We start from the raw sequence: 56,872 nt of genomic DNA, 5'->3' as shown, positions 1-56,872 counted from the left end.
AGGGTGACGTTGATCGAGGTGAAGCCGCCGCCGATCGGCGTGGTCAGCGGGCCCTTCAGCGCCACCTTGTGCTCGGCGATCTTGTCCAGCGTGGCCTTGGGCAGCAGGTCGCCGTGCTTCTCCAGCGCCACCATGCCGGCGTCGACGAAGTCGTAGGTCAGGCCGCAGTCCAGCGCATCGAGCACGCGCAGCGTGGCGGTCATGATCTCCGGGCCGATGCCGTCGCCCGGGATCACCGCAATGGTCTTGCTCATGGGGGAAAACTCCTTGGGGAATGAAACCGTCGATCGGCGCCAGGAGAGCGGCGCACCGGATCGATAACCTTGCAATTATCGCCCATCCATACGGCAGCGAACAGCCGGGAGCATGCGCAAGGCGTTGAAAATCCTCGCACGCAGCGTTGCGGGAACTCGCATGCTCGGACTCTTCTTCCTCTCCCCCGGGGAGAGGATCGAGGTGAGGGGACAATCTTGCGGCGACGCCCGATCGGAGCGAGTCTCGAACTGACGCTGTCGCAAGAACCTCCCCTCACCCCAAGCCCTCTCCCCATCGGGGAGAGGGAGAAAGCAGCGTCAGGCGTGGTCGCTGCAGCCGCCGGGCACGGCGTCGCCGGCTTCCAGTTGGTCGAGGAAGTCCACCGCGCGACGCAGGTGCGGGATCACGATGGAACCGCCCACCACCAGGCCCACGCTGAAGGTCTCGAAGAACTCCTCGCGGCTGACCCCGGCCTCCTTGCACTGGGCCACGTGGTAGCTGATGCAGTCGTCGCAGCGCAATACCATCGAGGCGACCAGGCCCAGCAGCTCCTTGGTCTTCACGTCCAGCGCGCCGGGCTTGTAGGTCTGCGTGTCCAGCGCGAAGAAGCGCCGCACCACCTGGTTGTCCTCGGCGAGGATGCGCTCGTTCATGCGCTGGCGGAACGCGGTGAACTCGGCCAGGCGATCCTTGCCGCCGTCCTTGCCGTAGCCTTGGCCGCCGCTCATGCGGCTGCGCCCAGCAATTCGGCCAGCTTGCCGCTGCGCTCGGCGGCCACCAGGTCGTCGTAGCCGCCCACCAGCTGGTCGTTGACGAAGATCTGCGGCACGGTACGGCGGCCGCCGCTGCGCGCCAGCATGGCTTCGCGCTGCGCGGGATCGGTGTCCACGCGGATGTCTTCCCAGCTCAGGCCCCTGGCCTTGAGCAGGTTCTTGGCTGCCACGCAGTACGGACAGACCGCGGTGGAATAGACTTCGATCTTGGACATCACGAAACTCCGATTGCCTGCGCCGCAAAATGGGGGCGAAAGCCCCTGGAACAAGCCGCTGTACGGTGAACCGACACCGCCGCACGCGGTCATCTATTGAATAGTGTGGCCAGGATGGCAGCCCGTTTGATCCTCGCGATCAAGGATGATCGCAGCAGTCGCTCATTGTCCCGCAAACCCATGCCCATGTCGCCACGACGCCCCGCCAAGCGCCTGCTGACCGCCCTGATCCTCGCCGGCCTCGCCTTTGCCGCCGGGGCGCAGGACAACGTGCGCCTGCCCGACCTCGGCAGCTCGGCGAACGCGCTGATCTCGCCGCAGGAAGCGCAGGACTACGGCGCCGCGATGCTGCGCCAGATGCGCGCGCTTGGCATGGTGGTGGACGACCCGCTGCTGGATGACTACATCAACGACCTCGGCTTTCGCCTGGTGGCCGCCTGCGCCAGGCCGCGCGACCACTTCGCGTTCTTCATCGTCAAGGACGACGAGATCAACGCCTTCGCCGCGCCCGGCGGCTACATCGCGGTGAACTCCGGCCTGATCACGATCACCCGCAACGAGAGCGAGCTGGCCGGCGTGATCGCCCACGAGATCGGCCACATCACCCAGAACCACCTGCAGCGCGCGTTCGAGGCCTCGAAGAAGGACGCGCCGCTGATGGCGCTGGTGCTGCTGGGCGCGATCGCCGCCGGCACCGCCGGCCGCGGCGCCGGCGACGCACCGATGGCGGTGCTGGCCGGCGGCCAGGGCCTGCTCGCGCAGAAACAGATCAACTTCACCCGCAAGGACGAGATCGAGGCGGACCGCGCCGGCATCCAGACGCTGGCGAACGCCGGCTTCGACCCGAACGCGATGGCCGCGTTCTTCGGGCACATGGAGGACGTGATGAGCGCCGGCGCCGGCGGCCAGGTACCCTCGTTCCTGCAGGACCATCCGGTCACCAGCGACCGCATCGCCGACGCCAAGGCGCGGGCCGGCGCGCTGATCGCCGCGCAGAAGCTGCGCCCCTCCGGCGATACCCTGCTCAAGGGCCAATGGGAGCAGATCACCGCGCCGATGCCGTTCGTGCGCGCGCCGCTCCGGCTCGACCGGAACGCGGCCGACCCGAACGGCCTCGACACCTATGCGCTGATGCGCGAACGGGTTCGGGTACTGGCCGGCAATGCCATGCGGCTGACCACCTGGTACGGCAGCAACCTCAAGGACCACCCGGATTTCGACACGCCGGCCAACCGCTACGGTTACGCGCTGGCGCTCACCCACAGCGGCCGCGGCGCGCAGGCGATGGCACAGTTGCAGCCGCTGCTGAAGGCGCACAAGGACAGCCTGATCCTCAACTTGGCCCTGGCCGACGCCGAACTGCAGGCTGGCCAGCGCGACGCGGCCTTGGCGCTGTACCACGGGCTCAACGAACAGTCGCCACGCAACAAGGCGGTGGCGCTGGCCTACGCCACCGCGCTCACCGACGGCGGCGACAAGACCCAGGCCGGCACCGCGGCGGACCTGCTGCGCCCGCTGCTGGAAAACAGCGACCAGCCCGAGATCTACAGCGCCTACGCCCGCGCCAGCGAGAAGGCCGGCGACGGCGAGCGCGCCGGCGAAGCCTTCGCAGACGCCAGCTACTACTCGGGCCGCCCGTTCGACGCGATGGAGCAACTGAAAAACCTGCTCAAGCGCGACGACCTCAGCTACTACGCCCGCGCGCGCATCCAGGCGCGCATCGCCGAACTCACCCCGCTGGTGCTGGAACTGCGCAAGCGCAAGATCGAGACGCCGGACAACCCCGCCACCCGGAACGGCTCGCAACAGCTCGGAAACGAGCGCTGCGCGGGAAACCTGTGTTTCGGCCTGGGTGCAGGCTCTTATTGAAAATGCGGCCAGGAGTGGCCGCACTTTGATCCTTGCACTCGAGAATGGGCGAACAAATACCCCATGTCATCGCCGCGTAACATTCCTGCATTGCAATATCACGGTCACAGGCCAACGGACGCCGACGCGTGCACAAACGCATCCTGATCGTCGAAGACGAGACCTCGATCCGCGACATGATCGCCTTCGCCCTGCGCAAGGCGGACATGGAGGCGATGCACGCCGCCGACGCCCGCGCGGCCCAGTTGGCCATTTCCGACCAGGTGCCCGACCTGATCCTGCTGGACTGGATGCTGCCGGGCATGAGCGGGCTGGAACTGGCGCGCCGCCTGCGCAAGGAGGAGCTGAGCCGGGAGATCCCGATCATCATGCTCACCGCGCGTGGCGAGGAGATGGACCGCGTCAACGGCCTCGAAGCCGGCGTGGACGACTACGTGGTCAAGCCGTTCTCCACCCGCGAGCTGATCGCGCGGATCAAGGCGGTGCTGCGCCGCAGCCACGGCGACGATGGCGACGGCGTGGTGGAGCTGGGTCGGCTGCGAATCGACGGCCCCGCGCACCGCGTCTACGCGGGCGACGAGCCGGTGACGATCGGCCCCACCGAATACCGCCTGCTGCATTTCTTCATGACCCACCCCGAGCGCGTGTACTCGCGCGCGCAGCTGCTCGACCACGTGTGGGGCGGCAGCGTCTACGTGGAGGAGCGCACCGTGGACGTGCACATCCGCCGCCTGCGCAAGACGCTGGAACCGTGGCAGCTGGAAGACATGGTGCAGACCGTGCGCGGCAGCGGCTACCGTTTCTCGCTTAGCGCCTGACCGCCGGGCTCCCTCTCCCCCGAGCTCCGCTTGGGGGAGAGGGCTGGGGTGAGGGGAACGCCTGTAAGCTCTTCGCATCAGCCGCTGCCCAGCCATCCGATGCCCACCACTCCCCGCTGGAAACTGCCCGCTGCCTGCCTAGCCGCCCTCGTCGCCGGCGCGCTGTTCGGCTGGCTGGCCGGCGGCCATGTCGCGTCGGGCGTGGCCATCGTCGCCATCGCGGAAATCGTCTTGCTGCTGACCCGCGACCGTCATCCGGCGCGCCCCATCATGTCGCCGACCGCCGCCGCGAAACACAACCGACTCATGACGCGCACCCGCCGCCTCGCCTCCAGTCTGCGCGACCTGCGCCGCACCGCCAGCCAGCTGCCCGACGGCGTGGTGCTGCTCGACGCGGACCAGCGCGTGCGCTGGTTCAACCATGCCGCGGAAAACCTGCTGGGCCTGCGTTCCCCGCACGACCGCGGCGCGCCGCTGGGCCAGCACCTGCCGGCTTCCGAGCTGGTCGACTGGCTGCGCCAGGACGAGCGCGAGCCGCTGCACGACACCGTGGCGCCCGGCCGCCCGGACAGCCAGATCAGCGTGAGCCTGCTGCCGTTCGGCCGCCACCAGCAGGTGCTGCTGGCACGCGACACCAGCCACGTGACCCGGCTCGAACAGATGCGCCGCGACTTCGTGGCGAACGTCTCGCACGAGCTGCGCACGCCGCTCACCGTGATCCACGGCTACCTCGAACTGATCGACCCCGAAGACGCCCCCGCGCTGGCGCCCGTGCTCGGCGAGATGCGCGCGCAGTCCAAGCGCATGGGTCAGATCGTGGAGGACCTGCTCACCCTGTCGCGGCTGGAGACCCAGCACCGCGTCGAGGACGAGCGCGTGCCGATGGCGCCGCTGCTGGCCACGCTGCGCAAGGAGGCCGAGGCGCTCAGCCAGGGCCGCCATCGCGTCGCGGTGGAAGCGGATGCCGGGCTGGACCTGCTCGGTTCGCCCAAGGACCTGCACAGCGCGCTGTCCAACCTGGTCAGCAACGCGGTGCGCTACACCCCGGCCGGCGGCAGCATCACGATACGCTGGCAACGCAGCGAAGACGGCGCGACCTACTCGGTCAGCGACACCGGCTACGGCATCCCCGCCAGCCACCTCGCCCGGCTCACCGAGCGCTTCTACCGCGTCTCCTCCAGCCGCTCGCGCGGCAGCGGCGGCACCGGGCTGGGCCTGTCCATCGTCAAGCACGTGTTGAACCTGCACCAGGCGCGACTGAGCATAACGAGCGAGCCGGGCCGCGGCTCCACCTTCGCCTGCCATTTCGGCCCCGAGCGCCTGCTCGCGCCCGCCAACGGCCACGACGAAAGCTGAAGCAGCATGCGGTACGTCGCGCACCGGCCGGCGCGCTTGCGCCAGAATGCACGCATGTCACGCCCCGTCGCCCAAGCGCCCGCACACCCCGACCTCGCCGCACCCGAGCTTTTCCTCAGCCGCGAGCTGGCCGCGCTGGAGTTCAACTTCCGCGTGCTGGCGATGGCCCGCGACGAAACCGTGCCGCTGCTGGAACGACTGCGCTTCCTCAGTATCGTGGCGAACAACCTCGACGAGTTCTTCGAGGTGCGCGTGGCGATGCTCAAGCACCATCACGCCTACGGGTCGGCCGCGCCGGGGCCGGACGGCTTGTCGCCGCCGGAACTGCTGGCGCGCATCCGCAGCCGCGTGCTGGAGCTGGTCGCCGAGCAGTACGCGATCTGGCGGGACGAACTCGGTCCGCAACTGGACGCCGAGCGCATCCACGTCCTCACCCGCAAGCAGTGGAGTCCGCGCCAGCGGCGCTGGCTGCAGGGCTATTTCGAGCACGAGGTGCTGCCGGTGCTGTCCCCGCTGGGGCTGGACCCGGCGCATCCGTTCCCGCGCATCCTCAACAAGACGCTGAACATCGCGGTGGTGCTGAAGGGCCGCGACGCGTTCGGCCACGAGGGCCACATGGCGCTGGTGCGCGCGCCGCGCTCGCTGCCCCGGATCATCCGCCTGCCCGCCGAGGTCTGCGGCGAAGGCGAGCACTTCGTGTTCCTCGCCGAGCTGCTGCAGGCCTTCGTCGACCTGATGTTCCCCGGCTTCAAGGTGGTCGGCTCCTACCAGTTCCGCGTCACCCGCAACAGCGAGCTGATGGTGGAGGAGGCCGAAGTGGACAACCTCGCCCGCGCACTCAGCGAAGAGCTGGTAGGGCGTGGCTACGCGCGACCGGTGCGGCTGGAGATCGCCAACGACTGCCCGCAGGCCATCACCGCGATGCTGACGCAGAACTTCCAGCTGGAAGAGGCCGACGTCTACCGCTGCGACGGCCCGGTCAACATCATCCGCGCCGGGCTGATCTGCGACTGGCTGGACCGCCCCGAACTGAAGTACCCGCGCTTCACCCCGCAGTTGCCGGCCGGGCTGGAAGGCAGCCGCGACAAGTTCGAGCTGATCGCCCAGCGCGATGTGCTGCTGCACCATCCCTACCAGAGTTTCGCCGCGGTGATCGACCTGCTGCGCCAGGCCAGCGCCGATCCGCAGGTGCTGGCGATCAAGCAGACCCTGTACCGCGCCGGCGAGGACACGCCGCTGGTCGACCTGCTGGTGGAGGCTGCGCGCCACGGCAAGGACGTCACCGTGGTGATCGAGCTGCGCGCGCGCTTCGACGAGGAGGCCAACATCCGCCTCGCCACGCGCCTGCAGGAGGCCGGCGTGCAGGTGGTATACGGCGTGGTCGGCTACAAGACCCACGCCAAGATGATGCTGATCGTGCGCCGTGAGGGCGACACGCTGCGCCGCTACGCCCACCTCTCCACCGGCAACTACCACCAGATCAACAGTCGCACCTACACCGACATCGGCCTGATGACCGCCGATCCGGAGATCGGCGAAGACCTGCACAAGGTGTTCCAGCAGCTCTCGGGCCTGGGCCCGCGCATCGCGCTCAAGCGCCTGCTGCATTCGCCGTTCACGCTCTACACCGGCGTAATGGAGCGCATCGAGCGCGAAACGGAACTCGCCCGCGCCGGCCGCGCCGCGCGCATCGTGGCCAAGCTCAACGCGCTGAACGAGGCACACGTGATCGAGGCGCTGTACCGCGCCTCGCAGGCCGGCGTGGAGATCGACCTGATCGTGCGCGGCGCCTGCACCCTGCGCCCCGGCCTGCCCGGCATCTCCGAACGCATCCGCGTGCGCTCCATCGTGGGCCGCTTCCTCGAACACAGCCGCGTGTACTGGTTCGGCAACGACGGCGCGCCGGAGATCTACTGCGCCAGCGCCGACTGGATGGAGCGCAACTTGATGCGCCGCATCGAGATCGCCTTCCCGATCCGCGACCCCGAACTGGCCGCCCGCGTCTACGCCGAAACCCTCGCCAACGGCCTGGCCGACAACACCCAGGCCTGGCTGCTGGACAGCGACGGCCGCTACACCCGCGCCACGCCGGGCCGGCAGGCGCCCTACAGCGCGCAGCAGGCGCTGCTGGACAAGCTGTGCCCGTGAGCGCTTCGATACGGCATGATGCGGGTTGCGGCGGCTGCCGCCACGTTCATCCGCCACAGCCAGGAACCACCGCTTGAGCCAGGCCGACCAGACCCCGATCCGCGACGGCGAGCTGCTCGCCGCGGTGGACATGGGCTCGAACAGCTTCCACCTGATCGTGGCGCGCATGGAGCACGGTGAGCCGCGGGTGATCGACCGCCTGCGCGACAGCGTGCGCATGGCCGCCGGCCTGCGCAGCGACGGTTCGCTGGATGCCGACCGCCGCGCCCGCGCGATGGATTGCCTGGCACGCTTCGGCCAGCGCATCGCCGGCCTGCCTTCGCAGCGCGTGCGTGCGGTGGCCACCAACACGGTGCGCCGGCTGGCCGCGCCGCAGGCCTTCCTCGGCGCGGCCGAGGCCGCGCTGGGCCATCCGATCGAGGTGGTGTCCGGCCGCGAGGAGGGCCGCCTGATCTTCCTCGGCGCCGCGCACGACCTGCCTGCCTCGCGCGAACCGCGGCTGGTGATGGACGTGGGCGGCGGCAGCACCGAGTTCATCATCGGCCGCGGCCTCGCGCCGCTGCACACCGAGAGCGTGCAGGCCGGCTGCATCGCCTCCACCCTGCGCTTCTTCCCCGGAGGCAAGCTCAACCGCAAGCGCTGGCAGCGGGCGCGCGGCGAGATCGGCGTGCTGCTGCAGCAGTTCGCCGAGGACTACCGCGAGTCGGGCTGGCAGGAGGCCTACGGGTCCTCCGGCAGCGCCAAGGCGATCGACGCGGTGGTGCAGGCGATGAAGCTCACCGACGACGGCATCACCCCCGCCGCGCTGGCCGGCCTGCGCGACGCGATCCTGGCACAAGGCTCGATCGCCGCCCTGAAACTGCCCGGCCTGGTGGAGGAACGCGCGCCGGTGCTCGCCGGCGCGGTGGTGATCTTCGAGGCCGCATTCGAGGCGCTCGGCATCGCGCGCATGCGCGTGTGCGAGAGCTCGATGCGCGAAGGACTGCTGTGGGACCTGCTCGGTCGCGCCGCCGGCAGCGACCCGCGCACCGGCAGCATCGACGCGCTGGCCAGCCGCTACGGCGTCGACCGCGCCCAGGCGCGGCGGGTGGAATCCACCGCGCTGCAGCTGTTCGACCAAGTCGCCAAGGCCTGGAAGCTGGATGGCGAGGCGCGCGAGTGGTTGTCCTGGGCGGCGCGCGTGCACGAGATCGGCCTCGCCATCGCGCACAGCCAGCACCATCACCACGGTGCCTACATCCTGCGCCACGCCGACCTCGCCGGCTTCTCGCGGCAGGAGCAGCAGCTGCTCGCCGCGGTGGTCGAGTTGCATCGTCGCAAGCCGGACAAGGCGGTGATCGCCACGCTGCCCCAGCGCTATCGCCAGCTGGCCCGCTACACCACGGCGCTGCTGCGCCTCGCGGTGCTGTTCCGCCGCGGCCGCCGCGCCGAATCGCTGCCACCCATGAAACTCGCCGCCACCCGCCAGCGGCTGCGCCTGCAACTGCCGGCGGCGTGGCTGGAACAGCACCCGCTCAGCGAGGCCGACCTGCAGCAGGAACAGGCGCCGATGGCGGAGCTGGGGATGGAACTGGAGCTGTCCGCGGTTTGATTCAGGGTGTACCAGTGCGATTCATCCGGAATCGCAGCAGCGCGGCAGGTCGCAGCAAGCTTCAAGCTTGGACTACGCCCAAGCGCCACCCGCGGCCATCCATGGCCGCACTCTTCAAGGCTTTTGCGATCATCCTGATCGCGAGAATCAAACGGGCGGCCATCCATGGCCGCACTCTTCAAGACAGCCCCGAACTCCAGAAGGCACACGTACCAGTCTGGCCGCGTATCATGCGCGGATACTTCGAAGCACCCGACGCCATGCCCAAGCTCAAGCTCGCCCTGCTGCTCCTCACCGCCGCCCTGCTCGCGCCCGCGCTGCAGGCACAAGACGCCAAGCCGGCGCCCGCCGCGGCCAATCCCGAGGTGGTGCTGCACACCTCGCAGGGCGACATCACGCTGGAGCTGTATCCGGACAAGGCGCCGAAGAGCGTGGCGAACTTCCTGCAGTACGTGCGCGACGGTTTCTACGCGGGCACGGTGTTCCACCGCGCGATCCCCGGCTACCTGGTCCAGGGCGGCCTGTACACGCGCGAGTTGCAGCCGCGGCGCACCCGTCCGGCGATCCCCAGCGAAGCGGACAACGGCCTGTCCAACCTGCGCGGCACCGTGGCGGTGGCGCGCGGCGTCGACCCGAACTCCGGCACGTCGCAGTTCTACATCAACCTGGTCGACAACCGCCGGCTGGATTTCATGGGCAACCTGAGCGGTCCCACCTGGGGCTATGCGGTGTTCGGCAAGGTCATCAAGGGCATGGACGTGGTCGACAAGATCGCCGCCCTGCCCACTCGTGGCATCGGGCCGTTCGCCGCCGACGTGCCCAACCCGCTGGTGGTGATCGAGGGTGCCCAGGTGGTCGGCGAAGCCGCGCCTGCCGCCGCGGCCAGCGCACCCGCCCCGGCCGAACCCGCCGCCACCACGCCCAAGCCCGCGAAACGCAGCGCCCGCAAACCGGCGCAGGGCGGCTGATGGGCACGCTGTTCATCGCCGACCTGCACCTGGACGACAGCCGGCCGCAGATCACCACACTGTTCGAACGCTACCTCGCCAGCGACGAGGTGCGCCGCGCCGATGCGCTGTACATCCTCGGGGACCTGGTCGAGGCCTGGATCGGCGACGACGACGACGCGGAGCTGCCGCGGCGCATCGCCGCCGCCACCCGCGCCGTGCGCGAAGCCGACGTTCCGGTGTACTTCATGGCCGGCAACCGCGACTTCCTGCTCGGCGAGGACTACGCCCGCCGCGCCGGCTTCGAACTGCTGGTGGACGGCACCGTGCACACGCTGCACGGCCACCCCACCCTGCTGATGCACGGCGACGTGCTGTGCACCGACGACACGACCTACCAGGCGGTGCGCAGGCAGGTGCGTACGCCGGAGTGGAAGGCGCAGATCCTCGCCATGCCGCTGGCGGCGCGTCGCGCCTTCGCCGCGAAATCGCGCGCGGAAAGCCGCGCCCACACCGGCCGCACGATGGAAGCCATCATGGACGTCAATGCCGACGCCGTGGCGCAAGCGATGCGCGAGACCGGTACGACGCGGCTGATCCACGGCCACACCCACCGCCCCGCGATCCACCGCTTCGAACTCGACGGCCAGCCCGCCGAGCGCATCGTGCTGGGCGACTGGTACGAGCAGGGTTCGGTGCTGCGCGTGGATGCCGACGGTGCGGAACTCTGCGGCCTGCCGACGAGCTGAAAAGCGCCTGTAGGAGCGGCTTCAGCCGCGATTCGCGCCGATCGCGGCTGAAGCCGCTCCTACAAGCCGCTCTCGCCGGTGGCCGATGTCGCTCAGCGCACGCGCACCTTGCTCTTGGACACGTACCATGTGCCCAGCAGGAAATCCCACAGCGGCGAGGTGACGCCGTAGTTCTTGTCGGGATGGTGGTGGTGCACGTGGTGCACCGCCGCCCACTTGCGCGCCAGCGGATGGCTGAAGCGGCGACGGTGGATGATCAGATGACTGAAACCGTACAGCGCATAGCCGAGCGCGATCGCGCCGGCGAGCAGCAGTGCCATCGCGGTCGGCAGCACCAGCGCCAGCACCGCGGCAAGCAGCAGAATCACCGCCGGCGGGAAGAAGAACGGCAGCGAGTCGAAGCCCAGCGGCTTCTCGTGATGCAAGGTGTGGCCTTCCTCGAACAGCGGCACCGGCCCGTGGAACAGCCAGCGGTGGAAGGCGTACTCGATGAAGCTGAAGACGAACAGGCCCACCAGCAGCACCAGCACCGCCTGCAGCGGGCGGCTGTGGTCGACCCAGAACGCCGCGGCGAGCAGGGCGAAACTGACCACGAAATCGGCGGCCTGGCCCACCCAGTAATTCGCACGGGTGGACGACATCCGCGCGATGGCCTGCAGCACGCCATGGCCGCGGGCTTCGCTCGATTCCGTCGACGGGCGCGTCGCCTCACCCATGGGCAAGCCTCGCGCCTATCCGGCTTGTCTGGTCTCGATCCAGCGTCATCCTCTACCCCTTCGACCGGTTTCCACGGCAGTTCCATGGCTGCCTTCACAGCGGCATCACCGCCCGCGCAAGCTTACCGCGCCCTGTCCAACGGCGGGCATGGCGCCGGTTCCGCCGCCTCACGCGGTATTCAGTCGAGCGCGCGGCATCGGCGTGATTATTCCAGCAGTTGCCCGATCCGTGCATCCTGCTCGCGCCACAAGCCGTTGATCCAGGCCTGGAAACGCTGGCGGAACGCCTCATCACCCTCGTAGTCACCGCGCAGGCCGGGCTCGATCGGGCGCTGGCGCAGGCTCACCCGCACCTCGCGCAGGCGCCCGGCGATCAGGTCGGACAGGCTGCACGGGCCGCCGGGATAGGCGATGGCGACCTCCAGGATGGCCTGCAGGCCATTCCCCATCGCATCCAGCACGAAGGCCACGCCGCCGGCCCGCGGCCGCAGCAAATGCCGGTAGGGCGAGCCCTGCGCGTCGTGCTTGACCGGCGTGAAGCGGGTGCCCTCGACGAAGTTCATCACCGACACCGGCAGCTGGCTGAATTTCGCGCAAGCGCGGCGGGTAACCTCCCGGTCCTTGCCCTGCAGTTCGGGATGCTTCGCCAGGGTTTCCCGTGAGTAGCGCTTCATGAACGGGAAATCCAGCGCCCACCACGCCGGCCCCAGCAGCGGCACCCAGATCAGCTGGCTCTTCAGGAAGAAGCGCAGGAACGGGATGCGCCGGTTCAGGATCTTCTGCAGCACCGGAATGTCCACCCAGCTCTGGTGGTTGGCCAGCACCAGGTAATTCGCGTCACGGCGCAGGCCGTCCAGGCCGTCCACCTGCCAACGGATGCGCGTGAACAGCTCGAACAGTGCGTTGTTGACGGCTATCCAGCTTTCCGCGATCGCCACCAGCATGCGCGAGCACAGGCGCCGCCATGCCGCCAACGGCAGCAGCAGCTTGAGCAAGGTCAGCGCGAACAACGGCAGCACGTGCAGCAGCACGTTGAGCACGAGCAGCAGGATGACCAGCGGCACGCGGATCAGGCCGGGCAGAAAGGAAAGCATCGGGAACCCTGTGACAGACGAGAGCCCGAGCATAGCGGCCCGGGGCGGCGCCCCGGGATGACCGGGCATCGCGGCGGCAACTCAACGCAGCAACCGGCGCACCTTGAGCAGGGCCGCCACGAAGGCATCGACCTCCTCGTGCGTGTTGTAGAACGCCAGCGAGGCGCGCAGCGTGGCCGGCACGCCGTAGAACTGCATCAGCGGGTGCGCGCAGTGGTGGCCGGAGCGCACCGCCACGCCTTCCAGGTCCAGCAAGGTGGCGAGGTCGGTGGCCTGCGCGCCTTCGATCAGGAAGGAGATCACCGGCTCCTTCTCCGCTGCCTCGCCGACGATGCGCAGGCCCAGGACCTCGCGCAGCCGCGCGGTGGCATGGTCGAGCAGGGCACGCTCGTGGTCGCGGATCGCGTCGAAGCCCAGCGATTCGTAATAGGCAATCGCGGCGCTCACGCCGGCGAAACCGGCGATGTTCGGCGTGCCGGCCTCGAAGCGGTGCGGCGGCTCGGCGAAGGTGGTGCCGGAGAACTTCACTTCGCGAATCATCTCGCCGCCGCCGAAGAACGGCGGCATCGCGTCGAGGTGCTCCTTGCGCGCCCACAGCGCGCCGGTGCCGGTGGGCGCCAGCATCTTGTGGCCGGTGAGCGCGTAGAAATCGCAGCCCAGCGCCTGCACGTCCACCGGGCGGTGCGGCACCGCCTGCGAGCCGTCCACGAACAGCGGGATGCCGCGCCTGCGGCATTCCTTCGCCAGCTCGCGTACCGGGTTCACCGTGCCCAGCACGTTGGAAACGTGTCCCACGCAGGCCAGCTTCACCTCGGGCGTGAGCCGCTTGACGAACTCCTCCACGATCAGCTCGCCGCTCGCGCTGATCGGCGCCGCCTGCACCGTGGCACCGGCGCGGGCGGCCACGATCTGCCACGGCACGATGTTGGCGTGGTGCTCCATCGTGGTGGTGAGGATCGCGTCGCCGGGCTGCAGCCGCGGCAGTGCGAAACTGTAGGCCACCAGGTTGGCCGACTGCGTGGTGCCCGAGGTGAGCACCAGCTCGTCGCGCGAGGGTGCGTTGATGAAGCGCGCCAGCGCGTCGCGCGCGCCCTCGTAGGCCGCGGTGGCCTCCTCGCCGAGCAGGTGCACCGCGCGCGACACGTTGGCGTTGTGCTCGCGGTAATGCCGATCCACTGCCTCGATCACCTGGCGCGGCTTCTGGCTGGTATTCGCGTTGTCGAAGTACACCAGCGGCTTGCCGTGCACCGTGCGTGCGAGCAGCGGGAAATCCGCGCGGACGCGCTGGACGTCGAAGGCTGGCGTGCTGGTTTGTGCATTCATCCCGAGGGTTCCGTGGTTTGCCCCCTCCCCTGCTTGCAGGGGAGGGTTGGGGTGGGGTGCCCTGCGACGAGACTTACCCCTCCCGACCTCCCCTGCAAGCAGGGGGAGGAGAAATAACGTCATGCCGGCAATTCAACCGCCAGCAGGCCGGTGAGGTGTTCGCGCAGCGCCGCATTCGGCAAGTCGTCCAGCACCGCGCGGCAGAACGCGCCGGTGAGCAACGCGCGCGCCTCGACCAGCGGGATGCCGCGCGAGCGCAGGTAGAACAGCGCGCGCTCGTCGAGCTGGCCCACCGTGGCGCCGTGTGCTGCCTTGACCTCGTCGGCGTAGATCTCCAGCTCCGGCTTGGTATCGATCTCCGCCTGACCGGACAGCAGCAGGTTCTTGTTGCTGAGGCTGGCGTCGCTGCCGTCGGCGCCGGGCGCCACCAGGATCGCACCGCGGAACACGCCACGCCCACGCTGGTCGGCCACGCCGCGCCAGACCGAATCCGAAGTCGTGTTCAGGCCCTGGTGACGGATCGCCAGCTGGGTGTCGATGTGCTGGCGGCCGTGCGGCATGAACACGCCGCGCGTGTCCAGCCGCGCGCCGTCGCCCACCAGCTCGACGCGCAAGTCGTGCCGTACCAGCGCGCCGCCCAGCTCCAGCACGTGCAGCATGGCCTGCGCGCGCGCGCCCAGCTGCAGCCGGCTGTGCCGGATCAGGCTGCTGCCCGTGGCCGCCTGCTGGAACAGCACATGCCGCAGCACCGCGCCGTCGCGCAGCGTGATGTCGCCCACCAACGTGCCCAGGTGCTGCTGCTCGCCGGCGGCGGCATGGTGTTCCACCAGCGCCAGTTCGGCGCCCTCGCCCAGCTCGATCACGTGGCGCAGATGCCAGGCCAGCTCGCCGTCGGCAGGCGCGCCGAGGAACACGAGGTGCACCGGTGCGGCGATCTTCGCGCCGGGCGCCACCTTCAGCACCACGCCGTCAGCGGCCAGCGCAGCGTTGAGCCGCACGAAGGCATCGCCCCGCTCCGGCTCGTGGCGCGACAGCGCGAAGCGCAGCGGCTCGGCATCCTGTCGCAAGGCCTGCACCAGCGGCTGCAAGGTGAGGCCCGCCGGCAGCGCGTCCAGTGCGGAGAGATCGGCGCGGAACACGCCATTGACGAAGACCAGCCGCGGCCCGTCGACGCCGGGCAAGGCGAATGCGGCCATATCGATCGCGCGCGTCGCCGCCTGCGCGTCGCCGTTCGCATAGCGGCGCTGGCCCAGCGCACGCAGCGCGGTGTACTTCCACGCCTCCATCCGCGTGTCGGGCAAGCCGGCGACGGCGAAGGCCGCGAGATGCTCGCGGCGCAGCGCGTCCAGCCAGGCGATACCACTGGCCGGCAGCGCCGCATCGCCCAGCGACGCCACGAAGGGCACGGAGGCCGGCTGACTCATGCCGTCGCCCCGGCCGGCTCGCCGTGCTCGCGCACCCAGGCGTAGCCGTGCTCTTCCAGCTTCAGCGCCAGCGTCTTGTCACCGCTTTCCACGATGCGGCCGCCGGCCAGCACGTGCACGAAGTCGGGCTCGATGTAGTCGAGCAGCCGCTGGTAATGCGTGATGACCAGGAACGAGCGCTCCGGCGAGCGCAGCGCGTTGACGCCTTGCGCCACCTGCTTCAGCGCGTCGATGTCCAGGCCCGAGTCGGTCTCGTCGAGGATCGCCAGCTTCGGCTCCAGTACCGCCATCTGGAAGATCTCGTTGCGCTTCTTCTCGCCGCCGGAGAAACCCTCGTTCACCGCACGATGCAGCAGTTCGTCGGAGATCTGCATCACCTTGAGCTTCTCGCGCACCAGCTTGAGGAACTGCATGGAATCCAGCTCCTTCTCGCCGCGCGCCTTGCGCTGCGCGTTCAGCGCCGCGCGCAGGAAGTAGGTGTTGTTGACGCCAGGAATCTCCACCGGGTACTGGAACGCAAGGAATACGCCCGCGGCGGCGCGCGCCTCCGGCTCTAACGCCAGCAGGTCGATGCCGTCGTAGGTGACGCTGCCGGCGGTGACCTCGTAGCCGTCGCGACCGGAGAGCACGTTGCCCAGCGTGGACTTGCCGGCGCCGTTCGGCCCCATGATGGCGTGCACCTCGCCCGGGTTCACCGTCAGCGAGAGGCCTTTGAGGATGTCCTTGCCCGCGACACGGGCGTGCAGGTTTTCGATTTTCAGCATGACTCGACTCGATACGTCATTGGTAGGAGCGCACCCTGTGCGCGATGGTCGTCGGAGAATGCATCGCGCACAGGGTGCGCTCCTACATCAGCCGATGGCACCTTCAAGGCTGACTTCCAGCAGCTTCTTGGCCTCCACCGCGAACTCCATCGGCAGCTCGCGGAAAACCTGCTTGCAGAAGCCGTCCACGATCATCGAGACGGCATCCTCCTCGCCGATGCCGCGCGAACGGCAGTAGAACAGCTGGTCGTCGGAGATCTTCGAGGTGGTGGCCTCGTGCTCGACGATCGCGCTGGGGTTCTTCACTTCCATGTACGGGAAGGTGTGCGCGCCGCATTTCTTGCCGATCAGCAGCGAGTCGCACTGGGTGTAGTTGCGTGCGCGTTCGGCGCCCTTCTCCACCTTCACCAGGCCGCGGTAGCTGTTGTTGCTCTTGCCGGCGCTGATGCCCTTGGAGACGATCTTCGACTTGGTGTCCTTGCCGATGTGGATCATCTTCGTGCCGGTGTCGGCCTGCTGGTAGTGGTGGGTCAGCGCCACCGAGTGGAACTCGCCCACCGAGCGGTCGCCGCGCAGCACCACGGACGGGTATTTCCAGGTGATCGCCGAACCGGTTTCCACCTGGGTCCAGCTGATCTTGGAATCATCGCCGCGGCAGTCGCCGCGCTTGGTGACCAGATTGTAGATGCCGCCGACGCCGTTCTCGTCGCCGGGATACCAGTTCTGCACGGTCGAGTACTTGATCTGCGCGCGCTCCAGCGCCACCAGTTCCACCACCGCGGCGTGCAACTGGTTCTCGTCGCGCTTGGGCGCGGTGCAGCCTTCGAGGTAGGAGACGTGGGCGCCTTCCTCGGCCACGATCAAGGTGCGCTCGAACTGGCCGGTGTTCTGCGCGTTGATGCGGAAGTAGGTGGAAAGCTCCATCGGGCAGCGCACGCCCTTCGGGATGAACACGAAGCTGCCGTCGGAGAACACCGCCGAGTTCAGCGCGGCGAAGAAGTTGTCGCCCGTCGGCACCACGCTGCCGAGATACTGCTGCACCAGCTCGGGATGCTCGCGGATCGCCTCGCTCATCGAGCAGAAGATCACGCCGGCCTCGGCCAGTTGCTTGCGGAAGGTGGTGCCGACCGATACGGAATCGAACACCGCGTCCACCGCCACGCCGGCCAGCGCGGCGCGCTCGTGCAGCGGCACGCCCAGCTTCTCGTAGGTTTCCAAGAGGGCGGGATCGACCTCGTCCAGCGACTTCGGCGCCACCTTGGGCGCGGCGTAGTAGCTGATCGCCTGGTAGTCGATCGCGTCCATCTTCAGCTTGGCCCAGTCCGGCTGCGGCATGGTCAGCCAGTGGCGGTAGGCGGCGAGGCGCCACTCGGTCATCCACTCGGGCTCGCGCTTGATCGCGGAGAGCGCGCGGATGGTCTCCTCGTCCAGGCCCGGCGGCAGGCCGGTCATCTCGATCTCGGTGACGAAGCCGGCGCTGTAGTTGCGGCCCAGCGCCTCGGCGACCCCGGCGTTGTCGCGCAACGCGGTGTTGGTGCTGTCGATGGTTGCGCTGCTCATGCCGTGGTTCTGCCTTTCAGGGTGCTGATGTCGACCGTCACTTCGTGGCGACGCGGCGGCGGCCGCAACATGTCGGCCAGGCTCACCGCGCGCAACGCATGGTCGAGCACGCTGCTGATGCGCTGCCAGCTGCCGCGCACGCCGCATTGCGCCTCGCGCTCGCACTGGCCCTCGGTGACGCCGCATTCGGTCATGCCGATCGGCCCCTCCATCGCCTCGACGATCTCGGCGAGGCTGATCGCCTGCGCCGGCCGTGCCAACCGGTAGCCGCCGTTGACGCCGCGGAAGGATTCCACCAGGCCGGCATGGCCCAGCGACTTCAGCAGCTTGCTCACCGTGGGCAGCTCCAGCCGGGTCTCGTCGGCAATCTGCGCCGTGCTCAGCACGTCGTCCGGATGGGCGGCGATGCAGGTCATCACCACCGTGGCGTAATCCGTGAGTCGACTGACGCGGAGCATGGGGAGGCTCGTGTAGCGGGGATCGGTCTTAATCCAGACCAAAATGGTACTGATTGCGGGAAGTCCGGTCAAATCGTCGGCTTGCACCAACAGCAGGCAAGACTTGCACCAGTTTCACGAGATCCGGGCCAGCCGCCATCAGATATCGCCGTCCAAATGGCTAAGCAGCGCGCTTCCCGCCGCTGGCACGTATTCTGCTGTGCTGCAACACGGGATCATCCGCGGGGGAGAAATGCATGCAGTGGATCACCGCCATCATCAAGCCGTTCAAGCTGGACGAAGTGCGCGAGGCGCTGGCCGAGGCCGGCGTGCACGGCATGACGGTCACCGAGGTCAAGGGCTTCGGCCGCCAGCACGGCCACACGGAGTTGTACCGGGGCGCCGAGTACGTGGTCGATTTCCTGCCCAAGCTCAAGATCGAGCTTGCGGTGAGCGACGAACAGCTCGAACACGCGATCGAGGCGATCGTCGGCACCGCCCGCACCGGCAAGGTGGGCGACGGCAAGATCTTCGTCTCCGCCCTGGAACAGGTGATCCGCATCCGTACGCAGGAGGTCGACGCCGATGCGCTCTAGCCGACTGCTCGCCGGCACCGCCGCGCTGGCCCTCCTGCCACTCTCCGCCTTCGCCCAGGCCGCGCCCGTGACGAAGCTCGACAGCGGCGACACCGCGTGGATGCTTACCGCCTCCATGCTGGTGCTGATGATGACGATACCCGGCGCCGCGCTGTTCTACGGCGGCATGGTGCGAGCGAAGAACCTGCTCTCGGTGATGATGCAGTGCTTCGCGATCACCGCCCTGATCACCGTGCTGTGGATCGTCTACGGCTACTCGCTGGCCTTCAGCACCGAAGGGATGCGCGCCGGCATCACCGGCTGGCATTCCTTCATCGGCGGACTGGACCGCGCGATGCTGGCCGGACTCACGCCCGACTCGCGCTACCAGACCGTGCCGGAAAGCGTGTACGTGATGTTCCAGCTCACCTTCGCCATCATCACGCCGGTGCTGATCGTGGGCGCCTACGCCGAGCGCATGCGCTTCGCCGCCATGCTTTGGTTCAGCGCGCTGTGGTTCACCCTCGTCTACCTGCCGATCGCGCACATGGTGTGGAGCGGCCCCGGTTCGTTGCTGGGCGACCTGGGCGTGCTGGATTTCGCCGGCGGCACCGTGGTGCACATCAACGCCGGTGTCGCCGGCCTGGTGGCCTGCCTGGTGATCGGCAAGCGCCGCGGCTGGCCGCACACCCACATGCCGCCGCACAACCTCGGCTACACCGTGATCGGCGCCAGCCTGCTATGGCTGGGCTGGTTCGGCTTCAACGCCGGCTCGGCGGTCGCCGCGAACGGCAGCGCCGGCATGGCGATGCTGGTGACCCAGATCGCCACCGCGGCCGCCGCGATCGGCTGGACCGCGGTGGAATGGACCATCCACAAGCGCGCCAGCGTGCTCGGCATCGCCTCGGGCGCGGTGGCCGGCCTGGTCGCGGTGACGCCTGCCGCCGGCACCTGCGGCCCCGGCGGCGCGCTGCTGATCGGCCTCGCCGCCGGCGCGATCTGCTTCTTCACCGCCACCCGGCTCAAGTACCGGCTGGGCTACGACGACACCCTGGACGTGTTCGGCGTGCACGCCATTGCCGGCATCGTCGGCGCCCTGCTCACCGGCCCGTTCGCCGCCGCCAGCCTCGGCGGCTTCGGTCACGTCGCTTCGGCATGGGGCCAGTTGTGGATACAGGCCAAGGGCGTGGGCTTCACGATCGCCTGGAGCGCGCTGCTGAGCGTGGCCATCCTCAAGCTGCTCGACCGCACGCTGGGACTGCGCGTGGATGCCGAGCAGGAACAGATGGGCCTGGACCTTGCCGAGCACGAGGAGCGCGCCTACGACCTGCAGCGGTGATTCCCGCCGCTTCCGCGCACACGACGAGCCCGATCGGGCTCGCCGCCACCAGCCGGACCAGACACGGGGAACACACGATGCAAAGACCAGCCAGCGCCCTCATCGCGATCGTCCTGCTCGGCGCCGCGCCGGCCCATGCCGACGATGCGCCGCCCGTGACCGGCAACGTGGCCGTGACCTCGGACTACGTGTTCCGCGGCCTGAGCCAGACCTGGGGCAAGCCGGCGATCCAGGGCGGCGGTGATTACGCCGCCGCCAGCGGCTTCGCCGCCGGAACATGGGCCTCCAGCATCAGCGAGCGCAGCTTCCCCGGCGCAGCGATGGAACTGGATCTCTACGCCAGCTACGGCCGCAGCTTCGGCCGGGACTGGTCGTGGCGCGCCGGCGTGTACGGCTACCTCTATCCCGGCGGCAACCTCGACCGCGCCAACCCGCGCCTGCCGGCGCGATCATTCGACACGCTCGAAGCCAATGTCGCGCTGGGCTGGAAATGGCTCACGCTCAAATACAACCAGGCACTGACGGACTACTTCGGCGCGGATGTCGAAGAGGGTTACGCCGGCAACTCGCGCGGCACCCGCTACGTGCAGCTCGACGCCACGCTGCCCTTGCGCGGCGCATGGAGCCTCGCCCTGCATGCCGGCCACACCCACTACCCGAACGGCCTGCTCGCAGCCTTGCCCGGCGGCGCACGCAAGCCGGACTACAGCGATGTCGGCGCGACACTGAAATACCAACTCTCGGCGCAGTGGGCACTCAGCGGCGGCGTGACCCATGCCAGCAACGCCGCCTTCTACCGCCACACCACCAGCCTGCTGAACCCGGACGATGTTGGCGACATCGGCGGTACGCGCGGATTCGTGATGCTGCAGGGTACGTTCTGAGCCGGGGTGTCGGCGACCCTGCCCGCGCGCCGTCTTCGCGATTTCCGTGGGTCGCTGGCCATCCGTCCCGAGCCGCCACGAGCAATCCGCCCGCGGGCAATCTAAGCTGTCCCGGCCTCAGCTTGCCGATCACTCCATGGACAACCGCAACGAACGTACCGCCGCCCGCCTCGCGTGGGCGCGTGCCGCCCTCGGCAACAGCCAGCTGATCCTCGCCCCCGCCTCCTCCGACGCCAGCTTCCGCAGCTACTGGCGCGCTACGCAAGCGGGATCGAGCTGGATCGTGATGGACTCGCCGCCGGAGCGCGAAGACCCGCGCCCTTGGCTGGCGATCGGCGAACGGCTCGCCGCCGCCGGCCTGCACGTGCCGAAGGTGGCGGCGCAGGATCTGCAGCAGGGTTTCCTGCTGATCGAGGACCTGGGTTCGCGGCTGTATCTCGCCGAGTTGAACAAGGCGAACGCGGACCAACTCTACGGCGACGCGATGGACGCACTGCTTGCGATGCAGACGAAGGTGGCCAGCGACGACCTGCCGCCGTTCGACCACACGGTATTGGTGAACGGACTGGAGGTGATGCCCAAGTGGTTCCTCGAACGCCATCTCGGCCACACACCGGATTGCGATGAGTGGGACGTCCTGGAGGCGGCGTTCGACGTCATCATCCGCAACGCGCTGGCGCAGCCGCGTTGCTTCGTGCACCGCGACTACCACAGCCGCAACCTGCTGGTGGTCGAAGCGAACAATCCTGGCGTGATCGATTTCCAGGGCGCGCTGCACGGCCCGGTCACCTACGACCTCGCCTCGCTGCTGCGCGACGCCTACGTCGCGTGGCCGCGCGAGCGCGTCGAGGCCTGGGTGGAGTCCTACCGCCTGCGCCTGCGCCACGCCGGCGTGATCGGTCACGACATCGACACGACGCGCTTCCTGCGCTGGTTCGACCTCACCGGCCTGCACCGCCACGTGCGCGTGCTGGGCCAGTTCTACCGGCTGTGGTATCGCGACGGCAAACCGGGTTATCTCGCCGATGTGCCGCAGGTGTACCGCTACGTGATCGAGGTGGCGAATGGCTATCCGGAGCTGGCCGATTTCGCGGCACTCCTGGAATGCCATGCACATGGGCGTGATCTCACCCAGGTGGCGACATGAGGCACGCGCTGATCTTCGCCGCCGGCTTGGGCGAGCGCATGCGCCCGCTCACCGAGCGCACGCCCAAACCGCTGCTGGTCGTGGGCGGCAAGCCGCTGATCGTATGGCATCTGGAGAAGCTCGCCGCGATCGGCGTGAACTACGTGGCGATCAACACCTCGCATCTCGCCGAACAGTTTCCCGAGGCGCTGGGCGACGGCTCGCGCTGGGGCCTGCGCATCCGCTACGTGTACGAAGGCCCGGTGCCGCTGGAAACCGGCGGCGGCCTGCTCAACGCACTGCCATTGCTGGGGCCGGAGCCGGTGCTCGCGATCAGTGGCGACGTGTGGTGCGACGCCGACTTCGCCGCGCTGCCCGCCGAACCCGAAGGACACGGGCACCTGCTGATGGTGGACAACCCGGCGCACCATCCCGGCGGAGATTTCCGGCTGGATGTGCAGGGCCTGCTGCATGCGGACGGCGAACCGCGACTCACCTACAGCGGCATCGGTGTGTTCCGTCGCGAGCTGCTGGATGGCTGGCGCGACGCGGTGGGCGATGCCGCGGGCGTCGAGGCGAAGCCGCCGCGCTTCAAACTGCGACCGCTGCTGGAAGCGGCGATGGCGCAAGGCGCGCTGTGCGGTTCGCTGCATCGCGGTCGCTGGACCGACGTGGGGACGCCACAGCGCTTGGCCGAACTGGACACCGCACTGGCACAGCGCGTCTGAAACGGCAACGGCCCGGATGACCGGGCCGTTGCCGTGTGAAGAGCGCTCTACTCGGCTCTTTGGGCATCTCCCCCGCGTGGCGGGGGAGAGTGATCAGGATCGCCCGCAAGGCGGGCGATGCGGCTTCATGGCCGGCGGGCGAGCTCCGGGTTTTCCTTGGTCACCGGCATCAGGTCCTTCTTCGACACGCCCAGCCACAGCAGGATCGGGCTGGCCACGAAGATCGAGGAGAGCGTGCCCACCACGATGCCGATCAGCATGGTGATAGCGAAATTATGCACGGCCGGGCCGCCGTAGAAGAACAGCGCGGCCATGGTGATGCCGGTGAACAGCGAGGTGATGATGGTTCGCGACAGCGTGCTGTTGATCGAGCGGTTGAGGATCTCCTCCGGTTCGGCCTTGCGCGCGAGGCGGAACAGCTCGCGGATGCGGTCGAACACCACCACCTTGTCGTTGATCGAATAGCCGATCACCGCCAGTACCGAGGCCAGCACGGTCATGTCGAACTCGCGCTGCACCAGCGCCAGCACGCCGAGGGTCACCAGGGTGTCGTGGATCTCGGTGAGCACCGCGGCGATCGCGAAGCGGCGTTCGAAGCGGATCCACAGGTAGGCCATGATGCCGAGTATCACGAACACCGCGGCGACCATGCCGTCGCTCTTCAGCTCGGCGCCCACCTCGGCGCTGACCGAGGAACGGCTCTTCAGCGTGGCATCGGCACGGGCTGCCTTCAGCGGCTGCATCACCGTGCTGGCCACCTTGTCCAGGTCCACCTGGCCCTTGGCGTCGAGCATCTCCTTGGTAGGCTGCATGCGGATCGACACCTCGCGGCTGCCGCCCACGCTCTGCACCACCAGGTCTTCGAGGCCGCCCTTCGCCAGCGCGTCGCGCACGTCGCCGGTCTGCACCGGCTGGGCGTAGTCCACCACCAGCGAGACGCCACCGGTGAAGTCCAGACCGTAGTTCAAGCCCTTGGTGGCGATCAGCGCGATCGAGGCGACCATCAGCACGATCGCCACCGCGATGCTGAAGACGCGGATGCGCAGGAAGTGGATGTTGCTGTTGTGATTGAAGATTTCCATGATTACACCGACAGCGTCTTGAGCTTGCGGCGGCCGTGAATCAGCGCGGTGAACGCGTGCGTCATCACCACCGAGGTGAACATCGAGGTCAGGATGCCGATGCCCAGCGTGACGCCGAAGCCGCGGATCGCGCCGGTACCCATCGTCATCAGTGCCAGCGCGGCGATCAGGTGGGTGACGTTGGCGTCGAGAATCGTGGCCCAGGCCTTGTCGTAGCCGGCGTGGATCGCCGCATGCGGCGTCGATCCGTTGCGCAGCTCCTCGCGCACGCGTTCGCAGATCAGCACGTTCGCGTCGATCGCCATGCCAAGGGTCAGCACGATGCCCGCGATGCCCGGCATGGTCAGGGTCACCCCGATCATCGACATCACCGCGACCAGGATCAGCAGGTTGAAGAACAGCGCGATGTCGGCCACCAGGCCGAACAGCTTGTAGTAGACCGCCGCGCAGGCCAGCACCAGCAGCAGGCCGAGCATCACGGCGTCGAAGCCCTTCTTGATGTTTTCCTGGCCCAGGCTGGGGCCGATCACGTACTGCTCGACGATGTCCATCGGCGCGGCCAGCGCACCGCTCTTCAGCAGCAGCGCCAGGTCGGAGGCCTCCTTGGGACTGCCCAGGCCGTTGGTCGAGAACACCTTGCCGAACGGGCTCTGGATGGTGGCGTCGTTGATCACCTCAGTTTTGATCTGTGGTGTGCGCACTTCCTTGCCGTTGACCGTGCTGGTTTCGTACACGGTGTTGATCAGCAGCACCGCCATCGGCTTGCCGACGTTGGCATTGGTGAACTCCTGCATCTTCGCCGCGCCGGAGGCGTTCAGCGTCACGTTCACCGAGGGCGTGCCGTTGCTCTGGTCGATGCCGGAGCTGGCGTCGACCAACTGGTCGCCGGTGACGATGGCGCGCTTGCCCACCAGCACCGGCACGTGGCCGTTGCTGGTGTAGTAGAGATTGGCGTCCGGCGGGATGCTGCCGCTCTGCGCGGCTTCGATCGCGCGCGGATCGCCGGGGTAGCCGATGCCGGGGCGGTATTCCAGCGTGGCGGTGGCGCCGATCAAGCGCTTCGCCGCGGCCGGATCCTGCACGCCGGCCAGCTCGACCACGATGTGGTCTTCGCCCTGCTGCTGGATCACCGGCTCGGACACGCCCAGCGCGTTGATGCGGTTGCGCAGCGTGGCGAGGTTCTGCTTGATCGTGCCCAGCGAGAGGTCACGCAGCTTGGTCGGCTTGATCGCGGCATACAGCACGTAGCGATCGCCGGTGCTGGGACCGTCGGTCACCGCCAGGTCGGGCGAGCTGGTGGCGATCAGGTCGGCCGCGCCGGAGCGGTCGGCCGCCGAGCGCAGTACCACCACGATGCCCTGCCCGGCCACCGTGCTGCGCGCCACCGACTCGTAGCGGATGTCCTTCTGGCGCAGCTGGCCGCGGATGTCGTCGGCATAGCTGTTCTCCAGCTTGTCGAGCACGCCGCTCTGATCCACCTGCATCAGGAAGTGCACGCCGCCCTGCAGATCCAGGCCCAGCGGCATCGAGTTCGCATGGATGGCGGTCAGCCAGCGCGGCACGGTGGACTGCAGCTTGAAGGCCACGGTGTAGCTGTCACCGAGCAGGGCTCCGATCGCGTCGGCGCCGCTCTTCTGCAGGTCGGCGTTGGCGAAGGTGGCGAGCAGGTGGTCGCCCTGCGCCACCACGCCCGCGGCGATGTGGTCCTTGGCCAGCGCGTCGGCCACCTTCTGCCGCAGCGCGTCGTCGATCGGCGCCGAGCCTTTGTTCGCGCTGACCTGCACCGCCTTCAGCGGCGCGAAGGCGTTCGGCAGCGCGTAGACGATGCCGAACAGCATCGCCAGCACGACCAGCGCGTACTTCCAGCGTGGGAAATCGCTCATCAGTGATCCTTTGCAACCGTCCGTGATCGCGAACGTCAAGAAGCAGCCGACCTTGGCCGAAGTTTGTTTTTGCGCTCGTCCGTGACCGCGAACATCAAGAAGCGGCCATCCTTGGCCGCACTTCCAAATAAGAAATGCCTCGCCCCGACGACCCGGCTCAGGCGGACTTCAGCGAGCCCTTGGGCAGCACCTGCGACACCGCCCCCTTCTGCAGCTTCACTTTCACGTTCGGTGCGATCTCGATCGTGATGAAGGTCTCGCCCACCTCTTCCACGCGGCCGGCGAGGCCACCGTTGGTCACCACCTCGTCGCCCTTGGCCAGGGCGGAGACCAGCGCGCGATGCTCCTTCTGCCGCTTCATCTGCGGGCGGATCATCATGAAATACATCAGGCCGAACAGCACCACCATCATGAGGATCATGGAGAGGCCGCCGCCCTGGGGTGCAGCGGCCTGGGCCAGCGTGACAGACATCGGAAGACTCATCGTTTCGTCTCGCAAGTAATGGCGCCAGCAGGGAATTCCACTGAACGCCCGATAAAAGACCACGGATTATGCCATGCGTTCACATCCGCCGCACGGTGGTTGTAGGAGCGCACCCTGTACGCGAATGCCTTTTCGTCCCGGTCGAAGCGCCAAGGCATCCGCGCACAGGGTGCGCTCCTACAGGGCTTCGGCGGGGGCGCCCTGCCGGCGCGCCTGGAATTCGGCCACGAAATCCTGCAGCCGCCCCGCCACGATCGCCTCGCGCAGCCCGGCCATCAAGCGCTGGTAGTGGCGGAGGTTGTGCATGGTGGCGAGCTGGCTGCCGAGGATCTCGTTGCAGCGGTCGAGATGGCGCAGGTAGGCGCGGCTGAAACCGTTCGCGCAGGCGTGGCAGTCGCAGCCCTCCTCGATCACCCGGGTGTCGGCGGCATACTTCGCGTTGCGGATGCGCAGCGTGCCCTCGGCGGTGAACAGGAAGCCGTTGCGCGCGTTGCGGGTGGGCATCACGCAGTCGAACATGTCGATGCCGCGGCACACCGCCGCCACGATGTCCTCGGGCCGGCCCACGCCCATCAGGTAACGCGGCTTGTCTTCCGGCAGCAGCGACACGGTGAAATCCAGCGTGTGGTTGCGCGCCGCTTCCGGCTCGCCCACCGCGAGGCCGCCCACCGCGTAGCCGTCGAAGCCGATTTCCACCAGCCGCTCCGCCGAACGCCGACGCAGCGGCTCGTACACGCTGCCCTGCACGATGCCGAACAGGTTGTTCGGATTCTTCAGGTCGTCGAACGCGCGGCGCGAACGCTCGGCCCAGCGCAGGCTGAGCTCCATCGAGTCGGACGCCACCTTCTCCGTTGCCGGGTATGGCGTGCACTCGTCGAAGATCATCGCGACGTCCGAATCCAGCGTGCGCTGGATCTGCATCGACACCTCCGGCGACAGGAACACCTTGGAGCCGTCCACCGGCGAGGCGAAGGTCACACCCTCCTCGGTGAGCTTGCGCCGGTGTGCCAGCGAGAACACCTGAAAGCCGCCGGAGTCCGTGAGGATGGGCTGGTCCCAGCCGATGAAACGGTGCAGCCCGCCGAACTGCTCCACGATCTCCAGTCCGGGCCGCAGGTACAGGTGAAAGGTGTTGCCCAGGATGATCTCGGCGCCGGTCTCGCGCACGTCGCGCGGCGTCATCGCCTTCACCGAACCATAGGTGCCCACCGGCATGAAGGCCGGCGTTTCCACCGTACCGCGGGGGAACGTGAGGCGGCCGCGGCGGGCGGCGCCATCGGTGGCGAGGAGATCGAAATTCAGGGAAGTCATCCTGCCATTATCGCAGGTCGCCACTATTGCTCCCTCTCCCTTCCGGGGAGAGGGTTGGGGTGAGGGGCCAATCTTGCGGCAAGCTCCCTGATGAAACGCTTCCGCGAACCCGCCCCTCACCTCAGTCCTCTCCCCAACGGGGAGAGTAAGCACAGCAAAAGCGCGCCCCGAAACGGAAGAATGCTCAGCCGCCCTGCGGCAGGATCAGCATCGCATCCCCATACGAGAAGAACCGATACCGCTGCTCCACCGCATGCCGGTACGCGTCGAGCATGAACTCGCGCCCGGCCAGCGCCGACACCAGCATCAGCAGGGTCGATTGCGGCAGGTGGAAGTTGGTGATCAGGCCGTCGATGCTGGTGATGCGGTAACCGGGGAAGATGAAGATCTGCGTCTCTCCCGCGAACGGGCGCAACTCGCCATCCACGGTGGCGCTCTCCAGCGCGCGCACCACGGTGGTGCCCACCGCGACCACACGGCCGCCGGCGGCACGGGTGCGGTGGATCTGCTCGACCAGGCCCGCACCCACATTCAGCCATTCGCTGTGCATGTGGTGCCCGCTGATGTCCTCCACCCGTACCGGCTGGAAGGTGCCTGCACCCACGTGCAGCGTCACGTAGCCGAAATTCACCCCACGCTCGCGCAACGCGGCCAGCAGCGGTTCGTCGAAATGCAGCCCGGCGGTGGGCGCGGCCACCGCGCCGGGTTCGCGCGCGTAGACGGTCTGGTAGCGCTCCAGGTCGGCAGCGTCGGCATGGCGCTCGATGTACGGCGGCAGCGGCATCTCGCCGAGCTTGAGCAGCAGCTTCTCCAGGGGCTCGGGCGCCTCGAAGTGCAGGCGGAAGAAACTCTCGTCGCGCCCCAGCACCAGCGCATGGCTGCCGTCGGCCAACTCGATCCGCGCGCCTTCCTTCGGCTTCTTGCTCACGCCCAGCTGCACGGTGGCCTCGTGCGCGCCGGTGACCCGCTCGATCAGGATCTCCACCGCGCCACCGCTCTCCTTGCGCCCGTACAAGCGCGCAGGCAGCACGCGGGTGTCGTTGAACACCAGCAGGTCGCCGGGCTGCAGGAAGCCGGGCAGTTCGCGGAACATGCGGTCCTGCCGCCTGCCGGCCGCCACGTCCAGCAGCAGCATGCGGCTGGCCGAACGCTCGGCCAACGGCGTCTGCGCGATCAACTCGTGCGGCAGGTCGAAATCGAAATCGGACTTCTTCAAGGAACGGCTCGGCGGGGTGACGAATGCGAAGTGCAACGGCGCATTATCGCGCAAGCCCGGACCGGCTGGCGCCCGCCTTGTTCCCGCTGCAGGCAGCGGCCAGAATCCGGGCATGAATGCATGCCATCCCGCCGCGCCCTGGAGCGGCTTCCTCAAGGGCGTCTCGATCGTCGTCACCTTGCTCCTGCCGGGCGTGTCCTGGCTGGTCGCGGTCACCGTGCCGGCCCATCTGTCGCCGGTGTTGCACACGCTGACGATCGCCTTGCCGCTGGTGATCCTGCTGGCCGCCGCGCCCTTCGTGGTGCGCGACTACGCATTGCGCGACGGCACGCTGCAGGTACGCCGCCTGTGCTGGACGACCAGGGTCGCGCTGGGCGAGCTGCGCGAGGCCACCATCGACCCGCAGGCCGGCGCAGGCTCGATCCGGCTGTTCGGCAACGGCGGGCTGTTCTCGTTCTCGGGCTGGTTCCGCAACGCGAAGCTGGGCCGCTACCGCGCCTTCGTCACCGACTGGCAGCGCGCCGTGGTGCTGCGTGGGGCCGTGTGCACCGTGGTGCTGTCGCCGGCCGACCCGGCCAGTTTCGTGCACGCGCTGCAGGCGCCTGTCCCGCCACAGAAGCAGCGCAAGCCGCTACCACGCTGGCGGCAGAGCCGTTAGAGCCAACCCTTCTGCCTGGCGAGGCGATAAGCCTCGATGCGGTTCGCCACGCCCAGCTTGCCGATCGCCTCGGACAGGTAGTTGCGCACGGTACCGTGCGAGAGGTTGAGCTGGGTGGCGATGTCTCCGGCGGAGTGGCCTTCGCCGGCCAGGCGCAGCACCTGGCGCTCGCGGTCGTTCAGCGGATCGGCCTCCGACCAGGCTTCCAGCGCCAGCTGCGGATCGATCGCGCGGCCGCCGCGTTGCACGGTGCGCAAGGCTTCGGCGAGATTCTCGGCGGGTGCGTCCTTGAGCAAGTAGCCGGACACGCCCGCGTCCAGCGCGCGGCGCAGGAAGCCTGGCCGCGCGAAGGTGGTGACGATGATCACCTTGATCGGCAGCTCGTGCCGCTGGATGCGCTGCGCCAGTTCCAGCCCGGTGAGGCCGGGCATCTCGATGTCGGTGACCAGCACGTCGGGCTTGAGCCGTTGCAGCTCGCGCCAGGCCGCCTCGCCGTCGCAGGCGGAGCCCAGCACCTCGATGTCCGATTCGAGGTTGAGCAGCGCCGACAGCGCGCCGCGCACCATCGCCTGGTCCTCGGCCAGCAGCACGCGGATCATGCGGCATCCCGCACTTGATCCGCCACGGCAACGGCCGGCGTCGGCGCGGTCGCCGCGCGCGGCATGGCGGCCAGCGGCACCTTCACTTCCACGCTGGTGCCCCGCCCCGCCGGCGAGGCAATCGTCAGCGCGCCGCCCAGCGCACGCACGCGTTCGCGCATGCCGCTCACTCCGTTGCCATGCGCGGCAAGACCGCCGCGACCGTTGTCGCTGATCCGCATCTCGAATCCTTCTGTGGTGACAATGATCCGCACGTTGGTCGTGGTAGCGCGCGCGTGGCGGTGAATGTTGGTGACCGCCTCGCGCAGCACCAGCGCCAGCGGCGCCTCCATCTCCGGCGGCAGGACCAGCGTCTCCGGCGACTCGGCCGTGAACGCGACGCCGGAAGCCTCCAGCATCAGCCGCGCGGAAACCAGTTCCGCATTCAGGTCACTGCGCCGCATGCCGGTGACCGCGGCGCGCACCTCGGCCAGCGCATGCCGCGACACACGCTCCACCTCTTCCATCTCCCGCTGCGCGCGCGGCGGATCGGCCAGCGCCAGCTTGCGCGCCAGTTCCGACTTCAGCGTCACCAGCGACAGCGTGTGGCCGAGCAGGTCGTGCAGGTCGCGGCCGATGCGCTCGCGCTCGGCCAGCGTGGCGAGCCGGCGCACCTCATCCTGCGACAAGCGCAGGGCAACGTCCTTGCGCAGATTGGCCATACGCAGATGCTGGCCGAGTCCGGACAGCAGCGTAATCGCCAGCAGCAGCAACATCAGCCACCAAGGCGTATCCAGCCGCATGGCCACTGCCACGGCTGGCAGGGATGCCATGCCCACGAAGACGAGCCAGCGCCGCCACGACGGCTGGGCGGCGAACCACACGCAACCGGAAATCGTGTAGCCCAGCGCCACGCCATTGAACGGGCAGACGATGAAGCCGAGCACCACCATGCCCGCGCAGTACCACACCTGGCGACGGCTCGCGTCGGCATACGACTGCCAGTACAGATACAGGTACACGGGAATCGACAGCACCGTCGGCCACAACCAGCGCCATCCCGGATCACTCTGCGCCAACGGTTCCACGAAGAGCATGATCAACCACAGCCGATTCGCAGTGAGCTGCCAACGCAGGTTGCGCGCGCCCAGCTGCCCGAGCAGCGAATCCGGTCGTGGCGTCAATCCGCGAATCATGTCGCGTGCCGCCGGTTCGGCAGCCAGCCAACCGCCGGATCGGCCGCACCTTCGGCGACAACCGGCTCGGCGGTGAGTTCTTGCTGCAATCGTGCGGTCGGCAGGGGTACCTCGATGCACAGGTGCGTGCCCTGACGCCGTGGCGATTCGATGCGCAAAGTGCCGCCCAGCGCGCGCACCCGTTCACGCATCCCGCTGAGGCCGTTGCCATGCGCGTCGACACCGCCGCATCCGTTGTCGTCGATGCGCAAGCGCGCGACGCCATCCTCGACGGCAAGCACCACTCGCGCCTGCGTGGCCCGGGCGTGCCGGGCGATGTTGGTCACGGCTTCGCGCAGCACCAGTGCCAGGCCGCGCTCAACCTCAGCCGGCAACGATGGCGGCAGGGGCCCGCAATCCAAGTGCACCGCCGAGGATTCCAGCAGCAGTCGTGCCGAGGCCAATTCGGCGGCGATGTCGGCGGCGCGGATGCCGCTGACCGCACTGCGCACTTCGGCCAGCGCGTGGCGCGCCACCCGCTCGGCCTCTTCCAGCTCACGGCGTGCCGCCTCGTGGTCGCGATCGAACAGCTTGCGCGACAACTCCAGCTTCAATGTAATCAGCGACAAGGTGTGGCCAAGCAGGTCATGCAGGTCGCGGCCGATGCGCTCGCGCTCGGCGGTGGCAGCCAGCCTGCGCACCTCGTCTTGCGAAAGCCGCAGCGCGACATCTTTTTCCTTGTGGGCCTGCTCGACCATCACGATGACGTAAATGATCATGGCCGTGATCGGCATGATCGCCAGCAGCGACAGCGGGTAGCCGATGCGCCACGCCAGTGCCACGTATATCGCATTGAGCAGCAACAGCTGGATCACCTGGGCACGAAGTCGCATCCGGCCATGGCTCAGCATCACGCAGGCATAAATGAAATAGCTGAGACTGCTCGGATACCACCGCATGGTTCCGAAGCACAGGATCGCCATGCCCAGCGCGTAAAAGCGCGTCATGCGCCGCGGCGCCAGCTGAATCTTGGCGAACAGCAGCAGGAACACCGGATAGGTGCCCAGTGTGAACAGGAACCAGGTCAGGTTGTAGCCGCTGAGTCCGCCGTTGAACAGCGGCGTGATGAAGATCCACGCCGACCACAGCAGATGGATGCTGTCGGCCCATGGCGATTTGCCGCGGCGAATGTCGTCGGCCACGCCAGAATCCGAGGCAGGGACAAACCACCGGGCGATGAATGCGGAAATCATGGCGCAGCGAACCGTTGCTGGATGGGTATGCCAAGCATGCTACTGCGACTTCAACCGAACCGGCGCAGCCGCCGTGTCGCCAGCGCCAGGAACACCGCCGAGAAGCCGAGCAGCACCAGCAGGTGCGGCCATGCCGCGCCCTGCTCCATGCCCACCGCCGCCAGCGCCAGCCGGTCCAGGTGGTAGCTCGGCCATACCGGTGCGATCTGCTGCAACGCCTTCGGCAGCATCGGCAGCGGTATCCACAGACCGGACAGGAAGGACATCGGCAGGTAGATCAGGTTGAGCAGGCCGGGCGCGCCCTGCCCCTTGATCAGCGTGCCCACGAACATGCCCATCGCGCAGAACGGCAGCACGCCCAGCACGCCGGTGGCGAGCAGCGCGGCAACCTGCGCGGGCGCCAGCACGACATGCGCAACGCCCAGCGCCAGCCCCAGCAGCAGCAGGATCACCAGCGCCGCGGCGCCCATCGCCATCAGCATCTTGCCGAGTAGGTAGGCGCCCGGCGGCATCGGCAGCGCACGCTTGAGCGTGAGCAGGCCGCCGTCGCGTTCGATCGCCAGCGACGCGCCGAAGCCGAACAGGCCCGGGCTCATCACGCCGAACACGCCGTAGCTGGCGAGCAGGTAGCGAGCGATGTCAGGGCCCTCGGACTTTCCCATCGCGATGCCGAACATCAGGTAGAACAGCGTGGGAAACAACACGATAGGCAGCATGAAGCCCGGCGCGCGCAGGTAGCGCAGGCACTCGCTGCGCGCTTCGGCGAGATAGGCGCCGAGCACGCGGCGCAGCGGCATCGCGGAAACGGCGGCCGACGGTGTAGCGGGAATGGTCACGGCGTTCATCAGGCAGCCTCCTGCTCGGCGACGGTTTCACGGGTGAGTTCGGTGAACGCCTCGGCCAAGCCGGCGCGCTGCACCTCCAATTCGGCCAGGGCGGGATCGGCGTCTAGCAGCCGGCGCACCACCGCCTCGGCCTGCGCGGTGGCGATGCGCAGATGGCCGTCTTCGCGAACGGCCGTCGCCACGTTCGGCCAAGTGGCAATGGCATCAGCATCGAGGTCGCTCACGCAGCGGATGCGCGTCAGCGCCACGCGCTTGCGCAAGTCGTCCACGCTGCCTTCGCTGAGCACGCGCCCCTTGTCCAGCACCACCACGCGCTGCGCCAGCGCCTCGGCCTCTTCCAGGTAATGCGTGGTGAGCACCACGGCGCAGCCTTCGGCGACCAGCGCGCGCATCGCCGCCCACAGCTTCTGCCGCGCGTCGATGTCCATGCTCACGGTGGGTTCGTCGAGGAACAGCAGCTCGGGCCGCCCGCACAGCGCCAGCGCGAACTGCACGCGCCGCTGCTGGCCACCGGAGAGTTTGCCGTAGGGCCGCAGCAGCAGGTCGGCGATGCCGGCCAGTGTGGCGGTTTCGTCGAAACCACGCGGGTTCGGGTAATAGCTCATGGTCAGGCGCAGCAGCTCGCCCACGCGCAGCGTGGCCGGCAGGTTGGCCGACTGCAGCATCACGCCGATGCGGCGGCGCGCCTCGATGCGCTGCGGGTCGAGCCCGAACAGTTGGGCGCGACCCGCATCGGGGCGGATCAGGCCCAGCAGCAAGCCGATGCTGGTGCTCTTGCCGGCGCCGTTGGGGCCGAGCAAGGCCAGCAGTTCGCCGCGTCGCACGGCGAGGTCCACGCCATCCAGCGCGGTGAGCGGGCCGTAACGCTTCACGGCCGCGGCGAGTCGGGCAACGGTAGTCTCGTTCATGTGGGTGTCTCCTCCTGCCACACAGCCTAGACAGCACGCCGCGTCGCCCCCAGTCGCCACCGTCAACCATCGCGGGTGACAGGCGTCATCCCGGCCGTGCAGGCACCGGGAAACGACTCCCAAGTACCTGATCGAGCAGGGCAAGGCACCCCCCGCGCCGACTGTCCCGGCTCCCTCAGGGGGTACCGGGCACCCTGCCTGCCGGGTTATCCTCGGTGTCCGTGGAAGCGCGCCACACCCCGTCGAACCGGGCCATGCGCCGCGGGAGCCAGGCTCCCCCACGCAAACACGTCGGCCTGCTTCGCGCTGGGTGCGAGGCGCCGACGGACTCCGAGGAGAAAGTCATGGGTTTGATCGATCAGCTGCGCGAACTGCGCGAATTCGGCGGCAAGCCGCGCACCACCGGCCTGGACGATGCCAGCATCGAACGCATGGCGGCCGTCGACCCCATGCTCGGCGAGGCCGTAGCCAGCGCCGTGGCGCGCCACCGCGAACTACGTGCCGAGCTGGGGGCCGCTGGTATGGGTGATTTCCTGAAGCTGGACGAGGCCGCGCAACTGGCGCAGGCGCAGGCCGGCTTCGTCAACTTCTACCCGGATGACGCGATCAACCCCTACCTGCCGGCCGCCGCGCGCGGCCCGTGGATCGTCACCCTGAAGGGCGCGGTGCTGCACGACAACGGCGGCTACGGCATGCTGGGCTTCGGCCACAACCACCCGGCCATCGACGCCGCGCTGGCGCGCGACCAGGTGATGGCGAACGTGATGACGCCCAGCGTGGCGCAGTTGCGCTTCGCCCAGGCGCTGAACCGCGAGCTGGGCCGCCACCGCGGCGGCAACCCGTATGCGCGCTACCTGTGCCTCAACTCCGGTTCGGAGTCGGTCTCGCTGGCCTGCCGCGTCGCCGACGTCAATGCCAAGCTGATGACCGACGCCGGCGGCCGCTACGCCGGGCGCACGATCAAGCGCCTGGTGGTGAAGGGTGCGTTCCACGGCCGCACCGAGAAACCGGCGCTGTATTCCGATTCCTCGCGCAAGACCTACCAGCAGCATCTCGCCAGCTACCGCCACGAGGACAGCGTGCTGGTGGTCGAGCCGTACAACGTGGCCCAGCTGGAGGCCGCGTTCGCCGACGCCGACAAGCACGGCTGGTTCGTCGAGGCGATGTTCCTGGAGCCGGTGATGGGCGAAGGCGACCCCGGCCGTGCGGTGACGCCGGAGTTCTACGCCGCCGCGCGCCGGCTCACCGAGGCGCACGGCTCGCTGTTCCTGGTCGACTCGATCCAGGCCGGCCTGCGCGCGCACGGCGTGCTGTCGATCACCGACTACCCCGGCTTCGAAAAGCTGCCCGCGCCGGACATGGAAACCTTTTCCAAGGCGCTCAACGCCGGCCAGTACCCGCTCTCGGTGCTGGCGGTGAGCGAGCGCGTCGCCGGCCTGTACCGCAAGGGCATCTACGGCAACACCATGACCGCGAACCCGCGCGCGCTGGACGTGGCGCTGGCCGTGCTGGGCGAGCTCAGCGACGAAGTGCGCGCCAACATCCGCGCCCGCGGCAAGGAATTCGTGGACAAGCTCAATACGCTGAAGGACGAACTGGGCGGCCTGATCACCAAGGTGCAGGGCACCGGCCTGCTGTTCTCCTGCGAGTTGGCCCCGCAATTCAAGTGCTACGGCGCCGGCTCCACCGAGGAATACCTGCGCGAGCGCGGCATCGGCGTGATCCACGGCGGCGTCAACTCGCTGCGCTTCACCCCGCACTTCAACGTCACCAGCGCCGAGGTGGATCTGGTGGTGTCGCACGTGCGCCACGCCCTGCTGGAAGGCCCGCGCAAGAGCGAAAGCAAGGCGGCCTGAGCTGGCCGCAGTGCCTGCTGCCGGAGCCGGATCTTCACCCCGGCAGGCACCCGCGCCCGCCGCCGACACCGGTGCGGGCAGCGGGCTTACGCGACCTCCACACCGTTCAGCGACGATGCTCCCCCCGCGGCTATAGACTTCCCACGCCGGCAACCGCCGGTCACCCAGGGAGGTCACATCATGTCCGTGTCGATCCGTGTGCTTGCCGTCAGCGCCGTCATGGCGCTTGCCGGTGCCGCTTTCGCGGCCACCGCCGCCCCCGCCGCGCAGCAGGAAGCTCCGGCCGCCAAGAAGCCGCTCACCGCGCAGCAGCAGCGCATGGCGGACTGCAACAAGGAAGCGACCGGCAAGAAGGGCGCCGAGCGCAAGACCTTCATGAGCTCCTGCCTGAAGGGCGAGAGCACCGCTGCGGCCCCGGCCACCAAGGCCACGCAACAGGAAAAGATGAAGAGCTGCAACGCCGAAGCCAAGACCAAGACGCTCAAGGGTGCCGACCGCAAGACCTTCATGAGCTCCTGCCTGAAGGGTGATGCCGCCGCGGCTCCCGCCGCGCACTGAGCCTGCAGCAGCTTGTACAGGGCGCCGCCGCAAGGCGGCGCCCTTTTCTTTGCCTGCGGCTATGCTTGGCCAATGAAAATCGTCGAAGTCCGCCACCCCCTGATCCAGCACAAGCTCGGCCTGATGCGTCGCGCCGGGATCAGCACCAAGGAGTTCCGCGAGCTGGCTGGCGAGGTGGCCGCCCTGCTCACCTACGAGGCCACCAAGGACCTGGAAACCGTCGAGGAACGCATCGAGGGTTGGGCCGGCCCGCTCGCGGTGCAGCGGATCAAGGGCGCCAAGATCACCATCGTGCCGATCCTGCGCGCCGGCCTCGGCATGCTGCCGGGCGTGCTCGACCTGATCCCCGCCGCCAAGGTCAGCGTGGTGGGCCTGCAGCGCGACGAGCAGACGCTGAAGCCGATCGCCTACTACGAGAAGCTCACCGGCCGCATGGACGAGCGCATCGCGCTGATCGTCGACCCGATGCTGGCCACTGCCGGTACCCTGGTCGCCACCGTGGACATGCTGAAGGCCGCCGGCTGCACGCGCATCAAGGGCCTGTTCCTGGTCGCCGCGCCGGAGGGCCTCAAGCGCATCGAGGCCGCGCATCCCGACATCGAGATCTACACCGCCGCGATCGACGAGCGGCTCAACGAGCACGGCTACATCCTGCCCGGTCTCGGCGACGCCGGTGACAAGATCTTCGGCACCAAGCAGGGCTGAATGCAGCTACCCCAGGGGACATTCGACACCATCGTCGTCGGCGCCGGGCCCGCCGGTTGCGCCACCGCGGCGCGGCTGGCGGCGGCGCGTCCCGACGCCAGCGTGCTGCTGGTGGAGACCGGCCCCGCGAAAAGCGGCATACGCTCGGACGTGCCGCTGGGCATCGCCGCGCTGATGCCGTTCCGCAATGCGCGCAACTACGCCTGGCATACCGTGCCGCAGGCGGGTCTGGGCGGTCGCCGCGGCTACCAGCCGCGCGGACGGGGGCTGGGCGGCTCCAGCTTGATCAACGCGATGATCTGCATACGCGGCCAGCACGAGGACTACGACGGCTGGGCCCGGCTGGGCGCCACCGGCTGGGCGTGGCGCGACGTGCTGCCGTACTTCCTGCGCAGCGAACACAACACGCGCGGCGCGGACGCATGGCATGCCGTCGGCGGCCCGCTGCACGTGAGCGACCAGGCCAGCCCCAGCGCCTGCGCGCAGGCCTTCGTGACAGCCGCGCAGGAATGTGGTCATCCGCTGAATACCGACTTCAACGGCGCCAGCCAGGAAGGCGTCGGCCTGTTCCAGGTGTTCCAGCAGGACGGCAGCCGCTGCAATGCGGCGCGCGCCTATCTCACCGGGCTGGCGCCGAAGAACCTCAGCGTCGTGGCCGACTGCCAGGTCGATCGCGTGCTGATCGCCCAGGGTCGCGTGCACGGCATCCACTGCGTGGATGGCCGCGAGTTCGCGGCGCGGGGCGAAGTGGTGTTGTCGGCCGGCGCCTTCGGCACGCCGCAACTGCTGATGCTGTCCGGCATCGGCCCCGCGGCGCATCTGCGCGAACTGGGCATCGATGTCGTGCGCGACAGCCCCGGCGTGGGCGGCAACCTGCAGGACCATCCCGACTTCACGATCAGCCGCAAGGTGCGCGATCCCGACCTGCTCGGCATCGTGCCTTCGCTGCTGCCGCAGATCCTGCGCGCGATCAAGCCGTACCGCCGCGGCCACGGCCTGCTGACCAGCAACGTCGCCGAGGCCGGCGGCTTCCTTTGCACGCGACCGGAACTGGAACGGCCTGACGTGCAGTTGCAACTGTGCATCGGCATCGTCGACCACCACAGCCGCCGACTGCATCCGGCGCGCGGCCTGTCGCTGCACACCTGCGTGCTCAGGCCGCACAGCCGCGGCAGCGTGCGGCTGGCCAGCCGCGATGCGCGCCGGCCGCCCTTGATCGATCCGGCCTTCCTCAGCGACGCACGCGACCTGGATACGCTGGTCGCCGGCGTGGCGCTCGCCCGGCGCATCCTCGCCGCACCCGCGTTTTCGGCTTACACAGGCCCGGCCTACCACGACGCCGAGACGACGGACGAGACGCGCCTGCGCGAGATCATCCGTCGGCACGCCGACACCATCTACCACCCGGTCGGCACCTGCCGCATGGGCAGCGACGCCGCGTCCGTGGTCGATCCCGAGCTGCGCGTGCGCGGCGTGGCCGGCCTGCGCGTGGCCGACGCCTCGATCATGCCCACGCTGATCTCGGGCAACACCCAGGCCGCCTGCGCGATGATCGGCGAGCGGGCGGCGGAGTTCCTTGCGCGCGGCACCTGACCCAGCCGGAGCGCATGTCCGGTTTTGCCGGAAACACGTCCTGTCGGACGAAATGGCCTGTCGCATAATTCCGTCATGACACGCACACCGCACCGACCCGCGCGCCGCATCGGCTTTCTGTTGTTCGACGGCATGATGGCACTCGACCTAGTCGGGCCGATGGAAGCATTTGCGATCGCCAACACCGAGCATTCGCGCACCGGCGGCCGTCCCTGTTACGAACTGATCGTGATTGGCTTGCGCCGCGGCGATTCGACTGCGGTATCGGGGTTGGTGCTGAAGCCGCACGCCACGCTGAGCGATTGCCCGCCCCTCGACACGCTGCTGATTCCGGGCGGCGAAGGCTTGCGCGAAAACGCAGCCACTGCAGCCCAAGTCACACGCTGGATCAAGCAGCGCGCCCCAACCACCCGCCGCATCGCCGCGGTGTGCACCGGCATCTATGGACTGGCGCCGACCGGCCTCATCGACGGTCGCCGCGTCACCACGCATTGGCGATATGCAGGGAGTCTGTCGCAACGTTTTCCCGCGCTGCGCGTCGAAACCGATGCCATCCACGCGAAGGATGGGAAGTTCTACACCTCGGCCGGCATCACCGCCGGCATCGATCTGGCGCTGGCGCTGATCGAGGAAGACCTCGGCCACGCCGCGGCACTGCAGGTGGCGCGCGAGCTGGTCGTCTACATGAAGCGCGACGGTGGCCAAGGCCAGTATTCGCAGCCGCTGCAGCAACAGGTCGCCATCACGGATCGCATCGGCGAGCTGGCCACCTACATCGACGCGCATCTCGCCGGCGATCTTTCGGTGGAGTCGCTGGCCGCACGCCATCACCTCTCGTCGCGGCAGTTCAACCGGCGATTCCGGGCTGCCTTCCATGTCTCGCCGGCAGCCTATGTCAGGGCGATGCGCCTGGACCGGGCCAGACAATGGTTGGACGACGAACGCTGCAACGTATCCCGGTTGGCGAGCATGGTCGGCTTTGCCAGCGACGATGCTTTTCGCCGCGCCTTCGAGCAACACTTCGGCGTTTCGCCGCATGACTACCGCCGCCGGTTTGCCCATCGAAAACCCGTGGGCACTCCTGGCCCGTGAACGCCCTCCGAGGCATGTCGCTCGCGTTGTCGTGCTTGCTGCTGGCCGCCTGCGCGCCCTCGAACCGCACACTGGCCGCGCTCGCCCGGCATGGCGCCATCCAGGTCGATGCGCGGGTGAAAGCCGCGTCCACCGTCAACATCCATGCACCCGCCGAAGTCGTCTGGCGCATCCTGGCCGACGCGACAGCATGGCCACGCTGGCAACCGGGTGTCGAAACCGTCTCAAGCAGTGGCCATCTGCATGACGGCGCCTCGTTCACATGGCAAACCGGCGGCACCGCCATCCATTCGCGCGTGGAACTGTTCGATCCACCGCATCGACTGGCATGGATCGGCCGCGCCGGCATGGCCCACGCCATCCATGTTTTCGCGCTGGTCCCGCTGGGGCCGCGCGACACGCAGGTCGAGAGCCGCGAGTCGATGGACGGCCCGCTGCTCGACTGGTTTTACGATTCAGCGGATCTGCAGTCCAGCGAAGACACGTTGCTGAAGAATCTCAAACGCGCAGCGGAAACAACAAGCGCATCAAGCGAGCCGGCGGAAACGTATGTCGCACCCGCCACCCCGAATCCGCTGCCGCACGTGTCACCGCATCAACGCAACTGACCGAAGCGGTCGGTCGCCTCGATCAGTTCATGGATGTTGCCCGGCTCGAACGCCGAGTGCCCGGCGTCCTGCACGATGCGCAGCTCGGCTTCCGGCCAGGCGCGATGCAGGTCCCAGGCGCTGCGGATCGGGCAGACCACGTCGTAGCGGCCCTGCACGATCACCGCCGGAATCTTGCGGATGCGGTCCACGTTGCGCAGCAACTGGTCCTCGTGGGCGAAGAAGCCGCCGTTGACGAAGTAGTGGCATTCGATGCGGGCGAAGGCCAGCGCGAATTCGTCCTCGTCGTGCGAGCCGATGCTGGCCGGATCCTGGTGCAAGTAGCTGGTGGAACCTTCCCACACCGACCAGGCGCGCGCCGCGGCCACGCGCATCGTCGGGTCGTCGCTGGTGAGACGGCGGTGGTAGGCGCTGATCAGGTCGCCGCGTTCCACCTCGGGAATCGCGGCGAGGTAGGTTTCCCATGCATCCGGGTACAGCGCGTCGCAGCCCTTCTGGTAGAACCACTCCAGTTCCCAGCGGCGCAACATGAAGATGCCGCGCAGCACCAGCTCGGTGACCTTGTCCGGGTGCGTCTGCGCATAAGCCAGCGCCAGGGTGGAACCCCAGGAACCGCCGAACACCTGCCAGCGGGTTACGCCCAGGTGCTCGCGCACGCGTTCGATGTCGGCCACCAGGTCCCAGGTGGTGTTTTCGCGCAGTTCCGCGTGGGGGGTGGACTGGCCGCAGCCGCGCTGGTCGAACAGCACGATGCGATAGACGGCCGGGTCGAAGAAGCGCCGGCACTTCGGGTTGGTGCCGCCGCCCGGACCGCCGTGCAGGAACACCACCGGCTTGCCGTCCGGGTTGCCGCACTGTTCGTAATACAGCGTGTGCAGCTCCGACACCTTGAGCGTGCCGCGCTCATAGGGCTCGATCTCGGGGTACAGCGTGCGGCGTTCCTGCATCATGGTCGTGCCTGGTTTGAAATTAATTATGAGTGCGGCCATGGACGGCCGCCCGTTTGATGTCCGCAATCAAGGATGATTGCAAAAACATCTGAAGAGTGCGGCCATGGATGGCTGCCCGTTTGATCCACGCGATCATGGATGATCGCAAAAGCCAATCAAAAGGCTAGCACGGCGGCCCGAGGCAACGGACTGTGCAGCACACGGTCCAGCCACGTACACGCTATCGCGCCGCCCTTTTCGTCTGGGAAACTGGCGCCCTCCTGCCGACCGAGTCCCAGCATGCAAACCACACGTGCCCGCCTGCCTCGAATGTTCGCCGTTGCCCTCGCTTTCATCGCACCAATGGCCATGGCGGCATCACAACCAGCGGACGTCCATGCAGCGCTGCAAGGCAAGCTCGACGCGCTGTCCAGGCGCACGCAGCCCGGCGTGTTCGGCATCGTCGTGCTCGACCCGCGGAGCGGCGAGCGCTGGCGCGTCAACGCCGACCGTGCCTACCCGATGATGAGTGTGTTCAAGGCACCGGTCGCTGCCGCGGTATTCGCGCAGATCGACAGCGGCAAGCTGTCGATGGAACGGGCCATCACGCTCACGCGCGCCGATATCGTCGGCGGCTCCGCCGTACCGTCCATCGGCGCGCACTTCCATGGCGGGCGCATGAGCTTCACCGTGCGTCAATTGCTCGCGGCAGCCGTCAGCGACAGCGACAACACCGCCGTCGATGCGTTGCTGAAGCTCGTTCCCCCGCAGGACGTCACCGCCTTCCTGCGCGCGCACGGTATCGCCGGCATGCGCGTGGACATGGGCGAGGCCGGCGTCGACGGCGTATTCGAGCAACTCGCTCCCCGCCAACAGCCGCCGGCGAACGAGACTGCGCAAGCAGAGGCGTCGCGCCTGCAGCGCGGCTATCGCGCCTATCTGGCCGACCCGCGCAACCGCAGCACGCCGGATGCCGCCGCGGACTTTCTGCGCCAACTGCAGCATGGCACCCTGCTCTCGCCGTCATCGACGCGCGCTTTGCTTGCCCTGCTGCAGGCGCAGACGCAACCGGACCGCATGCGGCAGGGCTTGCCCCACGACGTGCAGCTCGCGGACAAATGCGGCACGTCCTACACGCTGGACGGGCTCACCGCTGCCTACAACGACATCGGCATCCTGACCTGGCCCGACGGCCGCAGCGTGATCGTGGCTGCCTTCCTCACTGCCTCAACCGGCTCAAAAGCCCAGCGTGAGGCGCTGTTCGCCGACCTGGCCCGCACGATCGCGGACACGCTGCATCCCTGAGCGTTCACTCCGCCTCGAACAGTTTTCCCGGATTGAGGATGCCGTTCGGGTCGAACACCTTGCGCACGCCGCGCATCAAGGCGATTTCCGCCGCGCTGCGCGTGCTGTCGAGGTAGGGCCGCTTGACCAGGCCGATGCCGTGCTCGGCGGAGATGCTGCCGCCATGCTCCTTCAGCGTGGCGGCCAGCAGCTTGGTGACGTGCTCGCACTGGGCGATGAAATCCGTGTCCGCCATGTCGGTGGGCTTCAGCACGTTGATGTGCAGGTTGCCGTCGCCGATGTGGCCGAACCACACCACTTCGATGTGCGGGTACTCGCGCGCCAGCAGCGCCTGCATCGCGTGCAGGAAGGCCGGCACCGCGCCGATGCGCACCGACACGTCGTTCTTGTACGGCTTGTGCGGCGCGAGGCTCTCGGTGATGCCTTCGCGCAACCGCCACAACGCGGCAGCCTGCGCCTCGCTCTGCGCGATCGTGCCGTCCACGATCCAGCCCTGCTCCATGCCTTCGCCCAGCACCGCCAGCGCAGCGTCCTGCGCGGCCTCGTCCGGGGCGTCGAACTCGGTCACCACGTAGTACGGATGCTCGCCGTCCAGCGCGCGCTGCGCGCCGTGCGCCAGCACGTGCTTCAACGCGATGTCGGTGAAAAATTCGAAGGCCTGCAGCGCCAGCTTCGCCCGGAACAGGCCGAACACCGCCAGCACCGCATCCATGTCCGGCAGCGCCAGCAGCATGGTCTGCGCGGGCGGCGGCGGATCGGTGAGCTTGAGCGTGGCTTCCACCACGATGCCCAGGGTGCCTTCCGAACCGATCAGCAGCTGGCGGAAGTCGTAGCCGCTGGAGTTCTTCACCAGCGCGCGGTTGAGGTCGAGCAGTTCGCCGTTGCCGGCGACGACCTTCAGCCCCGTGATCCACTCACGCGTGTTGCCGTAGCGGATCACCCGGATGCCGCCCGCATTGGTGGCGATGTTGCCACCGATCGAGCAGGAGCCGCGCGCGGCGAAGTCCACCGGGTAGATGAGGCCGTGCTCGCGCGCGGCCGCATGCACGGCTTCCAGCGGCATGCCGGGCTGCACGGTGAGCGTGCGGTCGGCCGCGTCGAAGCCGAGCACGCGGTTCATCCGCTCCAGGCTCAGCACCAGTTCGCCCTGCGCCGCCACCGCACCGCCGGAGAGGCCGGTGCGGCCGCCCGAAGGCACGATGGCCACGCCGTGCTCGCTGGCCCAGCGCACGATGCACTGCACCTCCTCCACCGTGGCCGGCAGCGCGACCGCCAGCGGCGCCGGCGTCCAGCGCCGGGTCCAGTCGCGACCGTAGTGTTCCAGGTCGCCGGCGCCGGTGAGCAGACGCAACCCGGGCAGGCGGCGGACAAGCTCGTCCAGGGCAACGCTCATGGGATCTCCGGCTGGGGCATAAACTTATGCCTCGAATTCGTATGGACGTCCAAACCGCGACGTGTTGCAACGCCGCAATTCTGGCATAGTAGCAGCTCCTTTCCACCCCGGAGCCACCATGAAGACCTCGTTCCCCCGGCAAGACATCAAGGTGCTGCTGCTGGAGGGCGTGAGTCGCACCGCGGTGGAAGTCTTCGAGCGTGCCGGCTACAGCCAGATCGAGTACCACGAGAAGTCGCTGCCCGAGGCGAAGCTGCTGGAACGCATCGCCGACGCCCATATCGTTGGCCTGCGCTCGCGCACACAGCTCACCGCCGAGGTGTTGCGCCATGCCAAGCGGCTGATCGCGGCGGGCTGCTTCTGCATCGGCACCAACCAGGTCGCCCTGCCCGAGGCCGAGCGCTTGGGCATCCCGGTATTCAACGCGCCCTACTCCAACACGCGCAGCGTGGCCGAGCTGGTGGTGGCCGAGGCGATCATGTTGCTGCGCGGCATCCCGCAGCGGAGCGCGCAGTGCCATCGCGGTGGCTGGAGCAAGTCCGCCAGTGGCAGCTACGAGGCGCGCGGCAAGGTGCTGGGCGTGATCGGCTACGGCCACATCGGCACCCAGGTGGGCGTGCTGGCCGAGGGCCTGGGCATGCACGTGATCTTCCACGACGTGGAGACCAAGCTGTCGCTGGGCAACGCGCACCCGGCGGCAAGCCTGGACGACCTGCTGCAGCGCGCCGACGTGGTGACCCTGCACGTGCCGGAAACCCCGAGCACCAAGCTGATGTTCGGCGCGAAGGAAATCGCCGCGATGCGCCAGGGCGCGTTGCTGATCAATGCCTCGCGCGGCAGCGTGGTCGACATCGAGGCACTCGCCGCGGCGTTGCGTTCCGGTCACCTCGCCGGTGCCGCGGTGGACGTGTTCCCGGTCGAGCCCAAGGGCAACGACGACCCGTTCGTGTCGCCGCTGGTGGGCCTGGACAGCGTGATCCTTACTCCGCACATCGGCGGCAGCACGCTGGAGGCGCAGGACAACATCGGCATCGAGGTGGCGAGCAAGCTGGTGCGCTACAGCGACAACGGTTCCACCCTGTCGGCGGTGAACTTCCCCGAGGTGTCGCTGCCCGGGCACCCGAAGAGCCGCCGACTGCTGCACATCCACAAGAACGTGCCAGGCGTGCTGTCGCGCATCAACGAGCTGTTCTCCGTCGGCAACATCAACATCGACGCGCAGTTCCTGCAGACCGACGCGGAAGTGGGCTACGTGGTGATCGACGTGGCCGCCGACGAGGCGCAGTCGAACGAACTCCGCGACAAGCTGGCGGCGATCCCCGGCACGCTGCGCAGCCGCGTGCTGTATTGAGGAATGCGGGCGACGCGCCGCCAGGCGCGTCGCAGCGCATCCGTTGCTCAACCGCTCGTGCGGCGTGACGCTTTCGCGGCCGGTTTGCGCGCGGCCGTTTTCGCCGCGGGCTTCTTGGCGGCGGTCTTCTTCGATGCAGCCACCGCACGCTTGCCCGTGCCGGCACCGCGCGCGGCGCGGCGCCGCTCCGCCGCGTGCTCCTCGCGGAACGCAGCGGCATAGGATTTCAGCTCGGCCTTGAGCTTCGCGCCCAATCCGCGCGCCTGGTCGAGATGCTGCTCCATCCGCTGCATCAGGTCGTAATCGTGGTAGTCGCGGTAAGGCTTGAGGTCGAGGTCGGCCGGCACCTTCTGCAGGCGCTCGTCGCCGACGGATTTCACGTACTTCTGCATGAAGCGGTCGTAGGCCTTCCAGGTGACGCGCTGCGCGTTCACCGCGGCCTCCTCGGCGCGCGTGGCGATCTGGTGCGCGTGCAGGTAATGCAGGCCAAGCTGGTCGATCAGGGTCTTCTCCACTTCCTCGTGCAGGACCAGGAAGCGGTCCACTTCGATCGTGCGGCCGCGGAAAGTGAAGCTCTTCGGCAGGTGGCGGTCGATGTAGATCGTCTTGCCGTCCTGGCTGTAGCCCGCGAGGTAGGGGATGTCGTGTTCGCGGTCGAGCTTCTTCACGCGGCGCAGGATCGCGTCCAGCGCGCGATCCATCATCAGCGCCGAGACGTACCAGTCGGGCGCCTTGAGTTTCTCGTGCGGCGCATTCGGGTGGCAGCTGTTCGACGGCATGGGGCATCTCCTCGTTGGCGAACCCGATGTCGGAGCCTAGCCGGCCCGCAATGCAATTTCCTGCGTCGCCAATCCCGCATACGCAAACGGCGCCCAAAGGCGCCGTCGGTATTTCCAGATTGGTCGGGGCGGCCGGATTCGAACCGACGACCGAGGCCCATAGGATCAATTGGTTAGCCAGTCTTGCGCGCTTGCCCCAAAAGACGACAGCACAGCGCCTTACCAAACAAAGGGTTAGCCACGCTCAAACCTGCTTGGCGTAACACTTTGATGTCGCGATTCAGTGTAGCAGACCGGCTCAGCCGAGTGCCGTCCTCTCGGTGGCCTACTCCACAAGGTCACGCTTCACCAACTCCCCGCGCTTCATCTGCTCAATCGACTACAGCAGTCGGCGCGCATTCGCCGGATGCCTGAGCACATGCCAAGTCTCACGTGCACTGCTGGAGAAAGGCCACTGCGCCAGCAGCCAGAGGCGACGGTGTAGTGGGATCGGGTGCTTCATGGCGTTGCTCCCTGCAGATATCGAGCAGCTTCAGCGAAGCGTGGCGGCAGTGCAAGAAGACCCCTCAGCGCCCGTCCGCCCTAGCCTGCACACGATCAGCGATCAGCATGGCTTTCGCCTCAAACAGCACAGCACTGTCGAGTCCACTGCTGCGCTAACGATCCACCCTTGGCAGGGTGGACAGGTCATCACGATATCCGAAGCAAGTTGAGGCAGGACTTGCCGGCAACGGCAGTCGCGGCGAGGGCCACAGTGAAGCAACCATAGGCCACGATCATCCCGGCCATCGCGTGTGGATCGTGAGGATGATTGAAGGCGATGTCGCCGAATTTTGCCGCGACGAAACCGAAGCACCCAGCCACGGCGCTTGCGTAGAGGAACAACAGCAGTTCCAGCAGCGGCGGCGTTGGTTTCGATCGCCTCTTCCTGGAAAAGAGCGACACATGTTTGGGCGACCGGAGGATGTAGGACATCACGCAACTCCTTGGTGGTATGTGCGGTCAGCCTACCCTTGCATCGTCGGTGCATTGCGCTGCTGACAGGCGATTGAACGGACCGTAGGCGGCCCATCGACGGGATCAGCCGCCGTTCGTCAGCCTCGGCGGGAAATCCCCCGTCAGCAAGGCTGAGCCGCTAGACCCGCAACGTGGTCCATTGTGGCTCACGCTACTTTTCACTTGCACTGTCATCAGTGCCCTCGATCACCGGCTTCTCAAGCGCTTCTTGGTAGCGGTTAATCACCCACTTCAACCCTTCAAGCGTTTCCGCCGAAGGGACTGCTGGACCAGCCGACCACCCCTCAACTGTGCCGCCTTTCCGGTAGTAGACCTCCCGAATGACGAACTCGTCAGCGGTCCGCATTACCCGATAGTTCCATTTCACGACTCGCCTCCACTGACGCTCGTATTCGCCAGCACGGCATTGATCAACTTGCCCAAGCGAACCAGATCCGCCCTTTCTAGTTCGCCGGTCAGGCGAATCTCATCGCCACTGGCCCAGACCCACGGGGTGAAATCGTCGCCGTCATAGGCGCCCACGTGCTGGACCGTAATTGCCGAGCCGGATGTTCCACCTGGAGATCCCGCATCAGCACCGCGAACAGTGACCCGGGTCAGCTCGGTGTCCAGACACGCCAGAACGACAGCGGAGCCAATATCTCTCAACAGCTCGTCGTGATCTCCTCGCCAGCTCCGAAGCTGGTCTTCGGCTACCGAAATCAGATGGCAGACGCCCATACGCACCTCGCGTTGAAGGGTGATGTAACACTCGATGCTAGACATGTCGCACGAGCCTGTCGGGGCGGGAGCTCAGGAAGTGCAGGAAGCACAACGAAGACATCAAGCGGAAGCGCAATATCTTTCGAATCAGTTCAAGTTCCGCGAGAATGCTCCTGCAGCGATCCTGCTGCGCTTTCGCTCACTTCGAACCAGTGATCAGCACGCTGATCGAGAACGGCTCTGCGGTGGACGAATACTGCAAGTATCAGGGGGAAGAATGCTTCGACTTGGAATGGCCGGCTTGCTGGCCGTGATGGGATGTTCTGGTTGCACAGTGATGGTTCACACCCTGCCGACGCCTCATGAAGCTGGGAAACCGGTTTCAGCAGATCGCTTACTTGCTTACCAGGAACAAATCGACGGCTATGCTCACATGGTGGTGACGCGCGACAAAGGCTTCATGGGTTCTGGCTGCTACATCGGTGTTGCCATTGCCGGAAAGCTTGCAGCTCGTTTGGGTCCGTCGGAGACAGCTGACTTCTACGTCCCTGCAGACACGACGGACATGGCCGCTGTGCCAGACCCGAAAGGGCGCGGGCTTTGCAGCGCGGGCTGGGATCCTGTTCCAGAGCACTACACACTCAAGCCTGAAGGAATGAATCTGTTTCGGATCAGTCTTGGCGCATACCGTCGACCTCGACTGACGCCGGCGATCTACTGATGTAGATGGCCACGGTTGTGAGCGCACGGCTACCAACTGTGGCCTAGCCGAGCAGTTCTACTTACACTTGACTCGAAGGGGAGAACACCATGCGCACATTTGGGGTCATCTGTGATGGGACGGGCTTCGTGGTCTATCTCGGCCCCGCCACCGATCCAAAGGACGCTTGCCAGCGCGCTACGCGAGACACCAAAGCCTGGGGCAACGTAGGAGCTTTCCATCGCTCGGGCTTTGGTCAGCCGAGAGAGGAGAGCTTTTCGTGGCTGGAGTTATCGGTTTATGACGTAGGCAGCCTGCCACCCAATCCGAACGTCGACTTCGACGATGAGGAAGCACTGGCTGCAATGACAGAGGACAGCTTCATTGACCAGTATGTGGCGCGGCAATACTGAGCTTAGGCCATTCTGATAGTCCACGGAATCAGCAGTGGTCCAGGCTGTAAGCAACAGGGGAGCACGATGGCGCGAAGCTTTAGGAGAGCTGGGCTCGGTTTGGCAATATGGACGATTGCCTTAGTTGCCCTGTTTTCGAAGGAGCTTTGGAGCTTCTTCGGCGTTGGCGTTTTCGCCGTGATAGTGGCAATCCTCATCTTCACTGCGATGATGCTGCTGAGTGCGAAACCCGACCCACCTGATCTTGCGCCAAAGGCTCCGCACACGCATGAGCTCACCCGCGCGAACCTCCCCCCTCAGCAAACTCATCACGCCTCTCATGAACGCCGAGGCGTGCCGACCTTGCGTGCAGCTGGGCCGTTAGAGCCACCTGCTCTACCGAAAGCGTCCAGCCAGCCTCGGTTGAATGACTCAGATCAAGGCCCTTCTCCAATTGGCCCATTCCAGCCACCTACGACAACCCAGGGTCGGCTGACGGAAGTTCAGGGGCAACCGATCCACACAGCTCGTAAGCCCGATGCTCGTTTAGACGCGCAGGGGACAGAGTGGAATCGCGACCGTGATGCTGGGATCGAGGAAAGCAGGCAGAGGGTTGAGAGCCTGCGCAAGAAGCTAGCAGCTTTAACTAAGGTGCCTGTATCTGGCACGACAGCACCGCCCTTGAGCGTTACCCCTGCAGCACCTCCACCGCCAACCACTATGTCTCCGCCTCCACCGAGCTCTACCGGGGCGCCCATACCAGAGCCCGAGCGCCCTCTTGAGGGCTTCATTCGCATGCTCCATGGTTCGCCTGAGCCCGATCGCATGTACTCGGTATCAGGGGCTACGAACCCTACCTCGGATCACGTTTTACCAGCGGCTCCCGCCGGCTTCGGCGAGGGGCGCTGGATACCCCCTGGCGAAAGCATCGAAGTCGCTGGCGTGAACTTACCGGGCGGCATGCTCTATGTCGGCGGGAAGCTGAAAGCGCTCAATGGGGGCGCCGAGCCATGCCTGATCAGCGGCCAATACACCGTGGCGCGTGTAGGTAACTACCGCGCTCGGCAGATGGGCTACTGGCCCAGCTACGCCGAAGCTTCCCCGGAGGAGCGGCGAGCCTATCTGAACTGGTTGTCGGAAGGTCGCTCGAATCCCGACTGCGACATTGGATACGTGTTCCTGTTCTTCTACGGACTCGAACGTCGCGTCATCGTGGACTCGCGCGACGACCCCGCAGCGAGAAGTGACTGGCCAGCCATCATCGTCGAGCTCCGGCGACTGCTTGCGATCTATGGCGAGAAATCGGGATCGTTCAATCGCTACGCCGGCGAACTTCTGGGTTGGATCGAGCTGGCCGGAAAGTCCAGTCAGCTCTACAAGCAGCCCGTCCCGGATTTCCCGAGAACCTATGAGCTGCCGCCGCATCTTCGACTGGCCCTTGGCCAGGCAGCCGTCGATCGTGCTCCGCTTCCCCCGCATCTCGTGCTGGCTTGGCTCCGTTTGAGTCCGGAATGCTCTCTGCGCACTGCAGCCATTCGTTGCCCCAACGAATTCGAGCGTCTGTTCGCTCAGCGCTATCACGAAGTCCTCGGCCCTGGACTGGTGCTTCCGAAAAACCGCACCAAGCTCAAGTTCATCTACCAAGCCGCCTCGGCGGGGTTGCGCGGCGCCAATATCACGATGACCTTCGGGGATGTTCCGGATGTCACGGCCTTGACCGCACCCATCAGGAAGCTGATGGAGGTCGCGAACCAATGCACGGACGAACTTGGTTCTTATAGTCGCCTCGTCGGAAAGGATCCTGGGGCAGTCGGAGCGTTGGAAGGGCTGTTGCTCTTGCCCGCCACCCTCTGGCCCGCTGCCATCCAAGCAAAGCTGCGGGCGTTGACCGCACAGATGAGCGAAGGCCGACTGTCGTTACCGCTGAAGGAACTTCTTGCGGCGTTGGGGGGCGCCAATCAAGAGGTCAATCGCGATCGCGTGCGGGGCTTGGCGCGGGCGCTTGAAGGCGCCGAGATTGGGATGGAACCGCATGTCCTCGGCGGCGCCAAGGTGCCGGGGGAACAGGATACGATCGTGTTGTTCGCTCAACCGCTCATGGATTCGGGTTTGGGTTCGCGTGCCGAGTATCAAACGGCCGCGTTGACACTGCAGTTGGCCTCGGCCGTGGCCCAGGCCGATGGAGTCTTCCATGATCGGGAGGTCGCACATCTTCGGGCGGCAATCGAAGGATGGGTGCACCTCGCCCTCGCAGAGCGCCGCAGGTTGCACGCGCACCTCCAGTGGTTGACCGTCTCGCCAATGAATCTGGCGGCGCTGAAAAAGAAGTTGGCGCCGTTGCCCACCGCGGCGCGCGAGACGCTCGCTGCCTTCATGGCGTCGCTGGCCCAGGCTGACGGAGTTGTCTCGCCCGATGAAGTGAAGTTCCTGGAAAAGGTCTACAAGGCTCTCGGCGTAGAACCCAAGCGCGTCTTCAGCGACATCCACACAGCTGGTTCCGGCGGCGTGCCTGCGTCCGCTGTCCAGGCCGAGAAGCGGGGCTTCCGCCTGGATGCTGAGCGTATTGCGGCGTTGCAAGAAGACACGGCGCGGGTCTCGGCGCTGCTGTCGAAGATCTTTGTCGAGGAAGCTGGCAACACACCTGCGGCACCCGCTCCGGAACCGGAGCTCGAAGACGAAGCCAATGCGCCGCTGGGCTTGGACGAGGATCATTCCGCTCTGCTGCGCTTGCTGCTGTCGCGGCCCGAGTGGATGCGTGCCGAGCTGGAGGACGCTGCCGCCGATTTGGACCTGATGCTCGACGGCGCGTTGGAACAGATCAACGAGGCGGCTTTCGATGCATTCGACGAGCCACTGTTCGAAGGCGAGGACCCGATTTCGGTGAACACCAAACTACTTGAGAAGATCGAAGCATGAATGCTGCCATTCGCCCCAAGGATCGCGACGCCGTTATCCAGTCTCTGCGTGCCGGCGTTGTGCCTCGCGCAGGTCAACACCTGATCCAGGTCGCCCGAGGTCGGGAGATCGAAGCATTGGTCGCGGACATCGACCGCGTTGCTGACGGTGGCTCATCGTTCCGCTTCGTCATCGGCGAATATGGTGCGGGTAAGACCTTCTTTCTCAATCTGATCCGTGCCATTGCCATGGAGCGCAAGCTCGTCGTGGCCAACGCCGACCTCAACCCCGATCGACGCCTGCACGCGTCTGGCGGGCAAGCTCGGTCGCTGTATGCCGAGCTCATGCGCAACCTAGCCACGCGAACCAAACCCGAGGGGGGCGCCTTGTCCGGCGTGGTCGAGAAGTTCATCGCCACGGCCAAGTCCGAAGCCAAAGCGCGGAGCCAGTCCACCGAGCAGGTCATCCGGTCGAAACTGGAACAGCTGACCGAGCTCGTTAACGGTTACGACTTTGCCGATGTCATCGCAGCCTATTGTCGCGGCGTCGAGGAAGGAAACGAGCAGCTGAAATCAGACGCTGTCCGCTGGTTGCGCGGTGAGTTCGCGACCCGGACCGACGCGCGCGTGGCACTGGGCGTTCGCACGATTGTCGATGACGCATCGATCTACGATCAACTGAAACTCATGGCCAGGTTCGTGCGCTTGGCCGGATACGCGGGACTGTTCGTGTGTCTGGATGAAATGGTCAATCTTTACAAGCTTGCCAACTCGCAAGCGCGCAGTTCCAACTACGAGCAGATCCTGCGCATGCTCAACGACTCCTTGCAGGGCACAGCCGTTGGCCTAGGATTCGTGCTGGGCGGCACGCCGGAGTTCCTGATGGATACACGCCGCGGGATTTACAGCTACTCGGCACTCCAAAGTCGACTTGCCCAGAACGCTTTCGCGACCAATGAGCTTGTCGACTTCTCTGGTCCAGTGCTGCGCCTTTCGAGCTTGACGTTGGAAGACTTCTACCTGCTGCTGGGGAAGATCCGCCATGTATACGCCGCCGGGGACACCGCCCGGTATCTGCTTCCCGATCCGGCGATCGCGAGCTTCATGGAGCACTGCGCCAATCGCATCGGCGACAGCTTCTTCCGCACACCGCGCACCACGATCACGTCCTTCATCAACCTATTGGCCATCCTGGAACAAAACCCCGGCACCGACTGGAAGAACCTGATCGGCGAGGTCCGGGTGGAAGCTGATGAAGGTGGCAAGAGTGATGCGATCGTGGATCCGGAAGACGAACTGGCTTCCTTCAAACTCTGATGGCAGCTTCCCAGGCCTTCCTGCAACTAGACCCTCGGATACAGCGCTATCTGTGGGCCGAGGGTTGGGGTGCACTGCGCGATGTGCAGGAACAGGCCATTCCGCTGATCCTGCCAGGCAACCAAGATGTCATCGTGGCAGCCAGCACGGCCTCAGGGAAAACCGAGGCTGCTTTCCTGCCTGCCTTGACCCATTTGCTCGGCCGGCCAGACCAGGGCTTGATCGTCTACATCAGCCCGCTGAAAGCGTTGATCAACGACCAGTTCGGACGCCTGGATCGCCTCTGCGAGAACCTGAACGTGCCCGTCTGGCCGTGGCACGGGGATATCACTTCGACTTCCAAGCGGAAATTCGTGCAAAAGCCGACTGGCGTGCTCTTGATCACGCCGGAGTCCTTAGAAGCCACGTTGTGTAACCGTGGCACCAGCATCGCCGCCCTGTTCAAGCAGATGACCTTCTTCGTCATCGATGAACTTCACGCGTTCATCGGCACCGAACGCGGGAAGCAACTGCAGGCGCTGATGCACCGCATCGAAGTCGCACTGGGGCACACGGTGCCTCGCATTGGTCTCTCCGCCACGCTGGGCGACATGGGCTTGGCAGCCCAGTTCCTTCGGCCCGACCGCCCCGTGGCAATGGTCGATGCGGCATCGACCGGGGGCCAGTTGCTGATACTGGTTAAGGGGTTTGAAGAGCTCGCGGCCGCTGACGGAACGAGCAGAAAGAACGATCCGGAAACGGAGCGTGCACCGCTGGCGATCGCGCAGCACATGTTCAAGACCTTACGCGGCTCCAATAACCTCATTTTTCCGAACAGCCGCCGGGAGGTTGAGCGCTACACGCATCTTCTGAATGAGTTGTGTGAGCAAGCTCAAGTCCCCAAGGAATTTTGGCCGCATCACGGTAACCTGTCGAAGGAAATCCGCTACGAAACCGAGGCTGCACTGAAACAGCGTGAGCGCGCGGCAACTGCCGTTTGCACAAGCACGTTGGAGCTGGGCATCGATATCGGCGCGGTCAAAAGTGTGGTGCAAATCGGGACGCCGCCATCTGTTGCAAGCCTCCGCCAACGACTGGGGCGATCCGGCCGACGCGAGGGCGAACCGGCAATCCTGCGCGGCTATGTCACCGAGGAGGCTTTGGACGAGAAGGCTGATCTTGAAACGCGGCTTCGACTGGACACGGTGCAGACCGCGGCCGTCATCTCGCTTTTGCTGGAAAACTGGTTTGAGCCGCCTGCTGTCCACGGAGCACACTACTCCACGCTTGTGCAGCAACTCCTGTCTTCCATCGCGCAACATGGCGGCCTCCAGGCGGCTCAGGCGTTTCAACTTCTCTGCGCCCCGCCCGGTCCGTTCGAGCGAGTGCCCAAAGACGCTTTTGCCGAACTGCTGCGCACTTTGGGGCAAACGGAAATCCTGACCCAGGATCATTCAGGTCTTCTGCTCCACGGTCGCATTGGCGACAAGATCGTCAATCACTATTCGTTCTATGCGGCGTTCTCCAGCGATGAGGAGTTCCGCATCGTCTCCAGTGGCAAGGCATTGGGTACGCTACCCGTCTCGCAAATGTTGACGCCCGGCCAGCGCATTCTGTTCGGCGGGCGTACTTGGCTCGTTGAAGCCATCGATGAAGAACACAAGACGATCCATGTCGCGCCCACCAAGGGCGGTGCTCCTCCGCTGTTCAATGGAGGCGGTGGGCGTGTACATACCCGGGTGCGGCAGCGCATGCGCGATATCTATGTTGCACAAGACGCGCTGCCCTTCTTGGACCCTACGGCACAGCGCTTCTTGGGGGAAGGCCGCAAGGCGTTTGCCACGCTGGCCTTGACCGATCGTTTGCTGCTGGATCAGGGAAGCCAAGCGATCCTGCTGACTTGGCTGGGCGACGCAGCCAACGAGGCCATCGCTTGCCTACTGATGTCGCATGGCATGCAGGCGTCCACAGGCCGGCTCGGGGTCGAGATCCAGCGCGCTGGCCGTGGCCTCGAACAGATCGAAGACTTGCTGGCGGACATCGGTTCGGAGCCCGCTGCACCTGTGGACGAACTGCTCGCAAAAGCAAGCAACCTCGTTCGCCAAAAATGGGACGGCTTGCTTTCACCACACCTGTTGCGGCAAAGCTATGCCAGCTCCAACCTGGATCTTGATGAGGCAATGGCCTGGCTCCGCGCGACGTTTGAATCGCGGTCATATCAAGTCAGCAGGGGCACCTAAACTCACCTGCCTGGTTCCACAAGACCTCGGAAAGGTCCGAGCTACGACGTCGGCCATGCGGGCGTAGTCGTCCATGCTGTCCAGTGCGATGCGAGCGTCGTTGGTGGTGATGTAGGGGATGTTGCTTTGGGTGTTCACTCTTCTCTCCAACGGGGCGGCTTTCACCGCCCCGTGTTGCATTTATTTGCAGACTTGCAGACTGTCGTAGCCGAGCTGGGCTGCTCGTGCTTTGCAGGCTCGGTAGTTCCGAAGAGCCTCGTCCGAAGCCTTGATCCGCTCAGCGGTGCTCGCCTTGATTTCCCGGATGTCGACTTGGCTCTGGTGCCAGGCATAGAGGAGCGCGCCTGCTGCCAGCACGGCGCCGAAGATCACGAAGAACAGCGGTCCCATGCGCATGCCGGTGGGCTTGCTGGGCGAACGAGGGGGCAGCGGGGGCGGAACGGATGTTGTCATGGTGGGGGTCCCTGTTGTGGATGTCAGCCGCAGCCGCGGGCTAGGTGGTTATCTCCCAAGCCCCAATGTCGCACGTTCTTACGCCTCAATGCGACAGGACGACATGCCCCATCCCTTGAGCGAACAAAGGCGCGCCATCGCGTGAAGTTCGTGAGATCAACAGCCTCGATCGATCAAGCATGGCCGCACGTTCGGTGAAGTATGGAGATTCGCTCGCAGCGCTCTGACTTCGGCTGCACCCAGCACGGGTTCCACGAATGGTCCTAGGACTTCGACCCGGGACATCCCTGGCGCACACTTTTTCTGTCGCAGGAGCTGCACGGCGCAGTGGGTGGGTGCTTACAGAGGGATCGCACTTCTCGATGGACTGCGGTCTGACATCGCTCTGCTGGGCGCAGAGGTTGATGCACACTCGATATCCACTTGCGGTATCCATGACGTTGGCATGCGCAATTCCCGCCGCAGCCCGCGCCGGGCCCACGTTTATCAGCACCCGCCATGTGAGCTCGACAATCACCTCATGCTCAATCAATCGCGAGCGGCAAACAGCGACAACCCGGAGCGTCTTGCTGAGCGCTGGGTCACTGTCACGCGGAGTGCTGATCGTGAACCACTTGGGTCAACGAATGCGCACTCGGCGCTCGCCAAGCGCCCCCAGAGCTCACCACCTTGCAGTCTGATACACCCCCAGCAGTCGATCGCTCGAAGCGCGCCAGACGAACACCAGCGAAGCGAGAGAGGCATCAATGATGCGCACTCGCGAACAGCAGTGCAGTCGATCTCCGGAAGCCTGCATATTTAGGGAAACTCTGATTTTGCCCCGTGGTCGAAGCTCGACCTGAGGACGGATGTTACGCGATGACGCCGAAGCAGATGAGCCTGTCGATGGAGCACGACGCCGGTTTCGAACGGCACCGCAAGGCGA

53 protein-coding genes (1 of these 53 cut by a window edge) are annotated in these 56,872 nt (G+C 66.8%); 26 read left to right on the top strand and 27 right to left on the bottom strand.

The features are described 5' to 3' along the window. The 3 genes from B0E52_RS05785 to grxC form a co-directional block, all read right to left on the bottom strand. Positions 1-254, bottom strand: the start of a protein-coding gene (locus tag B0E52_RS05785; protein ID WP_077482515.1) for an isocitrate dehydrogenase. The gene continues 760 nt to the left of window position 1, outside the view; the window shows 254 of its 1,014 coding nt (coding positions 1-254); its start codon is at positions 252-254; its stop codon lies beyond the left edge, outside the window. 318 nt (positions 255-572) lie between these two features. Continuing rightward, entirely contained in the window at positions 573-983 is a 411-nt protein-coding gene (locus B0E52_RS05780) for a carboxymuconolactone decarboxylase family protein (protein WP_077482513.1), read from the bottom strand. Next, a complete protein-coding gene (gene grxC, locus B0E52_RS05775) occupies positions 980-1,243 on the bottom strand; it encodes a glutaredoxin 3 (protein ID WP_077482510.1) in 264 nt (87 codons plus the stop codon). The genes B0E52_RS05780 and grxC overlap by 4 nt, the downstream gene beginning before the upstream one ends. Positions 1,244-1,423: 180 nt before the next feature. Between grxC and B0E52_RS05770 the strand changes: the two genes are divergently transcribed. The 7 genes from B0E52_RS05770 to lpxH all read left to right on the top strand — a co-directional run bounded on the left by B0E52_RS05770 (position 1,424) and on the right by lpxH (position 10,721). Continuing rightward, positions 1,424-3,112 carry a M48 family metalloprotease gene (locus tag B0E52_RS05770; protein WP_077482508.1) on the top strand — a complete coding sequence of 563 codons (1,689 nt, stop codon included), beginning with the start codon at positions 1,424-1,426 and terminating at the stop codon, positions 3,110-3,112. A gap of 128 nt (positions 3,113-3,240) precedes the next feature. Then, on the top strand, positions 3,241-3,930 hold the full coding sequence (gene phoB / locus B0E52_RS05765; protein WP_077482506.1) for a phosphate regulon transcriptional regulator PhoB: 690 nt from the start codon (positions 3,241-3,243) through the stop codon (positions 3,928-3,930). 99 nt (positions 3,931-4,029) lie between these two features. Next, positions 4,030-5,286: a phosphate regulon sensor histidine kinase PhoR gene (gene phoR / locus B0E52_RS05760; RefSeq protein WP_077482504.1), complete on the top strand. Its 1,257-nt coding sequence runs from the start codon at positions 4,030-4,032 to the stop codon at positions 5,284-5,286. 54 nt (positions 5,287-5,340) lie between these two features. After that, positions 5,341-7,434 (top strand): polyphosphate kinase 1, encoded by a 2,094-nt coding sequence (gene ppk1, locus B0E52_RS05755; RefSeq protein ID WP_077482685.1) that lies wholly within the window; start codon positions 5,341-5,343, stop codon positions 7,432-7,434. 73 nt (positions 7,435-7,507) lie between these two features. Continuing rightward, positions 7,508-9,025, top strand: a complete 1,518-nt coding sequence (locus tag B0E52_RS05750; protein ID WP_077482502.1) for a Ppx/GppA phosphatase family protein — start codon at positions 7,508-7,510, stop codon at positions 9,023-9,025. A 260-nt stretch (positions 9,026-9,285) separates the two neighbouring features. Next, positions 9,286-9,993 carry a peptidylprolyl isomerase gene (locus B0E52_RS05745; RefSeq protein ID WP_077482683.1) on the top strand — a complete coding sequence of 236 codons (708 nt, stop codon included), beginning with the start codon at positions 9,286-9,288 and terminating at the stop codon, positions 9,991-9,993. Beyond that, positions 9,993-10,721 (top strand): UDP-2,3-diacylglucosamine diphosphatase, encoded by a 729-nt coding sequence (gene lpxH / locus B0E52_RS05740; protein ID WP_077482500.1) that lies wholly within the window; start codon positions 9,993-9,995, stop codon positions 10,719-10,721. The genes B0E52_RS05745 and lpxH overlap by 1 nt, the downstream gene beginning before the upstream one ends. Before the next feature lie 92 nt (positions 10,722-10,813). On the opposite strand, the gene B0E52_RS05735 is transcribed toward lpxH, so the two are convergent. The 7 genes from B0E52_RS05735 to B0E52_RS05705 form a co-directional block, all read right to left on the bottom strand. Further along, positions 10,814-11,437: a sterol desaturase family protein gene (locus B0E52_RS05735; RefSeq protein WP_077482498.1), complete on the bottom strand. Its 624-nt coding sequence runs from the start codon at positions 11,435-11,437 to the stop codon at positions 10,814-10,816. Positions 11,438-11,643: 206 nt separating this feature from the next. Continuing rightward, entirely contained in the window at positions 11,644-12,531 is an 888-nt protein-coding gene (locus B0E52_RS05730) for an acyltransferase (protein WP_077482496.1), read from the bottom strand. 81 nt (positions 12,532-12,612) lie between these two features. After that, positions 12,613-13,854 (bottom strand): cysteine desulfurase, encoded by a 1,242-nt coding sequence (locus B0E52_RS05725; protein ID WP_077482494.1) that lies wholly within the window; start codon positions 13,852-13,854, stop codon positions 12,613-12,615. A gap of 119 nt (positions 13,855-13,973) precedes the next feature. Continuing rightward, complete coding sequence (gene sufD / locus B0E52_RS05720; protein WP_077482492.1) at positions 13,974-15,278, bottom strand: Fe-S cluster assembly protein SufD; 1,305 nt, start codon at positions 15,276-15,278, stop codon at positions 13,974-13,976. Next, positions 15,275-16,042 carry a Fe-S cluster assembly ATPase SufC gene (gene sufC / locus B0E52_RS05715; RefSeq protein ID WP_077482490.1) on the bottom strand — a complete coding sequence of 256 codons (768 nt, stop codon included), beginning with the start codon at positions 16,040-16,042 and terminating at the stop codon, positions 15,275-15,277. The genes sufD and sufC overlap by 4 nt, the downstream gene beginning before the upstream one ends. An 87-nt stretch (positions 16,043-16,129) precedes the next feature. Then, positions 16,130-17,602 (bottom strand): Fe-S cluster assembly protein SufB, encoded by a 1,473-nt coding sequence (gene sufB, locus B0E52_RS05710; protein WP_077482489.1) that lies wholly within the window; start codon positions 17,600-17,602, stop codon positions 16,130-16,132. Beyond that, entirely contained in the window at positions 17,599-18,060 is a 462-nt protein-coding gene (locus B0E52_RS05705) for an SUF system Fe-S cluster assembly regulator (protein WP_077482485.1), read from the bottom strand. Before B0E52_RS05705 ends, sufB begins: the two co-directional genes overlap by 4 nt. A 236-nt stretch (positions 18,061-18,296) precedes the next feature. Between B0E52_RS05705 and B0E52_RS05700 the strand changes: the two genes are divergently transcribed. The 5 genes from B0E52_RS05700 to murU all read left to right on the top strand — a co-directional run bounded on the left by B0E52_RS05700 (position 18,297) and on the right by murU (position 22,691). Further along, positions 18,297-18,635 (top strand): P-II family nitrogen regulator, encoded by a 339-nt coding sequence (locus B0E52_RS05700; protein ID WP_077482483.1) that lies wholly within the window; start codon positions 18,297-18,299, stop codon positions 18,633-18,635. After that, positions 18,625-19,953 carry an ammonium transporter gene (locus tag B0E52_RS05695; RefSeq protein WP_077482480.1) on the top strand — a complete coding sequence of 443 codons (1,329 nt, stop codon included), beginning with the start codon at positions 18,625-18,627 and terminating at the stop codon, positions 19,951-19,953. Before B0E52_RS05700 ends, B0E52_RS05695 begins: the two co-directional genes overlap by 11 nt. Before the next feature lie 77 nt (positions 19,954-20,030). Beyond that, positions 20,031-20,837: a TorF family putative porin gene (locus tag B0E52_RS05690; protein ID WP_077482478.1), complete on the top strand. Its 807-nt coding sequence runs from the start codon at positions 20,031-20,033 to the stop codon at positions 20,835-20,837. Positions 20,838-20,973: 136 nt separating this feature from the next. Next, positions 20,974-21,984, top strand: a complete 1,011-nt coding sequence (locus B0E52_RS05685; RefSeq protein ID WP_077482476.1) for a phosphotransferase — start codon at positions 20,974-20,976, stop codon at positions 21,982-21,984. Beyond that, complete coding sequence (gene murU / locus B0E52_RS05680; protein ID WP_077482474.1) at positions 21,981-22,691, top strand: N-acetylmuramate alpha-1-phosphate uridylyltransferase MurU; 711 nt, start codon at positions 21,981-21,983, stop codon at positions 22,689-22,691. The genes B0E52_RS05685 and murU overlap by 4 nt, the downstream gene beginning before the upstream one ends. Positions 22,692-22,816: 125 nt before the next feature. Here murU and secF read toward each other — a convergent pair whose 3' ends face one another. The 5 genes from secF to queA form a co-directional block, all read right to left on the bottom strand. After that, positions 22,817-23,773: a protein translocase subunit SecF gene (gene secF / locus B0E52_RS05675; protein ID WP_077482472.1), complete on the bottom strand. Its 957-nt coding sequence runs from the start codon at positions 23,771-23,773 to the stop codon at positions 22,817-22,819. Positions 23,774-23,775: 2 nt separating this feature from the next. Further along, on the bottom strand, positions 23,776-25,656 hold the full coding sequence (gene secD / locus B0E52_RS05670) for a protein translocase subunit SecD (RefSeq protein WP_077482470.1): 1,881 nt from the start codon (positions 25,654-25,656) through the stop codon (positions 23,776-23,778). 157 nt (positions 25,657-25,813) lie between these two features. Next, positions 25,814-26,140: a preprotein translocase subunit YajC gene (gene yajC / locus B0E52_RS05665; protein ID WP_077482468.1), complete on the bottom strand. Its 327-nt coding sequence runs from the start codon at positions 26,138-26,140 to the stop codon at positions 25,814-25,816. 177 nt (positions 26,141-26,317) lie between these two features. Further along, complete coding sequence (gene tgt, locus B0E52_RS05660) at positions 26,318-27,451, bottom strand: tRNA guanosine(34) transglycosylase Tgt (protein ID WP_077482466.1); 1,134 nt, start codon at positions 27,449-27,451, stop codon at positions 26,318-26,320. Positions 27,452-27,635: 184 nt separating this feature from the next. Then, on the bottom strand, positions 27,636-28,667 hold the full coding sequence (gene queA / locus B0E52_RS05655; RefSeq protein WP_077482681.1) for a tRNA preQ1(34) S-adenosylmethionine ribosyltransferase-isomerase QueA: 1,032 nt from the start codon (positions 28,665-28,667) through the stop codon (positions 27,636-27,638). 112 nt (positions 28,668-28,779) lie between these two features. Between queA and B0E52_RS05650 the strand changes: the two genes are divergently transcribed. Then, positions 28,780-29,325, top strand: coding sequence for a PH domain-containing protein (locus B0E52_RS05650; RefSeq protein ID WP_139351597.1), 546 nt, complete (start codon positions 28,780-28,782; stop codon positions 29,323-29,325). On the opposite strand, the gene B0E52_RS05645 is transcribed toward B0E52_RS05650, so the two are convergent. The 5 genes from B0E52_RS05645 to B0E52_RS05625 are packed head-to-tail and all read right to left on the bottom strand — an operon-like array spanning position 29,322 to position 34,084. Further along, a complete protein-coding gene (locus B0E52_RS05645; protein WP_077482464.1) occupies positions 29,322-29,924 on the bottom strand; it encodes a response regulator transcription factor in 603 nt (200 codons plus the stop codon). The genes B0E52_RS05650 and B0E52_RS05645 overlap by 4 nt on opposite strands. Further along, positions 29,921-31,087 carry a sensor histidine kinase gene (locus B0E52_RS05640; protein WP_254426719.1) on the bottom strand — a complete coding sequence of 389 codons (1,167 nt, stop codon included), beginning with the start codon at positions 31,085-31,087 and terminating at the stop codon, positions 29,921-29,923. The genes B0E52_RS05645 and B0E52_RS05640 overlap by 4 nt, the downstream gene beginning before the upstream one ends. Positions 31,088-31,095: 8 nt before the next feature. After that, positions 31,096-32,331, bottom strand: coding sequence for a sensor histidine kinase (locus tag B0E52_RS05635; protein ID WP_077482460.1), 1,236 nt, complete (start codon positions 32,329-32,331; stop codon positions 31,096-31,098). A gap of 50 nt (positions 32,332-32,381) precedes the next feature. Then, the gene (locus B0E52_RS05630; RefSeq protein ID WP_077482457.1) at positions 32,382-33,176 is read right to left on the bottom strand and encodes an ABC transporter permease; all 795 of its coding nucleotides are present in this window, start codon (positions 33,174-33,176) and stop codon (positions 32,382-32,384) included. Further along, complete coding sequence (locus B0E52_RS05625) at positions 33,176-34,084, bottom strand: ABC transporter ATP-binding protein (protein WP_077482456.1); 909 nt, start codon at positions 34,082-34,084, stop codon at positions 33,176-33,178. The genes B0E52_RS05630 and B0E52_RS05625 overlap by 1 nt, the downstream gene beginning before the upstream one ends. A 344-nt stretch (positions 34,085-34,428) precedes the next feature. Here B0E52_RS05625 and B0E52_RS05620 point away from each other — a divergent pair, with 344 nt between their 5' ends. From B0E52_RS05620 to B0E52_RS05595, 6 genes are all read left to right on the top strand, one after another. Beyond that, positions 34,429-35,940 (top strand): aminotransferase class III-fold pyridoxal phosphate-dependent enzyme, encoded by a 1,512-nt coding sequence (locus tag B0E52_RS05620; protein WP_077482453.1) that lies wholly within the window; start codon positions 34,429-34,431, stop codon positions 35,938-35,940. Between the two features lie 180 nt (positions 35,941-36,120). After that, on the top strand, positions 36,121-36,498 hold the full coding sequence (locus tag B0E52_RS05615; RefSeq protein ID WP_077482450.1) for a PsiF family protein: 378 nt from the start codon (positions 36,121-36,123) through the stop codon (positions 36,496-36,498). A 72-nt stretch (positions 36,499-36,570) separates the two neighbouring features. Further along, complete coding sequence (gene upp / locus B0E52_RS05610) at positions 36,571-37,203, top strand: uracil phosphoribosyltransferase (RefSeq protein WP_077482448.1); 633 nt, start codon at positions 36,571-36,573, stop codon at positions 37,201-37,203. Beyond that, complete coding sequence (locus B0E52_RS05605; protein ID WP_077482445.1) at positions 37,204-38,796, top strand: GMC family oxidoreductase N-terminal domain-containing protein; 1,593 nt, start codon at positions 37,204-37,206, stop codon at positions 38,794-38,796. It begins immediately after the preceding gene. Positions 38,797-38,871: 75 nt separating this feature from the next. Continuing rightward, on the top strand, positions 38,872-39,888 hold the full coding sequence (locus B0E52_RS05600; RefSeq protein WP_077482443.1) for a GlxA family transcriptional regulator: 1,017 nt from the start codon (positions 38,872-38,874) through the stop codon (positions 39,886-39,888). A 14-nt stretch (positions 39,889-39,902) separates the two neighbouring features. Continuing rightward, the gene (locus tag B0E52_RS05595) at positions 39,903-40,496 is read left to right on the top strand and encodes an SRPBCC family protein (protein ID WP_077482440.1); all 594 of its coding nucleotides are present in this window, start codon (positions 39,903-39,905) and stop codon (positions 40,494-40,496) included. Here B0E52_RS05595 and pip read toward each other — a convergent pair. Beyond that, complete coding sequence (gene pip, locus B0E52_RS05590) at positions 40,484-41,446, bottom strand: prolyl aminopeptidase (RefSeq protein ID WP_077482438.1); 963 nt, start codon at positions 41,444-41,446, stop codon at positions 40,484-40,486. The two genes, B0E52_RS05595 and pip, sit on opposite strands and share 13 nt — an antisense overlap. Before the next feature lie 138 nt (positions 41,447-41,584). Here pip and bla point away from each other — a divergent pair, with 138 nt between their 5' ends. Then, positions 41,585-42,730 carry a class A beta-lactamase gene (bla, locus tag B0E52_RS05585; protein ID WP_254426718.1) on the top strand — a complete coding sequence of 382 codons (1,146 nt, stop codon included), beginning with the start codon at positions 41,585-41,587 and terminating at the stop codon, positions 42,728-42,730. 4 nt (positions 42,731-42,734) lie between these two features. Here the strand turns inward: bla and B0E52_RS05580 are convergent, their stop codons facing one another. Beyond that, positions 42,735-44,123 carry an FAD-binding oxidoreductase gene (locus B0E52_RS05580; RefSeq protein WP_077482434.1) on the bottom strand — a complete coding sequence of 463 codons (1,389 nt, stop codon included), beginning with the start codon at positions 44,121-44,123 and terminating at the stop codon, positions 42,735-42,737. 118 nt (positions 44,124-44,241) lie between these two features. On the opposite strand from B0E52_RS05580, the gene serA reads away from it, so the two are divergent. Then, positions 44,242-45,474: a phosphoglycerate dehydrogenase gene (gene serA / locus B0E52_RS05575; protein WP_077482432.1), complete on the top strand. Its 1,233-nt coding sequence runs from the start codon at positions 44,242-44,244 to the stop codon at positions 45,472-45,474. 47 nt (positions 45,475-45,521) lie between these two features. On the opposite strand, the gene B0E52_RS05570 is transcribed toward serA, so the two are convergent. From B0E52_RS05570 to B0E52_RS05560, 4 genes are all read right to left on the bottom strand, one after another. After that, positions 45,522-46,253 (bottom strand): hypothetical protein, encoded by a 732-nt coding sequence (locus B0E52_RS05570; RefSeq protein ID WP_077482430.1) that lies wholly within the window; start codon positions 46,251-46,253, stop codon positions 45,522-45,524. 690 nt (positions 46,254-46,943) lie between these two features. After that, on the bottom strand, positions 46,944-47,228 hold the full coding sequence (locus tag B0E52_RS05565) for a hypothetical protein (protein ID WP_077482428.1): 285 nt from the start codon (positions 47,226-47,228) through the stop codon (positions 46,944-46,946). A gap of 193 nt (positions 47,229-47,421) precedes the next feature. After that, positions 47,422-47,637: a hypothetical protein gene (locus B0E52_RS18295; RefSeq protein WP_139351595.1), complete on the bottom strand. Its 216-nt coding sequence runs from the start codon at positions 47,635-47,637 to the stop codon at positions 47,422-47,424. Continuing rightward, positions 47,634-48,035, bottom strand: coding sequence for a hypothetical protein (locus tag B0E52_RS05560; protein WP_077482426.1), 402 nt, complete (start codon positions 48,033-48,035; stop codon positions 47,634-47,636). The genes B0E52_RS18295 and B0E52_RS05560 overlap by 4 nt, the downstream gene beginning before the upstream one ends. Between B0E52_RS05560 and B0E52_RS18290 the strand changes: the two genes are divergently transcribed. The 5 genes from B0E52_RS18290 (at position 48,034) to B0E52_RS05545 (ending at position 55,494) form a co-directional block, all read left to right on the top strand. Beyond that, positions 48,034-48,693, top strand: coding sequence for a hypothetical protein (locus B0E52_RS18290; protein ID WP_139351594.1), 660 nt, complete (start codon positions 48,034-48,036; stop codon positions 48,691-48,693). The genes B0E52_RS05560 and B0E52_RS18290 overlap by 2 nt on opposite strands. Positions 48,694-48,782: 89 nt before the next feature. Continuing rightward, a complete protein-coding gene (locus B0E52_RS18285; protein ID WP_139351593.1) occupies positions 48,783-49,085 on the top strand; it encodes a hypothetical protein in 303 nt (100 codons plus the stop codon). Between the two features lie 774 nt (positions 49,086-49,859). After that, positions 49,860-51,980 (top strand): TerB N-terminal domain-containing protein, encoded by a 2,121-nt coding sequence (locus B0E52_RS05555; RefSeq protein ID WP_256363974.1) that lies wholly within the window; start codon positions 49,860-49,862, stop codon positions 51,978-51,980. Next, positions 51,977-53,275 (top strand): ATP-binding protein, encoded by a 1,299-nt coding sequence (locus B0E52_RS05550; RefSeq protein WP_077482422.1) that lies wholly within the window; start codon positions 51,977-51,979, stop codon positions 53,273-53,275. The genes B0E52_RS05555 and B0E52_RS05550 overlap by 4 nt, the downstream gene beginning before the upstream one ends. Next, complete coding sequence (locus B0E52_RS05545; RefSeq protein ID WP_077482420.1) at positions 53,275-55,494, top strand: DEAD/DEAH box helicase; 2,220 nt, start codon at positions 53,275-53,277, stop codon at positions 55,492-55,494. Before B0E52_RS05550 ends, B0E52_RS05545 begins: the two co-directional genes overlap by 1 nt. A 180-nt stretch (positions 55,495-55,674) precedes the next feature. Here the strand turns inward: B0E52_RS05545 and B0E52_RS05540 are convergent, their stop codons facing one another. After that, complete coding sequence (locus tag B0E52_RS05540; protein ID WP_139351592.1) at positions 55,675-55,947, bottom strand: hypothetical protein; 273 nt, start codon at positions 55,945-55,947, stop codon at positions 55,675-55,677. Positions 55,948-56,872: the final 925 nt, after the last annotated feature.

The sequence above is a fragment of the Rhodanobacter sp. C06 genome, assembly GCF_002001105.1.
Taxonomy (GTDB): Bacteria; Pseudomonadota; Gammaproteobacteria; order Xanthomonadales; family Rhodanobacteraceae; genus Rhodanobacter_A.
Note: the sequence above shows the minus strand (reverse complement) of the source record. Positions and strands in the feature narration are given on the sequence as shown.

Coding starts and splice junctions, on each gene's coding strand:
- B0E52_RS05545 (WP_077482420.1), top strand. CDS start 53,275: ATGGCAGCTTCCCAGGCCTTCCTGCAACTAGACCCTCGGATACAGCGC.
- B0E52_RS05540 (WP_139351592.1), bottom strand. CDS start 55,947: ATGACAACATCCGTTCCGCCCCCGCTGCCCCCTCGTTCGCCCAGCAAG.
- B0E52_RS05600 (WP_077482443.1), top strand. CDS start 38,872: ATGACACGCACACCGCACCGACCCGCGCGCCGCATCGGCTTTCTGTTG.
- B0E52_RS05780 (WP_077482513.1), bottom strand. CDS start 983: ATGAGCGGCGGCCAAGGCTACGGCAAGGACGGCGGCAAGGATCGCCTG.
- B0E52_RS05645 (WP_077482464.1), bottom strand. CDS start 29,924: ATGATCCGCGTGCTGCTGGCCGAGGACCAGGCGATGGTGCGCGGCGCG.
- sufB (WP_077482489.1), bottom strand. CDS start 17,602: ATGAGCAGCGCAACCATCGACAGCACCAACACCGCGTTGCGCGACAAC.
- B0E52_RS05605 (WP_077482445.1), top strand. CDS start 37,204: ATGCAGCTACCCCAGGGGACATTCGACACCATCGTCGTCGGCGCCGGG.
- secF (WP_077482472.1), bottom strand. CDS start 23,773: ATGGAAATCTTCAATCACAACAGCAACATCCACTTCCTGCGCATCCGC.
- upp (WP_077482448.1), top strand. CDS start 36,571: ATGAAAATCGTCGAAGTCCGCCACCCCCTGATCCAGCACAAGCTCGGC.
- tgt (WP_077482466.1), bottom strand. CDS start 27,451: ATGACTTCCCTGAATTTCGATCTCCTCGCCACCGATGGCGCCGCCCGC.
- B0E52_RS05705 (WP_077482485.1), bottom strand. CDS start 18,060: ATGCTCCGCGTCAGTCGACTCACGGATTACGCCACGGTGGTGATGACC.
- phoR (WP_077482504.1), top strand. CDS start 4,030: ATGCCCACCACTCCCCGCTGGAAACTGCCCGCTGCCTGCCTAGCCGCC.
- B0E52_RS05745 (WP_077482683.1), top strand. CDS start 9,286: ATGCCCAAGCTCAAGCTCGCCCTGCTGCTCCTCACCGCCGCCCTGCTC.
- B0E52_RS05625 (WP_077482456.1), bottom strand. CDS start 34,084: ATGAACGAGACTACCGTTGCCCGACTCGCCGCGGCCGTGAAGCGTTAC.
- pip (WP_077482438.1), bottom strand. CDS start 41,446: ATGATGCAGGAACGCCGCACGCTGTACCCCGAGATCGAGCCCTATGAG.
- B0E52_RS18285 (WP_139351593.1), top strand. CDS start 48,783: ATGCGCACATTTGGGGTCATCTGTGATGGGACGGGCTTCGTGGTCTAT.
- B0E52_RS05565 (WP_077482428.1), bottom strand. CDS start 47,228: ATGTCCTACATCCTCCGGTCGCCCAAACATGTGTCGCTCTTTTCCAGG.
- B0E52_RS05550 (WP_077482422.1), top strand. CDS start 51,977: ATGAATGCTGCCATTCGCCCCAAGGATCGCGACGCCGTTATCCAGTCT.
- B0E52_RS05620 (WP_077482453.1), top strand. CDS start 34,429: ATGGGTTTGATCGATCAGCTGCGCGAACTGCGCGAATTCGGCGGCAAG.
- B0E52_RS05615 (WP_077482450.1), top strand. CDS start 36,121: ATGTCCGTGTCGATCCGTGTGCTTGCCGTCAGCGCCGTCATGGCGCTT.
- B0E52_RS05685 (WP_077482476.1), top strand. CDS start 20,974: ATGGACAACCGCAACGAACGTACCGCCGCCCGCCTCGCGTGGGCGCGT.
- B0E52_RS05630 (WP_077482457.1), bottom strand. CDS start 33,176: ATGAACGCCGTGACCATTCCCGCTACACCGTCGGCCGCCGTTTCCGCG.
- B0E52_RS18290 (WP_139351594.1), top strand. CDS start 48,034: ATGTCGCACGAGCCTGTCGGGGCGGGAGCTCAGGAAGTGCAGGAAGCA.
- yajC (WP_077482468.1), bottom strand. CDS start 26,140: ATGAGTCTTCCGATGTCTGTCACGCTGGCCCAGGCCGCTGCACCCCAG.
- B0E52_RS05570 (WP_077482430.1), bottom strand. CDS start 46,253: ATGCCGTCGAACAGCTGCCACCCGAATGCGCCGCACGAGAAACTCAAG.
- ppk1 (WP_077482685.1), top strand. CDS start 5,341: ATGTCACGCCCCGTCGCCCAAGCGCCCGCACACCCCGACCTCGCCGCA.
- B0E52_RS05555 (WP_256363974.1), top strand. CDS start 49,860: ATGCTCCATGGTTCGCCTGAGCCCGATCGCATGTACTCGGTATCAGGG.
- murU (WP_077482474.1), top strand. CDS start 21,981: ATGAGGCACGCGCTGATCTTCGCCGCCGGCTTGGGCGAGCGCATGCGC.
- B0E52_RS05580 (WP_077482434.1), bottom strand. CDS start 44,123: ATGAGCGTTGCCCTGGACGAGCTTGTCCGCCGCCTGCCCGGGTTGCGT.
- grxC (WP_077482510.1), bottom strand. CDS start 1,243: ATGTCCAAGATCGAAGTCTATTCCACCGCGGTCTGTCCGTACTGCGTG.
- B0E52_RS05560 (WP_077482426.1), bottom strand. CDS start 48,035: ATGTCTAGCATCGAGTGTTACATCACCCTTCAACGCGAGGTGCGTATG.
- B0E52_RS05595 (WP_077482440.1), top strand. CDS start 39,903: ATGTCGCTCGCGTTGTCGTGCTTGCTGCTGGCCGCCTGCGCGCCCTCG.
- B0E52_RS05770 (WP_077482508.1), top strand. CDS start 1,424: ATGCCCATGTCGCCACGACGCCCCGCCAAGCGCCTGCTGACCGCCCTG.
- B0E52_RS05650 (WP_139351597.1), top strand. CDS start 28,780: ATGAATGCATGCCATCCCGCCGCGCCCTGGAGCGGCTTCCTCAAGGGC.
- sufD (WP_077482492.1), bottom strand. CDS start 15,278: ATGAGTCAGCCGGCCTCCGTGCCCTTCGTGGCGTCGCTGGGCGATGCG.
- secD (WP_077482470.1), bottom strand. CDS start 25,656: ATGAGCGATTTCCCACGCTGGAAGTACGCGCTGGTCGTGCTGGCGATG.
- B0E52_RS05700 (WP_077482483.1), top strand. CDS start 18,297: ATGCAGTGGATCACCGCCATCATCAAGCCGTTCAAGCTGGACGAAGTG.
- bla (WP_254426718.1), top strand. CDS start 41,585: ATGATCGCAAAAGCCAATCAAAAGGCTAGCACGGCGGCCCGAGGCAAC.
- B0E52_RS05695 (WP_077482480.1), top strand. CDS start 18,625: ATGCGCTCTAGCCGACTGCTCGCCGGCACCGCCGCGCTGGCCCTCCTG.
- B0E52_RS05735 (WP_077482498.1), bottom strand. CDS start 11,437: ATGGGTGAGGCGACGCGCCCGTCGACGGAATCGAGCGAAGCCCGCGGC.
- sufC (WP_077482490.1), bottom strand. CDS start 16,042: ATGCTGAAAATCGAAAACCTGCACGCCCGTGTCGCGGGCAAGGACATC.
- B0E52_RS05635 (WP_077482460.1), bottom strand. CDS start 32,331: ATGATTTCCGCATTCATCGCCCGGTGGTTTGTCCCTGCCTCGGATTCT.
- B0E52_RS05690 (WP_077482478.1), top strand. CDS start 20,031: ATGCAAAGACCAGCCAGCGCCCTCATCGCGATCGTCCTGCTCGGCGCC.
- B0E52_RS05730 (WP_077482496.1), bottom strand. CDS start 12,531: ATGCTTTCCTTTCTGCCCGGCCTGATCCGCGTGCCGCTGGTCATCCTG.
- lpxH (WP_077482500.1), top strand. CDS start 9,993: ATGGGCACGCTGTTCATCGCCGACCTGCACCTGGACGACAGCCGGCCG.
- serA (WP_077482432.1), top strand. CDS start 44,242: ATGAAGACCTCGTTCCCCCGGCAAGACATCAAGGTGCTGCTGCTGGAG.
- B0E52_RS05725 (WP_077482494.1), bottom strand. CDS start 13,854: ATGAATGCACAAACCAGCACGCCAGCCTTCGACGTCCAGCGCGTCCGC.